At 32.9% G+C, this 57,671-nt stretch carries 42 protein-coding genes, 1 tRNA gene and 1 rRNA gene (1 of these 44 running past the window's edge); 25 read left to right on the forward strand and 19 right to left on the reverse strand.

The window, feature by feature from the left end; translation table 11 throughout:
* The 9 genes from rrf to BC961_RS00090 form a co-directional block, all read left to right on the forward strand.
* A 5S ribosomal RNA gene (gene rrf / locus BC961_RS14975) occupies positions 1-77 on the forward strand; the annotation flags it as partial.
* A 185-nt stretch (positions 78-262) separates the two neighbouring features.
* Positions 263-1,369 carry a transporter substrate-binding domain-containing protein gene (locus BC961_RS00055; protein WP_170151271.1) on the forward strand — a complete coding sequence of 369 codons (1,107 nt, stop codon included), beginning with the start codon at positions 263-265 and terminating at the stop codon, positions 1,367-1,369.
* Between the two features lie 275 nt (positions 1,370-1,644).
* Positions 1,645-2,154 carry a DUF4402 domain-containing protein gene (locus tag BC961_RS00060; RefSeq protein ID WP_121923827.1) on the forward strand — a complete coding sequence of 170 codons (510 nt, stop codon included), beginning with the start codon at positions 1,645-1,647 and terminating at the stop codon, positions 2,152-2,154.
* A 396-nt stretch (positions 2,155-2,550) separates the two neighbouring features.
* On the forward strand, positions 2,551-3,069 hold the full coding sequence (locus BC961_RS00065) for a DUF4402 domain-containing protein (protein ID WP_121923828.1): 519 nt from the start codon (positions 2,551-2,553) through the stop codon (positions 3,067-3,069).
* A 148-nt stretch (positions 3,070-3,217) separates the two neighbouring features.
* Positions 3,218-4,018, forward strand: coding sequence for a fimbrial biogenesis chaperone (locus BC961_RS00070; protein ID WP_147440520.1), 801 nt, complete (start codon positions 3,218-3,220; stop codon positions 4,016-4,018).
* Positions 4,019-4,022: 4 nt separating this feature from the next.
* The gene (locus tag BC961_RS00075) at positions 4,023-4,535 is read left to right on the forward strand and encodes a DUF4402 domain-containing protein (protein ID WP_121923830.1); all 513 of its coding nucleotides are present in this window, start codon (positions 4,023-4,025) and stop codon (positions 4,533-4,535) included.
* A 22-nt stretch (positions 4,536-4,557) separates the two neighbouring features.
* The gene (locus tag BC961_RS00080) at positions 4,558-7,164 is read left to right on the forward strand and encodes a hypothetical protein (protein WP_121923831.1); all 2,607 of its coding nucleotides are present in this window, start codon (positions 4,558-4,560) and stop codon (positions 7,162-7,164) included.
* Between the two features lie 999 nt (positions 7,165-8,163).
* The gene (locus tag BC961_RS00085; protein ID WP_121923832.1) at positions 8,164-9,540 is read left to right on the forward strand and encodes an ice-binding family protein; all 1,377 of its coding nucleotides are present in this window, start codon (positions 8,164-8,166) and stop codon (positions 9,538-9,540) included.
* Between the two features lie 92 nt (positions 9,541-9,632).
* Positions 9,633-11,528, forward strand: coding sequence for a T9SS type A sorting domain-containing protein (locus tag BC961_RS00090; protein ID WP_121923833.1), 1,896 nt, complete (start codon positions 9,633-9,635; stop codon positions 11,526-11,528).
* A gap of 271 nt (positions 11,529-11,799) precedes the next feature.
* Here BC961_RS00090 and BC961_RS00095 read toward each other — a convergent pair whose 3' ends face one another.
* From BC961_RS00095 to BC961_RS00135, 9 genes are all read right to left on the reverse strand, one after another.
* Positions 11,800-13,335: a glutamate racemase gene (locus tag BC961_RS00095; protein ID WP_121923834.1), complete on the reverse strand. Its 1,536-nt coding sequence runs from the start codon at positions 13,333-13,335 to the stop codon at positions 11,800-11,802.
* 5 nt (positions 13,336-13,340) lie between these two features.
* On the reverse strand, positions 13,341-14,897 hold the full coding sequence (locus tag BC961_RS00100; protein WP_121923835.1) for an N-acyl-D-amino-acid deacylase family protein: 1,557 nt from the start codon (positions 14,895-14,897) through the stop codon (positions 13,341-13,343).
* 427 nt (positions 14,898-15,324) lie between these two features.
* Positions 15,325-16,683, reverse strand: coding sequence for a serine hydrolase domain-containing protein (locus tag BC961_RS00105; protein WP_121923836.1), 1,359 nt, complete (start codon positions 16,681-16,683; stop codon positions 15,325-15,327).
* The gene (locus BC961_RS00110) at positions 16,676-17,716 is read right to left on the reverse strand and encodes a dipeptide epimerase (RefSeq protein ID WP_121923837.1); all 1,041 of its coding nucleotides are present in this window, start codon (positions 17,714-17,716) and stop codon (positions 16,676-16,678) included. Before BC961_RS00110 ends, BC961_RS00105 begins: the two co-directional genes overlap by 8 nt.
* A complete protein-coding gene (locus tag BC961_RS00115; protein ID WP_121923838.1) occupies positions 17,717-19,129 on the reverse strand; it encodes a RagB/SusD family nutrient uptake outer membrane protein in 1,413 nt (470 codons plus the stop codon).
* 12 nt (positions 19,130-19,141) lie between these two features.
* Complete coding sequence (locus tag BC961_RS00120) at positions 19,142-22,516, reverse strand: SusC/RagA family TonB-linked outer membrane protein (protein ID WP_211331296.1); 3,375 nt, start codon at positions 22,514-22,516, stop codon at positions 19,142-19,144.
* A gap of 97 nt (positions 22,517-22,613) precedes the next feature.
* Positions 22,614-23,591, reverse strand: a complete 978-nt coding sequence (locus BC961_RS00125) for a FecR family protein (protein WP_121923839.1) — start codon at positions 23,589-23,591, stop codon at positions 22,614-22,616.
* Positions 23,592-23,657: 66 nt separating this feature from the next.
* On the reverse strand, positions 23,658-24,236 hold the full coding sequence (locus tag BC961_RS00130) for an RNA polymerase sigma-70 factor (protein ID WP_121923840.1): 579 nt from the start codon (positions 24,234-24,236) through the stop codon (positions 23,658-23,660).
* 164 nt (positions 24,237-24,400) lie between these two features.
* Positions 24,401-24,901, reverse strand: a complete 501-nt coding sequence (locus BC961_RS00135) for a DUF456 domain-containing protein (protein WP_121923841.1) — start codon at positions 24,899-24,901, stop codon at positions 24,401-24,403.
* A 19-nt stretch (positions 24,902-24,920) separates the two neighbouring features.
* Between BC961_RS00135 and BC961_RS00140 the strand changes: the two genes are divergently transcribed.
* On the forward strand, positions 24,921-25,334 hold the full coding sequence (locus BC961_RS00140; protein WP_147440521.1) for a hypothetical protein: 414 nt from the start codon (positions 24,921-24,923) through the stop codon (positions 25,332-25,334).
* Positions 25,335-25,431: 97 nt separating this feature from the next.
* Positions 25,432-25,857: a hypothetical protein gene (locus tag BC961_RS00145; protein ID WP_394345424.1), complete on the forward strand. Its 426-nt coding sequence runs from the start codon at positions 25,432-25,434 to the stop codon at positions 25,855-25,857.
* Between the two features lie 195 nt (positions 25,858-26,052).
* On the opposite strand, the gene BC961_RS00150 is transcribed toward BC961_RS00145, so the two are convergent.
* Positions 26,053-27,153, reverse strand: coding sequence for a glycosyltransferase family 2 protein (locus tag BC961_RS00150; RefSeq protein ID WP_170151272.1), 1,101 nt, complete (start codon positions 27,151-27,153; stop codon positions 26,053-26,055).
* Positions 27,150-28,130: a lysylphosphatidylglycerol synthase transmembrane domain-containing protein gene (locus tag BC961_RS00155; RefSeq protein WP_121923844.1), complete on the reverse strand. Its 981-nt coding sequence runs from the start codon at positions 28,128-28,130 to the stop codon at positions 27,150-27,152. Before BC961_RS00155 ends, BC961_RS00150 begins: the two co-directional genes overlap by 4 nt.
* Before the next feature lie 164 nt (positions 28,131-28,294).
* On the opposite strand from BC961_RS00155, the gene ruvC reads away from it, so the two are divergent.
* The 8 genes from ruvC (at position 28,295) to BC961_RS00195 (ending at position 35,175) form a co-directional block, all read left to right on the forward strand.
* Positions 28,295-28,849 carry a crossover junction endodeoxyribonuclease RuvC gene (gene ruvC / locus BC961_RS00160; protein WP_121923845.1) on the forward strand — a complete coding sequence of 185 codons (555 nt, stop codon included), beginning with the start codon at positions 28,295-28,297 and terminating at the stop codon, positions 28,847-28,849.
* 79 nt (positions 28,850-28,928) lie between these two features.
* Complete coding sequence (gene hemW / locus BC961_RS00165; RefSeq protein WP_121923846.1) at positions 28,929-30,056, forward strand: radical SAM family heme chaperone HemW; 1,128 nt, start codon at positions 28,929-28,931, stop codon at positions 30,054-30,056.
* Positions 30,057-30,090: 34 nt separating this feature from the next.
* The gene (locus BC961_RS00170) at positions 30,091-30,375 is read left to right on the forward strand and encodes a GIY-YIG nuclease family protein (protein WP_121923847.1); all 285 of its coding nucleotides are present in this window, start codon (positions 30,091-30,093) and stop codon (positions 30,373-30,375) included.
* A gap of 40 nt (positions 30,376-30,415) precedes the next feature.
* Positions 30,416-31,180, forward strand: coding sequence for a cyclase family protein (locus BC961_RS00175; protein WP_121923848.1), 765 nt, complete (start codon positions 30,416-30,418; stop codon positions 31,178-31,180).
* Positions 31,177-31,584, forward strand: a complete 408-nt coding sequence (locus BC961_RS00180; protein WP_121923849.1) for a GNAT family N-acetyltransferase — start codon at positions 31,177-31,179, stop codon at positions 31,582-31,584. The genes BC961_RS00175 and BC961_RS00180 overlap by 4 nt, the downstream gene beginning before the upstream one ends.
* Positions 31,581-31,946, forward strand: a complete 366-nt coding sequence (locus BC961_RS00185; RefSeq protein WP_121923850.1) for an MmcQ/YjbR family DNA-binding protein — start codon at positions 31,581-31,583, stop codon at positions 31,944-31,946. Before BC961_RS00180 ends, BC961_RS00185 begins: the two co-directional genes overlap by 4 nt.
* Positions 31,947-32,017: 71 nt before the next feature.
* Positions 32,018-32,749 carry a PH domain-containing protein gene (locus tag BC961_RS00190; RefSeq protein WP_121923851.1) on the forward strand — a complete coding sequence of 244 codons (732 nt, stop codon included), beginning with the start codon at positions 32,018-32,020 and terminating at the stop codon, positions 32,747-32,749.
* Positions 32,750-32,874: 125 nt separating this feature from the next.
* Positions 32,875-35,175: an aminotransferase class III-fold pyridoxal phosphate-dependent enzyme gene (locus tag BC961_RS00195; protein ID WP_121923852.1), complete on the forward strand. Its 2,301-nt coding sequence runs from the start codon at positions 32,875-32,877 to the stop codon at positions 35,173-35,175.
* Positions 35,176-35,228: 53 nt separating this feature from the next.
* Here the strand turns inward: BC961_RS00195 and BC961_RS00200 are convergent, their stop codons facing one another.
* From BC961_RS00200 to BC961_RS00210, 3 genes are all read right to left on the reverse strand, one after another.
* The gene (locus BC961_RS00200) at positions 35,229-36,329 is read right to left on the reverse strand and encodes a DUF4407 domain-containing protein (protein WP_121923853.1); all 1,101 of its coding nucleotides are present in this window, start codon (positions 36,327-36,329) and stop codon (positions 35,229-35,231) included.
* Positions 36,330-36,552: 223 nt separating this feature from the next.
* A complete protein-coding gene (gene pckA, locus BC961_RS00205; RefSeq protein WP_121923854.1) occupies positions 36,553-38,154 on the reverse strand; it encodes a phosphoenolpyruvate carboxykinase (ATP) in 1,602 nt (533 codons plus the stop codon).
* A gap of 80 nt (positions 38,155-38,234) precedes the next feature.
* Entirely contained in the window at positions 38,235-38,621 is a 387-nt protein-coding gene (locus tag BC961_RS00210) for a DUF423 domain-containing protein (protein WP_121923855.1), read from the reverse strand.
* A 203-nt stretch (positions 38,622-38,824) separates the two neighbouring features.
* Between BC961_RS00210 and BC961_RS00215 the strand changes: the two genes are divergently transcribed.
* Positions 38,825-40,195, forward strand: coding sequence for a saccharopine dehydrogenase family protein (locus tag BC961_RS00215; RefSeq protein WP_121923856.1), 1,371 nt, complete (start codon positions 38,825-38,827; stop codon positions 40,193-40,195).
* Between the two features lie 72 nt (positions 40,196-40,267).
* On the opposite strand, the gene BC961_RS00220 is transcribed toward BC961_RS00215, so the two are convergent.
* The 3 genes from BC961_RS00220 to BC961_RS00230 are packed head-to-tail and all read right to left on the reverse strand — an operon-like array spanning position 40,268 to position 42,476.
* Positions 40,268-41,794 (reverse strand): energy transducer TonB, encoded by a 1,527-nt coding sequence (locus tag BC961_RS00220; protein WP_121923857.1) that lies wholly within the window; start codon positions 41,792-41,794, stop codon positions 40,268-40,270.
* A complete protein-coding gene (locus tag BC961_RS00225; protein ID WP_121923858.1) occupies positions 41,791-42,165 on the reverse strand; it encodes a BlaI/MecI/CopY family transcriptional regulator in 375 nt (124 codons plus the stop codon). Before BC961_RS00225 ends, BC961_RS00220 begins: the two co-directional genes overlap by 4 nt.
* Before the next feature lie 8 nt (positions 42,166-42,173).
* Positions 42,174-42,476, reverse strand: a complete 303-nt coding sequence (locus BC961_RS00230; protein ID WP_147440522.1) for a toxin-antitoxin system YwqK family antitoxin — start codon at positions 42,474-42,476, stop codon at positions 42,174-42,176.
* Positions 42,477-43,002: 526 nt separating this feature from the next.
* Between BC961_RS00230 and BC961_RS00235 the strand changes: the two genes are divergently transcribed.
* Positions 43,003-43,575 carry a hypothetical protein gene (locus tag BC961_RS00235; RefSeq protein ID WP_121923860.1) on the forward strand — a complete coding sequence of 191 codons (573 nt, stop codon included), beginning with the start codon at positions 43,003-43,005 and terminating at the stop codon, positions 43,573-43,575.
* Positions 43,576-43,955: 380 nt separating this feature from the next.
* Here the strand turns inward: BC961_RS00235 and BC961_RS00240 are convergent, their stop codons facing one another.
* Positions 43,956-45,344 (reverse strand): dipeptidase, encoded by a 1,389-nt coding sequence (locus BC961_RS00240; protein ID WP_121923861.1) that lies wholly within the window; start codon positions 45,342-45,344, stop codon positions 43,956-43,958.
* 106 nt (positions 45,345-45,450) lie between these two features.
* Here BC961_RS00240 and BC961_RS00245 point away from each other — a divergent pair.
* The 3 genes from BC961_RS00245 (at position 45,451) to BC961_RS00255 (ending at position 53,751) form a co-directional block, all read left to right on the forward strand.
* A tRNA-Leu gene (locus tag BC961_RS00245) sits at positions 45,451-45,532 on the forward strand.
* A 453-nt stretch (positions 45,533-45,985) separates the two neighbouring features.
* Complete coding sequence (locus tag BC961_RS00250) at positions 45,986-53,017, forward strand: FG-GAP-like repeat-containing protein (protein WP_121923862.1); 7,032 nt, start codon at positions 45,986-45,988, stop codon at positions 53,015-53,017.
* The gene (locus tag BC961_RS00255) at positions 53,014-53,751 is read left to right on the forward strand and encodes a hypothetical protein (RefSeq protein ID WP_121923863.1); all 738 of its coding nucleotides are present in this window, start codon (positions 53,014-53,016) and stop codon (positions 53,749-53,751) included. The genes BC961_RS00250 and BC961_RS00255 overlap by 4 nt, the downstream gene beginning before the upstream one ends.
* A 142-nt stretch (positions 53,752-53,893) precedes the next feature.
* Here BC961_RS00255 and BC961_RS00260 read toward each other — a convergent pair whose 3' ends face one another.
* Positions 53,894-55,657, reverse strand: a complete 1,764-nt coding sequence (locus tag BC961_RS00260) for a DUF885 domain-containing protein (RefSeq protein WP_121923864.1) — start codon at positions 55,655-55,657, stop codon at positions 53,894-53,896.
* A 179-nt stretch (positions 55,658-55,836) separates the two neighbouring features.
* Here BC961_RS00260 and BC961_RS00265 point away from each other — a divergent pair, with 179 nt between their 5' ends.
* Positions 55,837-57,671, forward strand: the 5' portion of a protein-coding gene (locus BC961_RS00265) for a M3 family metallopeptidase (RefSeq protein ID WP_121923865.1). It continues 313 nt past the right edge of the window; only the first 1,835 of its 2,148 coding nucleotides appear in the window; its start codon is at positions 55,837-55,839; the stop codon falls past the right edge of the window.

The following is a 57,671-nucleotide window of genomic DNA, read 5'->3' on the forward strand; positions in this document are numbered from 1 at the left end:
CCTTCCCGAACAGAGTAGTTAAGCCCGCCTGCGCAGATGGTACTGCAGTTATGTGGGAGAGTATGTCGTCGCCTTTCTTTAAAAACCCTATTCATGTATTTGAATAGGGTTTTTTGTTTTATAAAAAGTTGGGAGTTTAGAAACTACAATCCTTACCATTAAAATTTATTCGAAACCTTGATTCTTGTGAGTCAAGGTTTTTTATTTTTATATAAGTTTTGTATTTTAGCAAATTACCATTTACTCACTTACTATATAAATTTTGACTATTCCTATAAAGTTTTCTATCACTTTTCTTATACTATTAACTTCACTGAACTTCTACAGTCAAGAGACTGCATCACTGGACGATTCTTTCGTAAAGAAGGATCTAAAAGTTGGTTACGCTGGGTCAGAACCTTTCGTTGTAAAAAATCAAAATGACTGGTCTGGTATTTCGGTTGAAATATGGCACTCATTAGCTAAAGATAATGATTTGAGTTACACTGTTTTTCCTTATAACAACATTTCAAAAGCAATTGATGATCTACAAAAAGGGAATTTAGACGTACTAGTCGGTCCTGTGAGTATTACTTCTGAAAGAGCAGAACTGATTGACTTTTCTCAACCCTATTTTCAGTCTAGTTTATCTATTCTATCGCGAGTTGGTGCTCCAACCATTTTTGACCGCGTTGCTCCGTTGTTAACCATTGATCTTTTATATGCTTTATTCATCTTTTTATTTATTTTAGGATGTGTAGGTACATTGCTGTGGTTAGCTGAGCGTAAAGCATCACCCGACCAGTTTCCACATGAACCTATTAAAGGAATTGCTAATGGGATGTGGTGTGCAATTGTTACTATGTCTACTACTGGATATGGGGATATTGCACCTGTAACTTTAATGGGTAGGATTGTTGCAGGTTCTTGGATGATTATCTCTATCTTATTTGCTACAACAATGGTTGCAGGAATAGCAAGCTCATTAACTCTTTCTGGTTTAGATAAAACAGTTATTTCTTCAGCTGAACAATTTCAAAATCGAAAAATAGCTGTTCTTATAGATTCGCCTAGCGTTGACTTTGTTAAAGATTATAGTGGTACGGTAGTTTTAATAGATAAATTGGAACAAGGATATAAATTATTAAGGGACAAAGAAGTCGCGGCTGTGGTTTTTGATAGACCGCAAATTAAGTATTTTTTGGAAAAACATCCTGACGATAGCTTAATTTTATCTGATACTGAATATCATAAGCAAGGATATGGATTTGCATTTCCTTTAAATTCTATTCTCACTTCGATGCTTAATGTAGATTTGCTAAGGTTTAAAGAAGAAGGGATGCTAAAGGTGATTGAAAGCAATTGGTTGGGAACTGAGAAGAATAAGTGAATTTTCGAACAGTTTTAATAATATTTAGGAATGGTCAATGTCAGGCTTTTTTACTACAAAAATCTTTAAAATGTATTTAATCGATCTTATTTGCTTTTAATCGACTTAATTACTATATTTACTTGTAATGTAGTTTGAAAATCGATTTTATTTCCGCTTCACGCTCAATTTTAATTAATCATATATCAAAATAATCTTAGTTAACTATTAGCGTTATTTAACTATTAGTGTTAGCAATGTTATTTAGTACTGTTTATTCTTTTAATTGCAAGTAGATGTTAAAATATATTCTTTTAACTATAGTAATTTTTTTAAGTTGTGAACGAAATTTAAGCGCTCAAGTTACTTCTAGCGCTTCAGCTTCTGCAAACATTGTAATGCCAATACAAATTAATAAAACTTATGATTTGGATTTTGGTAATTTTTCTACAAATGGAACAAGTGGAACTTTAGTATTAGTTCCTGGTTCGCATGCAAAAAGACTCCCATCATCTTCGATTACTGTGTCTGACATAGCTTTTGCGAATGCAAGAGCGGCAACCTTTACTATTGCACGTCAAGATAACTTCGAATATAACTTAGTACTTCCTACCAAAAATCATTTAATATATAATGGTGAGAGCACAATGCTAGTCAATGGTTTTATTTGCTCAGATCCAAAATTAACGTCCGATGGAACTGAAACAATATTTCTTGGAGCGACATTAAATGTTAGTGCCGAACAAACATCCGGTTCTTATGCAAGTGCAGGATCTACTATAGAGATTATCGTAAATTATAATTAACTTATTTTATAAATTGTTGCTTAGACTGTCAATAGCTATGAAAGCGATTTTTTGATTTTTCAGTTTTGAGGTTAATTATTTTTCACTTCTCCGCGCTAAGACAGGTTGTTTTTCCGCTGTATAAGTAATAATGATATTACAATAAAGTTTACTTATCGTTGAAAATATTTCAGTTTTTTGACAAATTTATTATAGAAAATTCATATTTATACGGTGTGTTCGTACACTTTAAACTAGTAAATTTGATCTATTTTGATCCAATTAGTGTAGTTTAACAGTTATAATGGCTAGTTACCGTTCTTAATAGATTTATGTTTTTTTTCGCCATTCATTTGTACCAGAAATAAAAACGGCGATCCCCAAATCGCATTAACAAAAACAGAAAAATCTACAAAGATGAACAAAATTAAATTCCTAGCTATCTTAGCTATCGCAGCATTCTCAAACATTGCAAATGCTCAATCAAGTGCTACCGCTAGTGCAACTGCGACAATAGTAACGCCAATTTCAATAACAAACACTGCTGATATGAGTTTTGGTATGATTGCAGTGAATGGTTCTGCAGGTACAGTGATTTTATCAAGCGATGGTGGGACAATTGAGTCAGGAGTAACCCTGCAGACAGGTGCATTGTCGACTCCAGCGAAGGCTGCGGGTTTTGATGTTGCCGGAACTGCAAATTATGGTTATAGCATTACTATTCCAACTGGGGATGTTACTCTTACTAACCCATTGAATAGTTCAACGATGACTATTTCCAGATTTACTAGTAGTCTAGTTGGAGGAAAGTCAACTTTAAATGACTTAGGTAAATCTAGTTTTACAGTTGGTGGTACTCTTAATGTGGCTGCTGGACAAGTTGCTGGTGTATATAAAAATGATAAAGCAATAACAGTAACTGTAAACTACAACTAGAAATACTCTTATTACATTATAATAAAAGAAGTACCTCTAATCACGGTACTTCTTTTATTTAGTGTAAATTGCAATAAATTTAAAGATGTATAAATATTTACAATTAATATCTTCAATCTTCGCTAAATTTAGATTCTGTTTATTTATAGTGTTTATATTTTTTAGTAGTGCACAATCTACTTTAGTAGCTCAAGGCGATCTACTTATTTTTCCAAAGAGGTTAAATTTTGAAGAAAAAAATAGAACGCAACAAATAAATCTTGCAAATACCGGGAAAGATACCGCAGTGTACAATATGTCATTTGTAGAATTTAGGATGACTGAAATAGGTGCTTTTGAAGAAATTTCAGAACCAGATTTAGGTCAAAAATTTGCAGCTCCCTTTTTGAGAGTATATCCAAGAGTAGTAACACTCGCGCCAAATGAATCACAAACTGTAAAAGTACAATTAGTTAATTTAGGTAAACTTGAGGAGGGTGAGTATCGATCTCATCTTTATTTTAGGGCCGTTAAAAACAGCAAGCCACTTGGACAAGATGAGGCTAAGGAAACGAATCTTGGATTGTCAGTAAAGATAGAGGCAGTTTTTGGCGTGTCAATCGCAAATATAATACGTAAAGGGGTTTCAAATACTTCAATTACTATTTCTGATTTAAAATATGAAGAGGAAATTACTTCAAACAATCATAATCTTAGCTTTGATATTAATAGAGTAGGCAATATGTCTATTTATGGAGATATTGCGATAACGTATACATCCAAAGAAGATAAACTATATGAAGTTGCTAAAGTAAAGGGTATAGCAGTCTACACTCCTGGTACTTTAAGAAAAATGAAGATTTTGCTTCAAAAGCCTAAGGATATCAACTTTAAAGGTGGTCGATTTAATGTCATTTATACTGAAAACGAGAGTAAAGAAGTTATAGCTCAAAAGGAATTAAATTTATAAATAATTGAAAAAATTGAATTTGTTTTTTAAAAACAAGCATTGGTGTATACTATTTATTTTATTTTTAATTGCTAGTACTACAAATGCACAACCTACTCTTCCGCAACGAGAAGTGACCGTGCAATCTACTCAACCTATAGATTTTGGTGTTTTTTATGATACTGGATCGGGCGGTACAATTACAGTCGATTATCAAGGAAATAGAAGTACAACTGGAGGGATTGTTGCAATAAATAGCTCAATTACAAGACCTGCAATTTTTGAAGTTAAGCTTTGTCAAGGTAGAAATATCATAATAACTTACGCGCCAAATACTACTATTAATAGTGGTGGAAGTTCGCCATTAATATTAAATATTGGTCCTACAGAAGAGGGACCAAGCGGAATTAGTTTTCCTGTCAATAATAACTGTAATTTCATAACTACTTTAAGAGTTGGAGGTACACTTATTGTACCTGGCGGAGCTGCAAAGGGTACTTATTCAGGTAACTTTTATTTGACTTTTGCTCAAGAATAAACTTGGCAATTAGTAAAAAAAAATGAAAACTCCTTATTGTGTTTTGCGATCTAGGTCTGTATGTTTTCAGCTTTATCTATTCTTATTTATTTTAGTGAGTATCCATAGTAATGCTCAAGATACTCCCGTAAAAGAAAAAGTAATTTCATTTTCTTCCATGGATGAAGTTCCTGTGGAAATTCATGTGGAGGGTAAGTTGACATTCGAAACTAATGCCTTAATTACCGATTCTAATTTACTATATGTAAATGTTATTGATTTATTTAAGCAGCTTAAAATCAATTGCAATGAAAGCAATTTGTTTAATGGATTAGAGGGATATATTGAAAATGAAAGAAAATTATTTTCAATTGACTATACTTCAAATCAAATTCAAGTTGGTAATAAAGTCGTGAACATAAAAAATTCATTACATGTTGAAATGGGTATTCGATACATCGAATCTTGCATTTTATCTGAAGCTTTTGGCTTGACCCTTATTTTAAATCCTAAATCACTTTCAGTAAAATTAACTGCTAGTTTTGAATTACCTTATGTAAGAGAAATACGCATCGAAAATTCCAGAAATAGTATTGCAAAATTACAAGGTCATTCGATAGCTGTTGACACTGTAATTCCTCGAAATTATCATTTATTAAAAGGTGGAACGGTCGATTGGGTATTAAATTCCAATCAAACTGTAAATGGTTCAACGATGAATAATGTAGTTTTAGGACTTGGAGCAGAATTGCTGTATGGCGAAACAAATATTTCCATAAATTATAATGACAATTATAGGTTTAATGCTCAACAGCTGCAGTATAATTGGCGATGGATCGATAACAACGCTAAAGTTATAAAGCAGGCACAAGTAGGAAAAATTAGTAGTCAAAGTATCGCCTTTTTAGAATCTCCCGTTGTAGGAGTAATGATTAATAATTCTCCTAATACTGTTCGAAAAGCAAAAGGTACGTATCGCATAAATGAATATACGGAGCCAAACTGGACTGTTGAACTTTACATAAATGATGTCCTAATTGAGTATAAGGTGGCAGATGCGTCTGGTTTATATTTTTTTAATGTTCCAATAGTATACGGTTATACGACCTTAAAATTAAAATTTTACGGTCCACTTGGTGAAGAGCGCACAGAAGAAAGAATTTTAAATACGCCTTACACTTTTATGCCTGCAAAAACATTTGAATATACTATTTCTGGTGGTGTTTTGCAGAGTGAAACAGGTACTCAATACGCACAAGGGAATTTTAGTTATGGATTGAATCGTTTTATAACTCTTGGCGGAGGAGTAGAATATTTGTCAAGTATCATTGAATCTCCTTTTATTCCTTTTGCAAAACTTTCTATTCAGCCTTTTAGTAAATTAATTTTGAATGTTGAGTATGCGCATGAAGTGAGATTGAAAGGATTATTAAATTATTACCTAACAAAATCAGCTCTTGTAGAATTAGATTTTACTAAGTATGATAAGGGACAGCGTGCAACACGATTCAACGCTCTTGAAGAAAGAAAAGTTAAATTTTCAATACCTTTTAAATTAAATCAATTTTCAGGTTTTTCAAGATTAAATTTTAATCAATTCGTTTACGATTCCTTCACCTTCAACCAAATTGATTTTATCTTTTCATCGTATTATAAAAAAGTAAATATCAATTCATCAACACTAATAAACTGGATTGATGAAAGAGCTTCTTTTACAACCACTAACTTATCTTTGTCTTATCGCTTTAATAATGGAATTGTTTTAAGGCCATCTGTCGAATATAATGTCAATGATAGTAAAATTTCAAGATATAGGACCGAAATTGAAAAGCGTGTTTCTAAAAGTTATTTTTCTGCATCCTATGAAAGATTTATCACTGCAAAAAACGACGCCATCTTTTTAAATTTTAGATATGATTTTGATTTCGCACGTACGGGATTATCTTCTTTCTATACTAACAGAAAATTAAGTTTCTCTGAAAACGCACAGGGAAGCGTTGCTTTTGGCGGAGGAAACAAATACGTTCATGTCGATAACACTTCTTCCCTAGGAAAAGGTGGGATTTTATTCTATCCTTTTTTAGATTTAAATCAAAACGGTATTTTAGACAAAGGTGAGAAAATGGTTTTACTTAATAACGTTAGGGTTTCTGGTGGCTCTGCGAAAATTAGTAAAAAAGACTCTATTGTTAGAGTGTCAAATTTGAATGCTTTTGTCGACTATAATGTAGAATTTTCAAATACTGATTTGCAAAATATTTCTTGGAAGTTCAAATATAAAAGCTTCCAAGTACTAGTAGATCCTAATCAATACAAACGTGTGTATGTTCCCATTATTTCTATGGGTGAGATGAACGGAACGATCTATATAACTAAAGGAAATGAAACCAAGGGCGTAGGCAGAATAACTGTTAAAATATATGATTATGAGGGTCGATTAGTAAAGGAAATACTAAGTGAAGCGGATGGTTATTTTAGCTACTTAGGATTAATGCCTGGTAAATATAGAATTAGTTTAGATGAAGAGCAGTTAAAAAATTTGAATTTTGAATGCATACCAAAAACTAGAGAAGTTGTAATAGGCATTTCTGAAGATGGTGACATAATTGAAGGTTTAGATTTTCAAATGACACAATTACCAGCGAGATAAAAAGCTGAAAGTTTACAATTTGAATCAGTATTTAAAATGCTCTTTTATTAGTAATTTATACGTATAATATTGAACTAGTCTTAAATTCTGCTGTTTGTGAATTTTTTAAAGCAGCAAATAATGACATTGAAATTATTAAATTAAAATAAAATAGCCTTGTCTCTTGATAAATTTCTCTTTCATTATTGTTTGATTGGACACTTAATCTTTGATGTATCTGCCTAAAATTGAAATGATTTGGTAATTTTAAAACCCTATTAAATAATTTAAAGTTTAAAATTTATTAGTTATTTTAAAACCAGTATTATGTATGAATTATAGTTCTTTTTTTGTTATAACATGTTAGTATTTACTCTTTTTGACTTGCATAATAGCATTCTTTAAAAATAACGTACCTTCACATTTCTCTTATACTTCACATCAGAGCTTTATCAATCTAGAACCACATAATATAGATAAAAAGCTTAGTACGATTTAAAATTAGAAGCCTTAAGTGGCAAGAAATAGAATTGTTTTAATCGGATAAAAATGCTTACATCGATAAGTTAAAATAAGGCAAAAGAAATACAAATTGCCGCGAATGTAAACGAATCGAAATAGTACAGAATTCAAAGCGTATAAACTTCAACCTTTAAGCTTCAATCAATACCGTTAATTTGTATTTTGAGATCACAATTAATATTACCTTAGTAATTACTTAGAAATTATTTTTATAGTTGAATGAAAAAGGAACAGTGTGTCTCTGACTTAAAAAGTAATTATGCTCATTTCATATCCTTCGGCTTATTATATTCTGAGAGTACAGTATTCTTGAATTTAAAACCATATCAATTAAACACTTCTTCTCAAAAGTAGATTTTAAAATTTATTTTTTAAACCCGAAAAGATTTATTATTTGTTGAAATAAGGTGTTGTAGCATACTATTTATCCCAACCAAAATTGAAAAAGAATTTTAATTTATTTAAATTTTTTTTACAGCAAAAATTAAATATGACCATATGAATAGTACTTTACATAAATTTATTAAATGGGACTTCCCTTTGGAAAAAAAGATATTTCATAAAGAATTAAAATCATTTATGCTTATCTTAAGTTTGATGTTTATTTCAATGGTAAACGCGCAGTCAGTTGGTATTAGTACTGAACTAATTACTCCAGATCCTTCTGCAATACTGGAATTAAGAACAAGTTCTAAGGGAATGCTTATTCCTAGAATGAAAATCGTAGAACGAAATGCAATAGAATTACCAGCTAATGGATTAATGATTTATAATATATCAGATAATCAATTCAATTTTTATAATGGAAATAATTGGGTGGTTTTGGCATCAAATAATTCTAATTCTGCATATATTTCTGTTGATGCTGTTGCAAAAATTTCCACAAGCTCCACCTCAGATGTTGTAATTAGCGATATGAGTAAAACAGCAGCTGAATCAGGTCCTTATTTAGCACTTTTTAATGGTCAAGTTGAAATTCCTTCGGCGGTTTACACGACAGGTTTTAGCACCGCTGCAGCAACATCAGATGTGAGTTCGATCTATAATTCAATTACTGGCTTAACGGTAACTAATACATCACATCCTCTTGTTTTTGGCAGTGGCGAGGTACTAAGTCCTGGTGTTTATAATATTGAAGGTGCCGTTTCAATAGCAGGAATTTTAACTTTAGATGGCGGCGGTGATCCAAATGCTTTATTTGTTATTAGAGGAAACGCTGCATTTAATACAGGAGCTGGAACTACTGTTAAATTGATAAATGGAGCATCTTCAGAAAACGTTTATTGGATAGCGGAAGCTGCCATCGGATTAGGCGCTTCAACAGTAATTCAAGGTACAATATTTTCGAATACCGCGGCAATAGCAGTAGGCGCCACATCCACTATAACTGGAAGATTACTAACTAATGGTGGTGCGATTTCTTTTGGACCTGGTACATTATCGTTGCCTTCAAAAGCTTCCACTATTGACTTTAAATCTGTAAAGTCTTTTATCATGTTTACAGGTTCTGGCGGCATAGCTAATACAGGTAGTTCAACATTTATCGGCGATATTGGAACTAATCTAGGTGCAATTACCGGTTTTGAAACAGCTACTATTTCTGGCACAATATTTCAAGCAGGATCGACTACAGTTGTTACTCCAATTAATCATATAGCCACTTTTAGTCTCTATAAAAACGGCGTATTAATTCCTAACTCTAGCAGAACAAGAGCGCATTTAACTAATCCATCAGATATTTCTTTACAAGGATTTACGTCTGTTTTACAAGGCGATGTTATAGATGTAAGATGGAAAATTGATGCGCAATCTTCAGATAGCAGTGAAGTTAGTGTAATGAATAGAATATTAACTTTAGTTAAGATTGGTAATTAAAAAGTATACTTACTAGTAGAAATCATATTTATTAAATCTAGCCTTGTTTGACTTCATCACCTAAAAAGCATATTTGCAATTATATATTCCACATGAAAGATTGTACAGAAAATAAATTTTTGACGAAGAGTTATTCAGTCTTTATGATAGGATTGATTCTGTATTTAAGCTCGTACAAGATACATGCACAATATGTTTCTAGTACTAATGCGTATATTTCTGTTGGCACTAATACAGCAGTTAGTTTACATACATTGAATAATGATAGTGCTTCAAAAGTAAATAATGACGGACTTATTGCGCTTTATACAGTTAATAATTTAGGTACAATTCAAGGTGATGGCATGTACAGCATTTCGAAGGATTTTGTAAATTCGGGGACCTTTAGTAGTGAAAAAGGAACTATAAAAATGAATGGCATAGCAGAGCAAGTGATGCCTGAAAGTGTGACTATTTACAATAATTTAGTAATAGATAATGCTGCCGGAGTTATTTTGAATTCGAATCAAACAAACATAAAAAACCTTACTATAAATCTTGGGAAAATATTAAAAGTAGAAGCAAGCAAAACGCTTACTGTTAAAGGATCTATTATTAATAACGGTGGAACAGCAGGTCTTGTTCTAAAATCTACCTCTGCAGGCACTGCTTCATTAAATCATAATTCTGATAATGTACCGGCAACTATGCAAAGATATATTAGTGGTAATAAAGAAGATTGGCACTTTCTATCCGCTCCAGTTTCTGATCAAGTTTTGGCAGGTACAACATGGCTGCCAACCGGAACTTACGGTAATGGGACCGGTTATGATTTATATATTTGGAACGAGCCTACACCTTGCTGGACTTATATTTTAAATAACACTGTTGCACCAACTTGGACATCAATACATGCTAGTTTAAGTTTTGTAAAAGGAAGAGGATATCTCTATTCTACTCAAGCATTAAATCCAACTAAAGAATTTATAGGTTTATTGAACAATGGCAATGTAAGCTATCCCATTACCAATACTGCTACTAGTCTTGATCCAACGGTTCGCGGTTTTAATTTGGTTGGAAATCCTTACCCATCTTCTATGGATTGGAAATCAACTTTAGGTTGGTCACGATCTAATTTAGTAGAATCAGGTGGAGGTTATGATATGTGGATTTGGAATCCAGCTTCTAATAATTACGGAGTTTACAATTCCTTAAGCTCTGCAGGAACGAATGGTGTTACGCAATACATTGCGCCAACTCAAGGTTATTTTGTGCGAGCGGCTACAAGTGGAAATATTGGCACTTCAAACGCAGTAAGGAACAATAATGGAGCGAATAGCTGGATGCGATTAAAAAAGACCATATCAGAAAACTTAATTGTTAGATTTTCGTCAAACGAAACATACGGTTATGATGAAGTTTTACTTCAATTTGGTTATCCAAAAAATGAACCAGGAGCGTTTAAGTTGTTTAGTAGAAATGACGAGGCACCATCTGCATATTTTACTGATTTGAATAACGATTTATCCGTTAGATATTTAACAAGTACAGCTGAAAACAAAAGTGTTCCAATAAACTTCAAAGCAGGAAAAGATGGCAATTATTCTTTAAGCATTGGTGTTGATAGCGCAGATTTTGAGATTCTGTTTTTAGAAGATAAAAAAACAAAAAAGATAATAGATTTAAAAGCTAATCCAAAACACGAATTTAAAGCAACGTTAAAAGACGTAGAAGACCGATTTATCATTCACTTTGCTCCTGTTGAACAAGGGACTGAGGATTTAGAAGCGAAGATTTATTATAAGGATAAAAAAGTTTGTATTGATTTAACTTTGATTGAGGGTGTCACTGATGTGAAAATTTTCGACTTGTTAGGCAAACTATTAATTAACAAAAAAGTAGATGGAAGTAGCATTCATCAATTTGATGTAAATCTAAAATATGCAGTTTATATTGTGAAAGTGACTAATAAAAAGAAAATTGTTACTATGAAAGTTTTAGTTGACTAAAAGGGAGATGAATTTTAGTAATTAAAATTCATCTCCCTTTGGTTTTTTTGTTATTAATTTTTGATGAAATATTATTTTGTTTTAACTAGATGAATTTTTAATACTTTCTCGAAATTATTTTTTTCGTTCGTCACAAAAACTTTTGTCGAACTACAATTGATCTAAGCACAAATGTTTAATTCTAATAAATAGTTGTAGTGATTTCAAAAATTATATTACAAAAATTCAGCTGCCTGTATTTCAGTGTCGACGTACATTCTGGACCAATTCTTTAAATTTTATTTTCCTCTTTTAAAAATTTTACTTTTTCGTTAGACTCATTAAAACTTTTTATCAGTTGGAATACATGAGGCGTTTGATTTTCTAATCGCGTTAAAATATCATTAGAAATATTAGCTCTGCTAAAAGGCACCATTTTGACATATTCTTGGATTTCACCTGAATCTCTGCCATATTTATAGTCATATGAAAAACGTTGTTCTGCATCAATTTTAGTATTTTTATTGTCTTTATTTGGTACACTAATGTAAAACTCACTGTTCTTCAGGTCACCGTTTGGATTAAATAATGATTTTTGATTTAGATAATCATACAACTCTCTAGCTGTATTTACTGCTGGATCTACTAATTTGATTTCTTTTATCATAAAGTCTCGGTACAAATAAATGTTATCTTTACTCTTATAATCATACAATTCATTCAACACTTTCGTTATTTCATTAATTAAATAGGGATAATGCGTACAACCTAAAATAATAGATTTCAATTTATTTTTCGTTTTTGATTTTCTAATATTCTCCAAAAGTGTTATAAGGTGGTAGCGCACATAATTTTCAGGATCATTAATTTGTAAAATCGAACAATCATCTGCATTTTTAGTATCACAGAGCATTTTACTATCATCATAATTGAAATTGTAAATGTCCAAAAGTGCTTTGTCAATTCTGACGTCACCATCTAACGTTGGTCCTTTGTACTCTTGTCGTGGTTTTTTTAGGTTTTTAATAAAGTAATCTGCGTCCTCATCTACTGCTTCTGCAATTCCTACACCTCCTTGAGAAAAAACTTCAATCTTACCTAAAAATCCTAATTCATCTTTGAATTTTAAAATAGTGTTTTCATACCCTTTCGAATAAACTGTTCCAGCTGTAGCTAAAACACCAATTATTGCGTCTTCATCCTTTTTTAAAGTTTCTAATACGCCCCGAACACCTGCGTCAATAACACCTATAATTTTAATTTTTGAATTAGCTTTTTTTAGGAATACTTCTATTTCCTCTTTGCCATAAGCGGTTGCGGTGTTGCATGCAATGACTATTACTTTCACTGGTTTTTTATCAGTATTAAAAGAAGAATCATCGTAATCAGAGTAGTATTTATTTCCTAATAAAAACTGAGCGTCCTTAATAATATGTTCTTTTAATAAATCGTCTTTGTTTTCTAATGCATAATTTCCGTAAGGCATATTCGCCTGATCGGCTAGATAAATAAAACTTTCTTTATTGAAGTCTAAAATTCCATCGCTACCTGATTCACGATTAGTGTTATGGTTTTGATCATAATTTATAATAGCTTTTAAAACGGTCAAGCCTCCAGTGCCGGAATCAAAAACACCAATAGGAAGAGTTTTGTCGTTAGAAGGATAGTTAGCGAAATCAATGTGATAGAAGCTTTTAGTATCATTTATGATTGTGCTGATGATGTCTCCTTTGCGAGCTGTTTCTTTAGAGGTACTCTGTAATTTTATATTTTGTGAGTAAGTAGTAGCTACAAAAACTAAGAGTAGAGACAGAATTGAATTTTTCATCTTTTTTATTTTTTTAAAATTATGCCTGGTAAAACGTTTGTTGCTTTTCCTTTTTCTATTGCAATTACACCGTTAATAATACTATATTCCAAACCTTCAGCGAGCTGAAAGGCATCCTCGTAATCAGCTTTGTCTTTGAAGGTTTCGGGATTGAAAATAATGATATCAGCAAAATAGCCTTCTTTTAAGGTTCCTCTCTTTGTGATTTTCAGTACATCAGCAGTTTTTGACGTACTAGCTTTTATAAATTCATTTATTTGAATTTTATTTTCTTCTTTTACATACTTATTATATTTCCGAGGAAAAGTTCCATATTTTCTTGGATGTCCTGAACCTCCATCTGATCCCGTCACCACCCAATCTTGCTTCATGAAATATGAAATGTCATCATCTATCATATTAAACGAGGCAACTTTTACTTGCGTTTTTTTTAAAATAGCAAATACTGATTCCTCTGGAGAACTGTTTAAAATTTTTGAGATTTCCAACAAATTTTTTCCAGCGATTGTATTGTCATCAGAGTTTATCATTAACAACTTTTCTGGTCCTCCTCTACGGGCTATATTGATTTTTGTTTCTTGAAGAATGCGCTGTTTTAATCGTGGATTATTATATCGAATAAACATAGAATCTAAACCGCCGCTTTCTACCCATCGAGGTACGACGGCTGCTTTTAAACTAGTGGCTGATGCATCGTAGGGATATTGGTTTGCGGTGACATTAATTCCCTCTTTTCGCGCTGCACTAATAATTCCTATTATGGAATCGCTTTGGTGCCAAGCATCCACGCCCAAGCATTTAATATGTGAGATGTGAATGGGTAATTTGGCTTGTCTACCTACTTCTATAGCCTCTTGGATAGCAGGGATTAAGCCCACTGAATACGAACTTTCATCCCTTAAGTGTGTGTCGTAGATTCCATTATTTAAAGCAGTTGTCTTTGCTAGCGCGATAACTTCCGCTGTATCTGCATAACTGCCAGGTGCGTAAAATAGACCCGTAGAAAGTCCAAAAGCGCCTGAGTCCATCTCTTGCTGAACAAGTGCTTGCATTTTTGTGATTTCTGAAGTGGTAGCTTTCCTGTCGCTGTTGCCGATAACTTCATTCCGAATTGTCCCGTGACCGACAAGTAAAACGACGTTAGTACCAATTCCTTGTTGTTCATATAAATTTTTATATTTTAATATAGGATAATAGCTAGAGCCATCATTGCCTATAACTACAGTTGTAACTCCCTGAAATAGAAATGGTTTATTATGTGATGTTTCAGGATTGCTTAAATCTGCATCAGCATGGGTATGTGGATCTATAAAACCCGGTGAAACGAGCAATCCAGTTGCATCAATCGTTTTAAAAGCTTTTATTATTACTTTTTTTTCATCACCTATGTAAAAAATCTTGTCTCCTTTTATTGCAATTGATTTTTTACTAGATGCATTGTCAATTCCATTGTATACGGTTCCGTTTTGTATAAGAATATCAGCATTGATTTCTTTTTTCAACGATTTACAACCGATAAAAATCAATATAAATACTGCATATAGTATTGTTGTTTTTTTCATGAAATTTATTTTTACTTTAATACTGCGGGAGATTTTTCAGCTAAGAAGTAGCGCTGATTTGTTATGAATTTTAAGTCACATTGACTGATAGATTATTAAATGTCAAAAGTTTGTTTTTTATGAAATTCTAATAATACTTTTTCAGATTTTGGTATTGTTAAATAGCAGCACTACTATCTCAAATTAGATAGTTGATTTTTATTACAATAAGTTTGACGATGAATAGAATCTAACTAAATCTACAATTTTTATTACGTATTTTTTCGCGACTTTGAAATGCAGCTAAATAAGAGATGGTCAAGTAAAGAAATTATAGCAATGAGGACGACATCTCTCTAAGATATTGCTATTATGTAATTTAACCTTTTACAGTAGAGTTAAGTAGATTTACTTTTAAAGTGCAAAACCATCGATTCCCACAATTGATTTAAGATTTGTTACTAGATCGAATTAGATTAATTATTGATTTAACCATAGCAGTTTTATTTGCTTCCCCAATCTTATCATATTCTTTTTGAAGTGTTTCCAAGTTTGAAATATCCCAATAGATGTCTCTATTTTCAGCGTACCATTTTGGAATCATACTTAAATCTAATTGACAAGCTGAATTTTTGAATAATTCACTTGCTTTTACTTTAGGTAGTTGAAGCGGTTTTCCTTTTAGAAAGTCATTTACTGCAATACGAATTTCTTTGTTGTATGCTGTATTGTGGGTGTTGTTGACAATAATAACAAAATCTTTGGTTGTAAGATAACGAGTTATAGATGTTAAGTTTCCCGCCCAACTTCCAGTGTGAAACACGTTTTTCCCTCTAATAGTATCGTTTGAAATATGCCAGCCATAACCATAATCAGATGAATCTATTGTTGGTGGATGTATGCTAAATGCGACTTCTTTTGAAGAAGCATTTAAAATCGAATCATCATATAAAAACGCATCCCACTTTATTAAATCATCTATACTTGACGATAGTCGTCCTGATCCTAAGCGTCCGCTTAGAAAACGATAGTAGTCATTATTTGGTAAAGTTTCTGGGATTACATTTTTACATTCTGATAAGCTAAACATGTATCCAGGAGCGTAATTATTTTTGTCCCAAATGCTATCTCTACCAATAAAATAGGTACTTTTCATTTGCATTGGCTGAAATACTTTTTTAGTTAAATATTTCTCTAAAGTAGATCCGCTAGCTGCATTTACTATCTCTGCAAGCATAATGTATCCTGAGTTCGAGTAATGATACTTTTCACCTACGGGACTTATAAGCTTTGGTTTTTCAGTTTTAAAGTAATTTAAAATGTCTTTGTTATAAGCAATCACGGAAGGATTCCAATTTTTTCTAAAGTAAGGCTCGTAATCTGCAATGCCTGATGTGTGAGATAGTAATTGAGAAATAGTCATCTCGTGATATGGAAAGTCTTCACCAAGATATTTATAGGCAAAATCAGTTACATTTAGTTTGTCTTCCTGTTGTAGCAAAAGTATTGCTGTGGAAGTAAACTGCTTTGAAACGGAAGCAATCTCAAGAGAAGTTGATGTTAAAAATGGGCTTTGCATTTTCAAATTGGCCACTCCATATCCTTTTTTAAATATTAATTTACCTTTTCTTTTTACAGCGACTGCTCCGTTGAACATTTTCGCTTTGTATAATTTTGAGAAATAGGTGTCTAAACTATCATTTTGTATTTCTACAGCTATTTCCGAATTCTTATTATTTTGAACAGTACAGTTGCTAATTGACAGTAATAAAAGTATAAGACTTATAGCTTGATATATTTTATTCATAATTTTCAATTTTGTTCCAATCGGGATTTACGAGACCGATTCCGTTAGTATCATTAAGTTGAATGTGTCCATTGATTATTTGATGCGCTTGAAAAGGGTCATTTGTTACGCCTAAATTCCCATCCAAGTCTATCCAATCTGCCATAGCTCCTAAATGACTTGCTGCTGCTATAGCGCAAGAAGTTTCAGACATGCAACCCAGCATTATTTTTAAATTTAATGATTTGGCTAAATTCGCCATTGCAAAAGCCTCTTGCAATCCTGCTGATTTCATTAACTTGATATTAATACCATGATAAAAATTACTTGCAGTTTTTACATCTTCTAATTTTTGGATTCCTTCATCTCCTATCAATGGTAATGTGCTGTGTGCTGCTAACCATTCCATGTCATTAAATGCTATTTTTGGCATCGGTTGTTCAATGAAAACAGCGCCTTCCTGTTTTAACCATTCAATTTTATCCCGGGCCTCTTCTTTGTTTGTCCAGCCTTGATTAGCATCTATGAACAAGGGTTTGTCAGAAACACTCCGCACTGCATTAATAATTTCAGCGTCGTTATGTCCACCAAGTTTAATTTTGAGAAAATGAAACTCAGCAGCCTCTAGTACTCTTTGTTTAATAATTTCGGCAGTATCTATTCCAATAGTTTTGCTAGTTTTTAGTTCCTTTTTAGGTAGATTGAAATACTCATATAGAGGCATATTTTTCATTTTCCCTATCAGATCATGAAGAGCAATGTCAATAGCAGCTTTTATCGCTGGATTTCCTTCTGCATGTTGATTTAATGCATTATTGATTGCTTCAATTTCTAAAGGAGAGGAGAAGCGACTAAAATCAAATGTGTTTATGAATTGAGTCGCACTTACTATATTTTCCCCATATAAGGGAGGCATTGAAGCCTCCCCATATCCTTCAAAATAATCGTATTTTAGTTTTATTAGTAGGATAGGAGTGTTGGTTCTCGCACCTGCAGCAATTCTAAAAACGTGTTTTTTATGTAATAAATACGGTTTAATTTCTATGGAAATCATCTAGTAACCGCTGTTTTGAGGTTTAATTGATGGATTTGAATTGAGTTCTTTCAATGGAATTGGTAGAATAAATTTATCGTTAGGATAACTTATTGAAACACTTTTTTCAGATTGAATAATTTTTACGTCTTTTTTGTTTCTGTTTAAATCAAATAGACGATGTCCTTCAAAAGCGAGTTCTTTTCTTCGTTCTTCGAGAATTTTAGTCAATAAAGCTGCTCCTGTTTCTGTAGCATTTGCTGCTGCAGGATTTGCTCTTTTTGCGATTATATTCAAATCATTTTGCGCTAGCACATCCTCTCCTTTTTTGGCGTAAGCCTCAGCTCGAATTAAGTATTGCTCCGCCAAGCGCAATATTTTAATATTATCATCGCTCAATGTTCCATTTGGAAACTTATTTACAAATAATGCAGTTTTTTCTGCACCTGGCTTAGGACCCGCTGTGATTGCTGATCTTCTAGCGTCTTGAACGCTATAAAGTGCGTAAAGCTCTGAGCTGACTAATGCATCTGCATATCCTTTTACATTAAAAAAGTGCCCTAAACTATTACTGCCTTCATTGTCTGCAATTGTATTTACAACTTCAAATAATGTTTCGTTATTGAATTTAATGTTCCATAATGTAGCATAATCTTTGTTAGCTATTAAGCCGTAGCCACCTGTGTCAATAACTTCAGAGCTGTATTTAATAGCATTAACAGTATCATCTTGATAGATTGCTACTCTTGCCAATAATGCTTTTGCTGCGCCAATTGAAAAGCTTCCTTTTCCTTTCGCAGTTTGCATTAATCCTAAAGCAGTAATTAAGTCATTTTTAATTTGTTCGTAGACTTCTTTTACTGAATTTCTCTTTGGCGAAGTTTGAACCGTATTGACTGCTGTAATTATTGGCACACCAATATGGCTTGCATCTTGCGTAAAGTTATACGGTTGTGCAAATGCTCTAACTAAATCAAAATGTGCTAAAGCTCTTAAGGCATAGGCTTCGCCAACTAATTGATTTATAGTTTTTTGTTGGTCAGCAGTAGTAGTTTGTACTAGTTTACCTCCTTCAATGGCACGAGTAGCATTAACAATTACTTGATATCCTTTTTCCCATAATCCTTGAGCTTCTCCGTTCCTTTCTGAAACAACGAAGTTTTCGTATTCTAAATATCGGCCGGTATTTCTAGAACTTAGGTAAAGATTATCAGCCATTAATTCCGGAATGATGTACATCGTTCTACCGTAGTAATCATTGCTTTGCAATTTGCTATATGTGCCATTTAATGCTGTCTGTAAAGTTACAAGATCTATGACTGCGCTCTCTGCAGCAACACTTTGCTCTGGATCAATATCTAAGAATGATTCGCTACATGAGGCAGTGAGCGTCATGATTGCAAGAATAACTATATGTTTAAATTTTAAAATCATGTTTTTTTAGTATTAGAATGAAAAATCAACTCCCATTAAAAATTGTTTCGAGATTGGTATTCTTAGATTTGCAGTTCCATTGATTCCAACTTCTGGATCTATTTCTAAGTCTTTGTCTTTAACCCAAGTCAGCATATTAGTCCCTTTTAGATAAAAACGTACGTTACTTACTTTTAATTTTTCAGTTAGAGTAGATGGTAATTGATAAGCAAGTGTAATATCTCTTAATCGCAAATAGGTTCCATCATACAGGAAACGAGTAGAATGTTGATTTGCTAAACCTGATTGTGTATTACCCCAAACCATTTTTGGAACGTCAGTGATATCTCCCGGTTTTTGCCATCTATTTTCGTAAATATGACGTGTTAAATTACCTCTGTCATTCAATTTGGCACTACCATCACTGCTTAAATATCTGCCCCATGTATCATAAACTTTATTACCTGAGTTTAAGAATAACATAAATGATAAACTCACGTTTTTATAACTAAAAGTATTTGTAAAACCCGAATAAAATTTAGGTAAAGCACTTCCCTGTTGGTATGGTGCAGCTTTACTATAATCGCTAGTTGTTGTTGTCTTTGATTCATTTGTATACCAAAGTGCGTTTCCATTTTGTGGATCTGCACCTGCGTATCCTGGCATATAAAACATGTAAAAATCACTTCCCACTTCGCGGATATAATTGTCTTCTATGATTGGCTCGTTATTTTGTAATTTTAAAATCTTATTTGTGTTTGTAGTGATATTAAAATCTGATCTCCATGAAAAACCGTCCGTGTTGTCAAATATATTTGCTGATAAAGCAAGTTCAATTCCACTGTTTTTCATCTCTCCCACATTGTCTAAATAACTAGTAATACCATTAGTGGCAGAAATTGGTACTTTAAATAAAAGGTCAGTAGTAGTTCTAGTATAGTATTCGAAAGTTCCAGATAATCTATTGAATAATCCAAAATCTACACCGATGTTGAAAGGCTTGTTTTTTTCCCAAGTTAAGGATGGATTAGATTGTTGGCTGTAAGAATACCCAGGTTTTCCATTGTAATCATCTCCAGTGCTATATAGCCCTCTAGAAGCAAAATCACCTATTTCTTGGTTTCCGTTGATACCATAACTTGATCGTAACTTTAGTTTATTGACAAAAGTTAAGTCTTCCATAAATGTTTCTTTGTCAATATTCCAACCCGCTCCTATCGAACCAAAATTAGCATACCTTACATCAGACCCAAAACGGGAAGAGCCATCTCTTCTTCCAGTGACGTTTAGAAAATATTTATTATTCAAACCGTAGCTAACATTGAAAAACAAGGAAGCTAGCGATGAAGCTGTCTTTGCACTTGATGCATCTCTATAAACAGACGCATTATCTAAAGATGTTAATCCAGGAGCACCATAATTACTAGCATAAGCAAATACGGAACTGCTAGAAATTTTCTGTGCCTCTTGACCTAATAAAAATTTGAAATTATTAGATTCGTTTAGGTCTAAATTATACTTTAGTAAATTAGTTACGTTCCAATTAAGTACTATATTATCTGAAGCTCTTCCGCGTCCTCCATCATTTCTACCTTCTCCAAAATAAGGATTATCATACTGAAATTCATCAGCTATATTAAAGTCAACATTTCCTTTAGTTTCAAATGAAAGGTCTTTATTGAAATCATAATTAAGTCCTATGTTTCCTAAGATTCCATATAGATTTGATTTTCTAATGTTATCTTTTGCAATTCCCACAGGATTATAAGTCAATAAGATGCTAGTATTGTAAGTTCCGTCCGCATTATAAACTGGTTGCCATGGCACTTCTCTAGTCATCGCTCTTACTGGATTATTTGCGTTACCTGCTTCATCAATAGTATTTAAAACTTGGTTACTTGCAGCAACACCAAAGTTCATCGATAATTTATCAGTGGCTTTATGATTGACATTTACTTTAGCGTTTAATTTTTTATAGTCTACGCCAATAATTACGGCTTGCTGATCGTAAATTCCTAAAGAAGAGTAGAACGTCGTTTTATCACTACCGCCACTAGCACTTAATCCATATTGTCTGTATTCTCCAGTTCTTCCTATTACATCTTGCCAATTAGTATTTACATTTTCATCAACTTGATCATAAATATATTTTTGAGCGACTTCAGGGCTATCGCCAATATTGATTCGGCTCTCAATCATTAATTCTAAATGTTCTGGAGTATTAAGTAATCTATTTCTTTTTGAAAGTATCATTTCGCTCACTCCATATTGTGTGTTGAAATCAAATTTCGTTTTTCCAGATTTTCCTTTTTTAGTTGTAATAAGTACAACTCCATTTGCTCCTCTAGATCCATAAATAGAAGTTGCTGAAGCATCTTTGAGAACTGTTATTGTTTCAATGTCTTTAGGATTTATTCCTGCAATAGTATTAGAACTAGTTGCAATTGTTGATATGTTTCCTGACACTACAGGAATTCCATCCACAACATACAAAGGATCTGAATTAGCATTAATAGAACCTACACCTCTAATACGAATACTTTGTGCAGAACCAGGTTGTCCACTAGCTGATGACATTTGAACTCCCGCTACATTGCCTTGTAAACTTTCTTGAAAAGAAGCTACTGGTGTTTCTTGAATTTTAGAAACATCAACATTAACAGCTGCTCCTGTAAAAGAACTTTTACTTTGCTTGTTATACGCTACAACAATAACTTCATTTAATGCGCTAATATCATCTTGCATGATAATCTTAAAACTGGTATTTTGTTTTGTAACTTTCCTTGTCTCTGTTTTAAGGCTAATGAAGCTTATTTCAATGATATCATCATAATTAGCTTTCAAGCTAAAGTTTCCATCAAAATCAGTTACTGTTCCAATATTGGTGTTTTTGATAATTACATTTATACCTGGTAGAGGTAAACCGGATGCATCAACTACAGTACCTTTTACATCTATTTTTTCTTGTAAAAGCGAATTACTTTCGAGAGTTTTATCGTCTTTTAATAAAAGATTCTTGAAAGTTGGCTCCGTATTTCCTTTAAAAAGGATCACCTTTTTATTCATTAGCTCATAAGAAATACCTGTTCCTTTAAATGTCTTATCCAATACACTATTAATTTTATTAGAGGAAGCCTTAACGGTAATAAGTGTATTTTCATCTACTAAAGTGTTATTGTAAAAAAATGTAAATTCAGATTGGCCTTCGATATTTGAGATTATCTCTTTTAAAGTCGCTTTATTATAATCGATTGCGATTTTTTGACCATACGTAGGTAGGCTTGTAGCAGAGATTTTAAAAATAGTAAGGGCAACTAACACAGAATATATTTTCATTATTCTAATAAATTTATCTAAAGAAGCCGAACTGCTTCTAGTAGAGTTCTTTTTAATTCGGTTTTTTTTCATAATTTTAACGTTGGGTTTTTGGTTAGTATTTTGTTTAGAAACGGTATTCAGCTTTAAAGCCTTGTAAATTAAGAGAGTGTTAGCGCACTCTCTTTTTTTATTTTGATTGAATCAGTAATGTTTTGTCATTTTCAGTGTAAATGCAATTTAAATTAGACGAAACTTCTAACACTTTTATAATATCTTGGATTGAGTTTGTCTTTTCAATCTTTCCTGAAAAAGAGTAGCCTTTAAAATTATCGGATTTCATAACTACTTTAATATCAAACCAGCGTTCGATGTTCAAAGCAAATTCATCTAGTGGTGTTTTGTCGAAAATTAATTGTCCTGATTTCCACGCTATATTGTTTTCAATATTGACTTGCGTGACAGCTAGTTCATTTTCTTTTTTAGAAAAGGTAGCTTTCTGCTTAGGACTTAAAGTAATCAGTGCTTTGTCTTCCTTTTGATTATATAATTCTACTTTTCCAGTAACTAGCGTTGTTTCTACACTTTTTTCAGAAGAATAGGATTTAATATTGAAGCTTGTTCCTAAAACCTTTACTCGTATTCCCGAAGCAGTTTCAACAATAAATGGTTTATTTTTATTTTTCACAACGTCGAAGAATGCTTCGCCATATAACTTCAACCTTCTTTCCTTGGAGTTGTAATTATCATCAAGAACGATTTTACTTTCAGCATTTAGCCAAATGACTGTTCCGTCCTCAAGAGTAACGGTTTTTTGCTCTTTAACAGATGAACTATAAACAATTTTTGCTGATTCAGGAGTTGCTTCTTTAAAGTTGAAATAAATGTAAGTGGATAGTAAAAATGGTACTATTAGAATAGATGCGATTTTAAGGAAGTAGCGAAAAGATTTTTTTCTTGTTTTTCTCTTTTTAACAAAGTCGGCATAATTTTCTGCGGTAGAAGTACTTTCAGAAATAGAATCTAATGTATCAATGACGTGCTTAGCTTTGGTTTTACTGTATAAAGCTAGATTATCAGGAGTAGCATTCACCCAAGAAATTACTTCTTGGTCAAACTGAGCATCACCTTTTCTCTCAATAAACTTTATTAAATCAGCTACTGTCATAGTATGTTTTTATACTAAGACGATTCATTTTTAGGTTTCCCCTACGTGGAGATGATTTTTTTTATTTTATAAAAAAAGTGCGGTGTATTCTTTTAATTCTAATCGTAAAAACTTCAGCGCTTTTGTGATTTGATTTTCAACTGTTTTTGTAGAAATTTCTAATTCCTCTGCAATCTCTTTGTGGTTCATGCCTTGAAATCTACTTTTAATAAATATGCGTTTGCATGCTTCAGGAAGTTTGTCAACGGAAGCGTTTATTTTTTGCAACAATTCATTTTCGATATATTGACTGCTCGGCTCATCCATCAAAGCTAAATGATTAATTGTTTTTCTTTCATTTTCGCACTGTTGGCTGTAGTTTGCTTTTACTTTTTGATGTTTAAAATAATCGAGACACGAGTTTTTAACCATTTTAAATAAGTAGGCATGTAAATTAATTTCAATGTCTAATTTTTCACGCTTTTTCCAAAGTTTAAAAAACACATTCTGTACGATTTCCTTAGCCTCCTCATCGTTTTCAATATAGCTATTGGCAAAGTGCGATAATTTTTGAAAATATAAATGGTACAGCGTTTCGAAAGCAGAGTTTTGACCCTGCTTCAATTGATGAATAAAAAAAGAGGTATTTATAATATCTTTATTCAACTGTTAATTTTTATAGTGAAATAATATTTTCTCTTTATAATAAATTATAAAAAAGTTAAAAGCCAAAGTTATTTATATATTTGAAAATTGAGTCATTAATCATAAATAAATAAACTTTACTTGTTTTCTGCCTTTCAAAATAGTATTATTTTCGAAAATTACATTTAAAAAAGCGCTCCCTTATATTGCCACGCAATCCAAACAAATAATCCTAAAAACATAACACAAATTACAAATTTCATAAAGCTTGACGCTAAGAAACCAACAAATGAACCAGCAGCTGCTTTCATAGCTCTTTTATGATCTTTATAGTCGAATAAAAGTTCTCCAATTAAAGCTCCAACAAAAGGACCGATAAGAAAACCAAAAGGTATTGGCGCTATAATTCCAATTACTAAGCCAATATTTGTTCCCCAAATCCCATATGAGCTTCCACCAAATTTCTTGGTTCCTTTTGCCGGAATAACAAAATCTAAAATAGAGATAACCACCGTTATTGCTAAAGTAATTCCCAATATCCAATAATTTACCGGCACAGCATTCGTAAAGTATAGCAAGAGTAGACCAATCCAACTGATACTTGGTCCAGGCAAAACTGGCATAAAACTACCAATGATACCAACTATCATACATAAAAATCCGAGCGTTAAAAGTAAAATATCCATATGATTATTTTTAGTAATTTTGGAAACAGTAAAAATCACTATGATGCGTTATCTTAAAAAAGTATTTTTTTATTCAGTAGCTATTTCTTTATCATCTATGGGACATAATGTTTATGCACAAGAAATTAATAAAAATAGTGCTGACGCCGACGTAAAAGAACGAATTTACGAGGCGAATAAAGTAAAAGTACTAAATTATTCTTTTAAAGATTTTGACGCTCTGTTTTTTGAGTTTTCTGATAAAAAAGCCAGTAAATCTATAATTCTGTCCAAAGAAGAATTTTATAATTATACGATTAAAATCGGTATTTTTTCAGATCGATTAGCCGCATTATATCCTGAAGAAAAAGATATTGCACAGCAAAATAAAGAAAAGTGGTTTGCTGAATCCTACGAACAATATTTGCTTTCCAAAGAAACTCAAAAAAAATAATTGTATTTTTATGCCATATTAATTCAATTGAAGAACAAAAACCTTGAAGCACTATTACTTTATTTTAATCATTTTTCTTTTTAATTCCTGTCAGTTTATGGAAAAGCAAGTGCCTTCGGAAAAGGAACTGCTACAAAAAGAATTGAAATCCATTAATTGGAAGGAAGTAGATGAATATCCTTCACTTTCTGATTGTGATAAAATTGAAAGCAAAGCGCAGCGCCAACAATGTTTTTTTGATGTTTTAACGCAGCTTATTCAGGAGAAATTAAGTGTCGATACCCTATCAATGCTCTACCCGAAATTAGACACAATTGAAGTAAAAGTCACTATTTTCCCTAATGCCACAATGCAATTTGAACCTCAATTTCCTAAAGATTCTGTGGCTTATGATCGAATCAAAATAGATAGTATCTTGAAAGCACGTTTAGTGGATTTCCCTAAAGTAAATCCAGCTATTAAGCGAGGAATTCCAGTAAAAACACAGTTTATTCTTCCTGTTATTATCAAAGTCGAGAAGTAAAACAATCATTACTAAAATTTGAATTAGGAGCTATTTCCTGCTGTCCGCTGTATTTTTTATTCTGTCCCAAAGCTCAGGGACTCCATAAAAAGATGCCGCTACCATCAGGGCTAGCGTATAGTGATTGGACGGACTTCCTTCTTAAATTAAAATTTTCGCGAATAATGTTTCTTAAGCCATTAAAAAAAGTACAAACTAAAATCGTCGTCCTTTCCAGTCGTATTTTCCTAACAACGAGTAAAGAGCAACGCTTACGCTAAAAAAAGAGTATAATAAACTGCTTAGGAGAAGAAATCTTATTTTAGCGGTCGTCAAAAAAGAATGTGATTGATAAATTAAAACAGTATCAATAGCAAACTTTAAAAAAGCTAGGAGCAGTAAAGTAATCCATGAAAAAAGACCTAAAGTAGTGAGTCCTATTGCTATTACAAGACTTAAATTTCCTGTAAATACTATTAAACCTAACAGTTTGCCAAAATTACTTTGATACGAACTTGTCTTTGATGCCCATCGCACTCTTTGATGAAATAAGGATTTCCAGTCATTTAATGCTTTTGTGGTGACAACTGTTTCTTTCGACTTGAGATAATAGACTTTTTCAGGAGAATGTTTAATTGCTTTTTGTAGTAAGAAAACGTCATCACCGCTTGCAATTTCATCATTTCCTTCAAAGCCATTTAACTCTGTAAAAAAGCTTTTTTTATAAGCAAAATTAGCTCCATTGCACATAAATCCTTTCCCAATTCCGAAACTTCCAATAGTTGCTCCTTGTAAACTCGCCAAATCTACTTGTTGGAAATGATGAAGGAAGGAATTATTAATAGAATAAGTGACTGCACCAGCAATCATGTAAACTTTATGTAATTGAATGTAATTGTCTACCGTTAACAACCAGTTTTTATGCACCGTACAGTCTGCATCTGTTGTGATTACCCATTCTGAGTTTACATATTTCATTGCAGTAGTAATTGCGTCCTTTTTTGGTGAGTTAGAAGATCTCTCGTTTTTTATTACGCGAATTTTAAATTCTTTATGCTCAACTTTATAAATTTCCTCAGATTCGTCATCAACAAGTAAGACTTCAAATAAATTGACAGGATAATTTAATTTTGAAAGACTATTAACTAAATGAGGTAAATTATTTTCCTCATTTCTAAAGGGCACAATTATCGTAAAATGTGTTAGTGGCTTTAAGTCATTCGAACTAATAGCAGATACTTTAGAAAATCCATGGATTAAGATTCCAATCGTAAAAACGTAAATTATTAAAAATGATATTAAAATGAAGCTGATCATTCTCTTAGTCTTGGTTCACTGTCTTCCACGAAATTTTTGTCTAACGAACTCTTGAAATTTAAAACATAGTAACTCCCAATAATTACTGGCAAGACTATATTCAAAAACCACATCAAAGTCGAAATAAAAACAACAATCCATTCATTTACTCCTAAAATCCCAAAGAAATATACTGCGACACTTCCCTTGACAGCAAAATCTAAAAACTGAAAAGTAGGTAAGGACGAACCAAGAAAGTAGACACTCGTTATCCCTGACATAAGAACTAAGTAAGGTAAGTCAATATCAAAAGCGAGGAATAAAAAGTAGTATTGATGAGAAAAAACAAGGTATCGACAAATTGCCAGAAAAATATTTTTTTGATGAATTGCTTTCGGAATCTCATTAATTTTATGAATCAAAATTTCAATAGAGTATCCCTTTATTGTTAATTTTTTAATTGAAAATAATAAACCGAAAGTTAGAATTAAAGTTCCAAAAAGAATAACTACAGTTTTAGTTGTAATAATATTGTAATTAGCATTGAAATATAATAATCCAAAAATTCCAAAAAGTACTGTCAGTACCATTTGAATTCCATTACATATTAAATTCAAAAATAGAATTTTCTTAGCTTCTGATTTTTTATAAAAAAGCGCTTTTCCAGCATATTCTCCTACTCCGTTTGGAGTAAATAATCCAGCAGTTAATGCAGCAAGGACTTGTTTTGTAGCTTCCGCTTTAGAAATTTTATGAATAAAAGAAACTAGATTCTGCCACTTTAAAATCTCAAAAAATCTATTTAAAACGCTCAGTAACAATATAAAACTAATTCCAGCTACAGATTGATTTTTTTTAAATAAAACCATAAACTCCTCCCAATTTAACTTGTCATTGTTGGCTAATTGATTGTAAATAAAATAGAATGCGCCACTCACAATCAAAAGTTTGATTATAAGAACTAGGAATTGCTTAGTTTTGTGTGAAATTGAAATCATGAGTGCAAAGAAAAGCAAAATTCTTAGTGTGAATGCTATATCTTCAACATTTAGAGAATCATAATAATGGTGAGCTAAACTTTGTAGTTAACTTCCATAATGTCTCCATAATAAATAAAAATAATGTCTAGAGGCTATCAAGCTAATAAGACCTTTACAATAAAATGGCTAACGAAAGAATCATATTAGGAATTGATCCCGGAACAACAATTATGGGTTTTGGATTGATAAAAATTGTCAATAAAAAGATGGAATTCATGCAGCTTAATGAATTACAGCTGAATAAAATGGACGATCATTACATGAAATTGAAACGCATTTTTGAACGTACTATCGAACTTATAGATACGCATCACCCTGACGAAATTGCTATAGAAGCACCTTTTTTTGGAAAAAATGTACAGTCTATGTTGAAGTTAGGTCGTGCGCAAGGAGTTGCTATGGCAGCAGGTTTGTCAAGAGATATTCCTATTACTGAATACGAGCCTAAGAAAATCAAAATGGCAATTACTGGAAATGGAAATGCTAGTAAGGAGCAAGTTGCTAAAATGTTGCAGCAGCTTTTAGGACTGAAGGAATTGCCAAAAAACCTAGATTCCACTGATGGCTTAGCTGCTGCAGTTTGTCACTTTTTTAATTCTGGAAAAGTGGTTGGTGAAAAAAGCTATACCGGTTGGGATGCTTTTGTAAAAAACAACGAATCTCGAGTGAAAAAATAATGTTATAATTAGTAAATGGGTCAATCAGATAATTGTAAAATTATCCCATTTTCTAATTTCCAAATTATCTAATTTTAATATGTCCGGAATCTACATCCACATTCCTTTTTGTAAGCAAGCTTGTCATTATTGCGACTTTCATTTTTCGACTTCGATGAAGAAGAAGGAAGAGATGGTTTTGGCTTTAGCCAAAGAAATTCAAATGCGCAAAAGTGAATCAGAAGATGAAATTGTTGAAACTATTTATTTCGGTGGTGGAACGCCAAGCGTGCTAACTTCAGAAGAAATAAATTTCCTAATTGATGCCGTTTATCAAAACTACACCGTTACCGAAAATCCTGAAATTACTCTTGAAGCCAATCCAGATGATTTGTCTCAAGAACGAATTTTAGAATTAGCGAAAAGTAAAATTAACCGACTCAGTATTGGGATCCAATCTTTTTATGAAGAAGATTTAGAAATGATGAATCGCGCCCACAATTCGGTGGAAGCAAAAAAATGTTTAGAATACGCAACAAAGCATTTTAATAATATTTCTGTTGACTTAATATACGGTATTCCAGGAATGAGCAATGAAAAATGGAAACAGAATATCGAAACAGCAATTGCTTTTGGTATTCCGCATATCTCTAGTTATGCTTTAACGGTGGAGCCAAGAACAGCTTTAAATAAATTAATTCAAACCGGAAAAATTGCGCCACCCAGTGATGATGTAGCGCAAGAACACTTTTCTATTTTAGTGGAAGTATTAGAATCGAAAGGATTTATCCATTACGAATTATCTAATTTTGCGAAAGAGAATTATTTTTCCAAAAATAATTCAGCCTATTGGTTAGGCAAAAAATACATTGGTATTGGACCTTCCGCTCATAGTTACGATGGGGTTTCTAGAAGTTGGAACGTAGCTAATAATCCTATTTATTTGAAATCTATTCAAGAGGATAAATTGCCTACCGAAATTGAAATTTTATCGCTAGCCGATCGTTACAATGAATACATAATGACAGGTTTGCGCACTGTATGGGGAGTTTCCTTAAATCGAGTTGAAAAAGAATTTGGAGCTGATTATTTGAAATATTTGCATAAGCAAGCTAAGAAATTCTTAGATGATGAATTGCTTATTATTGAAAATGCCGTCTTGAAGACTACAAAAAAAGGAAAGTTCTTAACCGACGGGATTGCGTCAGACTTATTTATCCTGAACTAGTTTCAGGATCTTTAAATTTAAAATGTAGATTTTTATGAAAAAGGGATATACTTATATTTTGACTAATAAAAATCACAGCGTTTTATATGTTGGAGCAACTAGAAATCTTAAAAATAGAATGGATTCTCATAAAAATGGTACTGGAGCAGTGTTTACTAAAAAATATAATGCGACAATTTTAATATATTTTGAAGAATTTGATAATATCACAGATGCTTTTCAAAGAGAAAAACAGTTAAAAAATTGGCATAAAGATTGGAAATGGAATTTATCAAAGTTTTTAAACCCAGAATCGAGAGATTTATATTTAGATTTGTAATTGCGTCTCAAGGCGAGATGCTGAAATAAATTCAGCATAAATGATAGCAAGAATCAATAATTTCGAAGTCGATTTATCAAAACCAATTGACATCTCTATTCCACTAACGAATTCAGATGAAAATCCTATTGCTTGGTATATCGATAAGCCGGAAATAAATCCAGTATTCGTAGATGATTGGGTAGGAAGTGTTGAAAAAGGGGCTTCTACAAATTTTAATAATATTAAATTTAATCCTCACGGTCACGGAACGCATACGGAATGTCTTGGACATATAACAAGAGATTTTTATAGCATCAATCAATGCTTGAAAAAGTTCTTTTTTTTAGCTGAATTGGTTAGTATTCAACCAGAATTGATGGGAGAAGATTTAGTGATTTCTGAGGGTCAAATCGTAAATGCTTTAGATGGAAAAAGTCCAGAAGCGATTATCATAAGGACATTGCCAAATACTACAGATAAGTTATCTAGAAAATATTCTAATACAAATCCACCTTATCTTAGTGAAGATGCTTCAGTTTTTATTCGAGAAAGCGGAATAAAACATCTTTTAATTGATCTACCAAGCGTTGATAAAGAGCATGACGAAGGAAAGTTATTAGCGCACAAAGCTTTTTGGAATGTTAAGGATGTTACTAATTTGAATTCAGATGCGAGGTTAGAAGCTACAATTACTGAAATGATATTTATTGCACATGAAATCAGTGATGGAAGCTATTTACTTAATTTGCAAATTGCTTCTTTTGAAAACGACGCTAGTCCAAGTAAACCAATTCTATATGATATTTTAAAAATTGAAATATGAATAATATAACTGTATCTACTGATAAAAGTAAGTTAGATGTGAATTTTATTCAGCACTTTCTAAAAGATATTTATTGGGCTGCAGGTCGAACAATTGAAGAGGTGAAAACGTCAATTGATAACTCTTTTTGTTTTGGAATTTATTTTGATGATAAGCAAATCGGATTTGCGAGAGTAATTACTGATTACGTGGTTTTTGCATATTTAATGGACGTTTTTATAATCGAAGAACATCGAGGCAAAGGCTATTCCACTATTTTGATTGACAATATGATGAAGGAACCACAGCTTCAGAAAATTAAAATATGGCGATTGGCTACTAAAGATGCTCATTTTTTATACAAAAAATTTGGCTTTAGTGAATTGGCACACCCAGAAAAATTAATGGAAAAAGTTATCAAATGAATTTAGAAAACTTTTATGAGTATTGCCTTTCTAAAAAAGGAGCTACTGAGCATTTTCCTTTCGACGATGACACCTTAGTTTTTAAAATTGGCGGAAAGGTGTTTTCACTGTCCTCTTTGAAAAGATGGGAATTGCAAGAGCCTTCGGTTAATTTAAAATGCGATCCAGATCGTGCTGTTGAATTGCGAGCTGAGTTTGACGATATTAAGCCAGGATTTCACATGAGTAAAGTGCATTGGAATACTATTAATATAAACAAAGCAGTTTCAGACATTATCATCAAAGAATTAATTGATCATTCCTATGATTTGGTTTTCAAAAGTTTAACAAAGAAATTGCAAACAGAGATTTACGAATTATAAAATTAGGTATTACTTTTGTAGCGTATTTACAAATAAAAATAAAAAGCAACTGAAATTAATTCAGCATCGATATGAAGGAACAATTTAAAAAGTTTTTAAACGAAGAGCAAGATCCAAAAGCGATTGAAAAGATTGCTTCAAAATTGAGTGATTTGTTAATGAAGAATGAAGAAATAGGATATATTGCCGTACAAAAAAAGCCAGCAATAACTGTCTTGCCAGATGGAATAGTGATGACAAATAAAAGAATAATCATTTGTCAGCCTAAAAATCTCGGTTTGTCGATGGATTTTACTGACTATACTTGGGATCAAATTGAAGGTGCTTTCGTCAAAGAAAACATTCTAGGTTCTGAATTTTCTTTTTCGACTAAAACGGACATGTCAGTATCAATTGATTATATTCCGAAAATTCAAGCGAGGAAAATTTTTACGTATGCCAAAGAACAATTGGACATTTTAAAAAATGGCGTTGCTCCAGAAGTTATAATTATAGATGAAATACTTCCTGAAGATAGTTTTGAAGAAGTTGAGATTATCGAAGAAGCAGAAATCATTGAAGAAATGGACACGGAAGAAGTGACTAACTTCGCTGAGATAATGCCAGTTACTCCTCCAGTTTTTAATATGAATAAGGAAGATTTTACTCCTCAAGTTGAAGTTGCAAAAGAACATGGTTTAAGTGGTTTGTCTCAAGATGAACTTTTTGAGAAATTACAGAATTATAAAAAGCTTTTAGATAATGGGTTGATCATGCAAGGAGAGTATGATGCCTTCAAAAAGGATATTTTGAGCTATATGTAATCAAAAATAAATTAAATTTGAGCAGTCTTTCGAGGCTGCTTTTTTTTGCCCCATATAATAAATTCTGTTTTGCGATTACTTTAATTAGATTGCATTCGAAACCAGAATAATAAATCGCAACTATTATGAAATTTACCGAATCATTAATAATTTCTTTAATTGCAGAACATTACAGTTTAGCTGTAATTTGTAGGATTTTAAACGGATATGATGAACTGAACTTTTTGCTAACTGATTCATCGGATAAAAAATATATTTTCAAAATTGCCACTGAAGAACATAACCCCTATTTTCTCGATGCTCAAGTTCAAATGATAAATCTTCTTTCAAAAAGTGCTTTATCTAAAAAATTTCAGCATTATATCCCAGCAAACAGCAGTGTTGATATCGGGAAAATTATATTTGATGGAAGTACTTACTATTTTAGATTACTCAGCTATTTAGAAGGAGATTTTTGGGTAAACCAAAAAGAAAAAATGCTTGCTCTATCCTACAATTTAGGATTGTTTTTAGGCGAAATGGATTTAACATTAAAGGATTTCAAACATCCAGCGGCAAACCGTCACTATGATTGGGATGTCAAGAATACACTTGACGTTAGAAAAAACCTTCATTACATAAAATCACATGAAAACAGGCGTTTAGTTGCTTATTTTTTGATGCAATTTGAAACTGAAGTTCAACCTCATATTTCGTCGTTGCGAAATGCAGTAATTCATAACGATGCTAATGACTATAATGTTTTAGTCGAAGGTGACCAAATCACAGGTTTGATTGATTTTGGCGATATGGTTTGTACTTCATTGATAAATAATTTAGCAATTGCGTGTACCTATGCGATGCTAGACAGTGAAAAACCGCTAGAGGTTGCTGCTGAAATTGTAAAAGGCTATCACAGTAAAATGGCTATAACTGAATTAGAAGTTTCTCTAGTATATTATTTAATTGCGGGTAGATTGTGTATTAGTTTATGTCAGTCCGCTTTTAATTATTCAAAGGACAGTTCAAACGAGCATCATTTTTTAACAGAAAAACCAGCTTGGCAGTTAATGCATCAGCTTATTAAAATAAACCCATTAAAAGCGCACAACGAATTTAGGCTTGCTTGCGAATTTTCTGCTGTGATAAATCCAAATGAGAATCACGAAACTATTTTAAAGGAGAGAAAACAATATCTGGGCAATAATCTCAGTATTAGTTATAATACTAAATTAAAAATCGATAAAGGAGCGCTTCAATACCTTTATGACGATCAAGGAAATACTTTTCTGGATTGTGTAAACAACGTTAGTCATGTGGGTCATTGCCATCCTACGGTTGTGAAAGCAATGCAAAAACAAATTGCTACACTCAACACTAATACGCGTTATTTAAACGACGCTATTGTCGAATATGCAAAGCGGTTAACAGGAACACTACCTGAGGAATTGACGGTTTGTTATTTCACCAATTCTGGTAGTGAAGCAAATGATTTAGCAATAAGAATGAGTCGTCATTTTACCAAACAAAAGGATGTCATCGTTCTGGATCATGCGTATCATGGAACATCAACTACCGCAATTGAAATGAGTCCTTACAAATTTGATGGGAAAGGTGGTTTTGGAAAAATGCTGTACATCCACAAAGCACAAAATCCTGATATGTATCGGGGTGCATTCAAATATGGAGATAATCAAGCAGGTGAAAAGTACGCTCAAGATGTTGATCGTATTATTCTATCTTTAGAAATAGAATCTAAAAAACCAGCTGCTTTCATTTGCGAAACTTTGCTAGGTGTAGGAGGTCAAATTGCATTGCCACCAAATTATTTAAAAGAAGTATATACCAAAGTAAGAAAGACTGGCGGAATTTGTATAGCTGATGAAGTGCAAGTTGGATTTGGTCGAGTGGGTACAAAATTCTGGGGTTTCGAATTGCAAGATGTCGTTCCAGATATTGTTGTATTAGGTAAGCCAATAGGAAACGGACATCCATTGGCAGCCGTAATCACGACTAAAAAAATTGCAGATGCTTTTAATAACGGTATGGAATATTTCAACACCTTTGGTGGAAACCCAGTTTCTATGGCAACTGGCTTAGCCGTTTTAAATGTTATTGAGGAAGAGGAATTGCAAAAAAATGTGTTAGAAGTTGGAAATTATTTGCTACACCGATTAGCATCATTAAAACCAAAATATAATATAATTGGTGATGTCCGTGGAAATGGATTATTCGTGGGAGTTGAACTTGTAAAAGATAGAATAACAATGGAACCCGCTGTTCCAGAAATTGATCATATTGTTGAAAGAATGAAAGATCGAGGTTTCTTAATGAGTACAGATGGACCATTATACAATGTCCTTAAAATAAAACCGCCCATTATTTTCAGTAAAGAAAATGCAGATGCTTTTGTTGATAATTTAGATCAAGTATTCGCGGAATTATAAATCACTGCTAGCATAATAAAATAAAAGGCATTCTAATTAGACTGCCTTATTGATTATAAAGTTCTTTTTTGCTTTTCTACAAAATTATTAGCTTGTAATTCGAGTAGTTCTGTCGCTTTTTTTCGCTGTAAATCGTATAGATTTTTGTCGTCAGCAATATCGGAATATACTTTATCGTGCATCGCAGCACTTGTTTTTACCAATAAAGCACGTTGGTATTTATCTTGTTCTAATGTTGCTTTTAAAGCCGTTTCTAAATCCTCAAGTTTAAAATCATATTCTCCTTTGGGTGATAATAACTTAGCGATAATAGGAGAAGTCTCAATCGCTAAGAATAACAGCATTATAAAAAAAGAAGGCAACCAAGGTAATTTGTCTAACGCATTTATTCGAGCCATTAAACCATCAAAGCCATCAATAATAGGCTGTGTTTCGGTCACTTTCTTTTCTAAATCTTGCTGAAGTATTTTAGTTTTACTTTCTTTTTCAGCAATCTTAGCTAAGTTTGTTTTTCTAATTGTTTCTAACTCGGCTGAAGCCAAATTATGCTTAGCTATTTTTTCCTTAAAAACGGGTCCTTTGCCTAATTTTTTGGTTCCAGCTGTTCCTTCTGCTTCAGTGATGTAGGTTTCGTAAAGTACATTAACTTCTTTCTCCTTTTTATCTATCTCTGATTTTAGACTATCGATTTCAGCTTTGTTTTCATCTAAATCACTTTTGAAGTAATTGGCAACTTCTTTTTTATTATTCAAAGCCATTACATTTTTCTCTTTCAAGAGAACTGTATTAATTTCCTTTTCGAAAATTTTAATTTCCAGTGGTTTCGAAATTACTATTGCAATAATAACTGCCAAAATAATTCGCGGAGTTGCTTGAAGAAATTCACTGCTGAATTTGTCTCTTTTTCGAATAGTAGAAACAATAAATCGATCTAAATTAAAGATCAGTAAACTCCAAACTAATCCAAAGAGTAAGGCAGGATAAATATTGTCAAAAACGGTGAACAATGCATAAGCACTGGCAATAAAAGCCATTACAGCAGTAAAGAAAACTGTGGCACCAATACCTACGTATTTGGTTTGTTCGCCTTCGGCGCAGCCTTCAAGTAAGTCTTTGTCGGCCCCTGAACAGAGAATGAAAAATTGTTTTAACATGATTGATTTGTTTGATTTTTGATTGTTAACCTTTTTTTTTAGGCTCAAATGATGATTACAAATTTAACGCCAAAAAATAAAATATGTTGTAAATAGTTGATATGTTTTTAATTAGCTAATTTTTTAAGCCAAAAAAGCCGTTCTTGCGAACGGCTTTCTGTTATTCCTGAATTAATAATATTGTAATTATGATTGTGTTCTAATAGTGAATTTAGGATTTAAATTATGCTACTGGAGCACCAGCCATAATTTCAGCATTAGCAAACTCTTCAAATTTAGCGAAGTTAGTTCTAAACATCTGACCTAATTCGTTCGACTTAGTATCATATAATTTCTCGTCTTCCCACGTGTTTCTTGGATTTAGAATCTCAGATGGAACATTAGGACAAGATTGCGGAATTGCGATTCCAAATACCCTATGATTCACATATTCAACGTCTTCTAATTCGCCGTTTAAAGCAGCAGTAATCATTGCACGTGTATATTTAAGTTTCATTCTGCTACCTGTTCCGTAAGGTCCACCAGTCCAACCTGTGTTTATTAACCATACTTTTACGTTAGCATCTTTGATCTTTTTACTTAACATTTCCGCATATCTTGTAGGGTGTAATGGCATAAATGGTGCACCAAAACAAGCTGAGAAATTAGGTTGTGGTTCTGTAATTCCAGCTTCAGTTCCAGCAACTTTTGCAGTATAACCTGATATGAAGTGGTAAGCAGCTTGCCCTGGAGTCAATCTTGAGATTGGAGGCAAAATTCCGTATGCATCAGCAGTCAGGAAAAATATATTTTTTGGATTATGTCCAATAGAACCTGGTTGAATATTATCGATATGATATATTGGATAACTTACACGCGTGTTCTGTGTGATAGAAATATCTTCGTAATCAACTTCATTAGTTTCTTTGTTGATAATTACGTTTTCAAGAATTGCTCCTTTTTTGATCGCTCTAAAAATGTCTGGTTCATTCTCTTCTGAAAGGTTGATTACTTTTGCGTAACATCCGCCTTCAAAATTAAATACAGTATTTTCATTAGTCCAACCGTGTTCATCATCTCCAATTAATTTTCTATTTGGATCTGCAGAAAGAGTTGTTTTTCCAGTTCCTGATAATCCGAAGAAAATCGCTGTATCATCTTTTTCTCCTACATTAGAACTACAGTGCATTGGTAAAGTGTTCTTATCAACTGGAAGGATAAAGTTTAAAGCAGAAAAAATTCCTTTTTTCATTTCTCCTGTATAACCTGTTCCACCTATTAAAGCAATCTTTTTTGTGAAATCTAAAATTGCAAAATTGCTTTGACGCGTTCCGTCAAGAGCAGGATCTGCCATAAATGTAGGAACACATAATAAAGTCCATTCTGCTGTGAAGTTTTCAAGCTCTTTAGCTTCAGGTCTTAAAAACATATTGAAACAAAATAAATTTGCCCAAGGAGTTTCTGTAACTACGCGAACATTTAATCGGTAATTAGGATCAGCACATACATATGAATCTCTAACGTAAACTTCTTTGTTAGATAAATAAGCAGTAACTTTTTTATATAGAGCATCAAATGCTTTAGGTTCAAAAGGAATGTTAACTTTTCCCCACCAAACTTGGTTCTCCGTAATACTATCTTTTACAATAAATCGATCTTGAGGAGAGCGGCCAGTGTACTCACCAGTGTTAATTGCTAAGGCGCCACTAGAAGTTTCAATTCCTTGCTTTAGTGCAATTGTTTTTTCGTGTAATTCGTTGGCTGATAATTGGTAATGAATCTTTGCGTTTTCAATTCCCATGTCTTCTAGCGAAATCGATTGCGTAAACGGTGTGTTATTATTCATAAAATTATGTGTTGTGTGGTTTAATTTATCGATTGCAAAAGTAGAAATTATATTTCAGATATGTTTTGATTATCTAAGTTTTATGATTTTTTGTTAAAATAATTCAATAATAGGGCTCCCCAAGCAAGTATAAGTAAGAGCCCGCCTATGGGTGTGATAAAACCTATAACTTTAAAGTCAAAAGAAGTAAGGTCGTTTGTCGCTAATAAATAGATTGAGCCCGAAAATAAAAATATTCCAAAAGTGACTAGATAATAAATTGTCTTCTTAGTTTTTTGTGGTAAATCAGTCAGTATGCCAATAAACAATAAAAATAGTGCATGATAAGTTTGATAACGTACTCCGGTTTCAAAAGTTGCAAGTTGGTCTAATGTCAAAACTTTTTTTAATGCATGTGCTCCAAAAGCGCCTAAAATAATTGCAATCATTCCGAAAATTGCAGCCGTTGAAATTATCTTTCTGTCCATTTTACTTTTTTTAATTATCTACAAATTTATCTCTTATTATATGCATTATGAAAGAAATTATAATATTGTTTAGATAAAGTTCTTTTAAAATAAATGCAATTTTCCAACGTATTGATTAGTATAAACGCATTAACAATTTTTATCTCTACAATTTGTTATGAATACAACATTTTTGTATGTTTGTGTTATAAATGTAAAAAAAAATGAGAACAATACTTATCATTGGGGCAGGAAGATCAGCTTCGTCGTTGATTCAATATTTATTGAATAAATCTGAAAAAGAGAACTTGCATCTTATTATTGGAGATTTATCTTTGGCTTTAGCCGAAAAGAAAACTAATAATCATCCTAATGCTACTCCTATTGCTCTTGATATCTTTGATCAAAGTCAAAGACAAAAAGCAATTCAAAGCGCCAGTATTGTCGTTTCTATGTTACCAGCTCATTTACATATTGAAGTTGCACGTGATTGCATTATTTTTAAAAAGAGTTTAGTAACTGCATCATACATCAGCGATGCAATGCAAGAATTAGATGCTGCTGCCAAAGAGAATAATCTTATTTTCATGAACGAAATTGGACTTGATCCTGGAGTAGATCATATGAGTGCCATGAAAGTAATTGATGAGATAAAGGATAAGGGCGGAAAAATGATTCTTTTCGAATCTTTTTGTGGTGGTCTTGTTGCTCCAGAATCTGATAATAACCTTTGGAATTATAAATTTACTTGGGCGCCTAGGAATGTAGTTTTGGCTGGTCAAGGCGGTGCAGCTAAATTTATTCAAGAGGGAACCTATAAATATATACCGTATTGCAACTTATTCCGTAGAACTGAATTTTTAGATGTAGAAGGTTACGGTCGATTTGAAGGATACTCTAATAGAGATTCACTAAAATATCGTTCTGTATATGGTTTAGATGATGTGTTGACATTATATCGAGGAACGATTCGAAAAGTTGGTTTTTCAAAAGCATGGAATATGTTTGTGCAATTAGGCATGACAGATGATAGCTATGTAATGGAGAATTCTGAAAACATGAGCTATAGAGAATTTGTAAATTCTTTTCTTCCTTATCATCCTACGGACTCTGTAGAGATAAAAACACGCTTAATCTTAAAGATTGATCAAGACGATATCATGTGGGATAAATTATTAGAACTTGACCTTTTCAATAATAAAAAAATACTTGGTCTTAAGAATGCTACTCCAGCTCAAATGTTAGAAAAGATATTGAGCGATAGTTGGACATTACAACCTGACGAAAAAGATATGATTGTTATGTATCACAAATTTGGCTACGAATTTGAAGGATCTAAAAAGCAAATAGATTCTAAAATGGTTTGTATAGGAGAGGATCAAACTTATACGGCAATGGCAAAAACAGTTGGTTTACCTGTCGCAATGGCAACTTTATTGATACTAAATGGGAAGATAACAACTCCGGGAGTTCAACTTCCAATTAGAAAAGAGGTGTATTTGCCTATTTTAAAAGAATTAGAAGAATACGGTGTTGTATTTAAGGAACAAGTAATGTCTTACTTAGGCTATAATCCTGACAAAAACTTTAATTAGTTATTTTTTTTTAGACTTTTTTTTTGTGGTAAATCCGCTTCGAGAGAAGCGGATTTCTTTTTATTATTACTTTTAATTACCAGACGATAATGATATAGGTACATTATACCTAACTCTAACTGCTTCATCTTTAACTTTTCCAGGAATCCATTTTTGAGATAATTTTATCACTCTTATAGCTTCTTCAGCTGAGCCATAACCAAAATCTCTTAAACTCCTTAACTCACTGATGCTTCCATCTTTTTCAACTATGAACGTTATGTAAACTTGACCTCTAGCTTTAGCATTGACCATTTCTTGTGGAATAATAAAAGTTTTAGATACAAATTTATAGAATTCACTCATTCCGCCTGGATATGTGGGCATTTCAGTAGTGCTACTTGCATTTACAATATCATTTTGATCAGCTATTCTCGCTTCTTTAGGCGGAGGTGGTGGAGGCATGTCCTCTTTAGAAACTTTATTTCTATCACTCATTTTAGGTCCGTCGGAGGTCATGTCGATATAAATAGTTTCCGACTTGTTTTTTTGAACTTGCTTCTCTTTTTTATCAGTAGATCTGATTGCTGGCGGAGGAGGTGGCGGGATACTGTTTTTCTCTTTATCGGTAAGTTCGTTGTATTTCTTTTGTGCTGTTATTTTTTTATTAGCATCGCGAAAAATAAACACAGTATTTTTCCAAACTTCATCTGAGCTTTTACTTTGCTTTGTAGATTCCTTAGTCGTCTTTTCCTTTTTTTCTTGGGCTACGACTTTTGTACATAATGAGAAAAATAACGCTGTTAAAACTGGGATTAGCATTCCTTTTTTTAATACTGCTCTTGCTGTTGATGTTGTGGTTGTCATCATAATTAATCTTTTTTTAGTTACAGAATAGTTTAAATTACTGGCCAAGTAATAGGTTTCGTTCGCGTTTGCCTTTGAGATTAATAAATTCTGGTAAAACGGAACATTATTATATGATTTTACGACTTTCTCATCTGCTAGAAATTCGTGATTAAGTTGCATTGCTTTTTTATAAAAAATGAAAATTGGGTTGAACCAAAATAAAACCTTCAAAGTTTCTATAATTAAAATGTCTAACGTATGTTTTTGCGTAACATGAATTAGTTCGTGTGTGTACAATTCAGCTTCAATTTTTCTATTGTCATACTCCATCTCATTTACGAAAATATAATTTAGAAAAGTGTAGGGAAGTGTTTGTTCTTTTAAAAGTACAAGTTTACAATTCTCATAAGCAATTGTTTTTGTTGCTTTGGCTTTGACAACTAATTTTGATATATTTCGTATAAATCGAATGAGTAATGCTGTCGTTATTAAACCATAAATTACAGCAGTAATTTGTATCCAATAATTAATAGAATTATCAACGATTGCTGCTGTTGCATCACCAACTGCAATTTTATTTTGCGACAATATGGGACTTGCTATTTCTTGAACAATTTCAATAGTAATAAATGGGACGATGAATGAAAATACCAAAGCAAATAACAAATAGAAGCGATTGAAATGATGCATTTTTTCATTTTCAAAAACGAAATGGTACACAACAAGTAATACGATTGATGATATGGTTGATTTGATTATAAAGTCTATCATTTTTTCTTTTTTAGAATGGCACGGTCAACTATTTTTTTAAGTTCTTCCAATTCTTTTTCAGATAAATTAGTTTCTGTAGTGAAGAAAGAAGCAAATTGTGAAGCGGAATCATTAAAGAAATTCTTTATGAGTCCGTTGACATGTTTAGAGAAATACACCGTTTTTAAAACTAACGGATAGTATTCTCTTGAGTTTCCATATTCAGTGTAAGCAACAAAATTTTTATCGATCATCCGCTTTAATAAAGTGGCGACGGTAGTCGTCTTAGGTTTTGGTTCAGGATAAGCTTCGAGCAAATCTTTCATAAAAGCTTTATCCAGATTCCAAAGATGTTCCATCAATTGTTCTTCGGCGTTAGTGAGTTGTTGCATTGCTGTTTTTATTTTGTGTATATTTCTTCTATTGGCATTCCGTTTTCATAAATCTTTGTTCCAAGGAGAACTCCTTCTGAATCATAAAAAGTCCATTTTCCAGGAGGAAGCCATTCTGCTTTTTTTCCAATCATTACTTTTTTCGAATATCCTATTTGCTGAATTTTTCCTGTATTGTGATATTTTATAATATGACAACTATTTTTTCTAAATTTTTCTTCGGTCACTAATTTTTCTTCGGTATATGATTTCCATTTTCCAGTTTTATTTCCTTTTTGATATCTTCCTACAGTGGAGGACTGAATTGTCATGAAGTTTTTAGTTTCAATCCATTTGCCTTGCTTTATACCATTTCGAGTCTGGTTTATTTTACAACTTGTAAGACTGAGACAAAATATAATAAATACTATTTTGGATATAATTTTAAATTTCATTTCTACAGATTAAAACATTGCTCTACAAATGTAGAGTTATTTTTTTAATTCGCAACTATTTTTTAAATTAATTGATTATTAATGTTTTACAGTTTTAAAATATTAAATAAAGATTTGCTTTTTTAATTTTGATAAAAATGTAAAGAGTATTTGCAATGATGTTCTTTAAGCTATTCAGTATAAATTACTATTTAAGAAGTTTAAATTCTCACTATTTTTTTTCGAAAATTATTTTCACAATCTATTATTTCTGTAATCTTAAATTTTATAATCCGTCACTATCGTAACATATTTAAATAGTTCTAAAGTCTACAGAAATGCCCAATGATATAAATATCAGAATTGTCTCCAAATGGCATAATTTGTGCTAAATTTGTATGTACTATCAATTAAAAATAATATCATGAAAACAAAAATATTACTTGTTGCTATTGCATTTTTCGGCTTTCAGTTGGGATTTGCTCAAGAATCCAAACCGGTTGCTAATGATTCTACAGGAGTGCTTCCAGTAGCTATTTCAGCACAAACCATGGTACAGAAAGACGCTCTTAAAGAAAAAGCTCAAGCAGAAAAGGCGCTAAAAGATGCTGAAAAGGACAGGAAGAAAGCTCAGAAAGAGCAAGATAAAGCAGAGAAAAGCCGTAAAAAAGCCGAGAAAGCAAAAAATAAAGAGGAAAAGGCTAGAGATAAAGCACAAAAATCGAGAGACAAAGCTGCTAAAAAAGCAGAAAAGCAAGAGAAGAAAATTGGAAAAGCAGACAATTCAATTGATAAATTAAATAAAAAACTTGACAAAGAAGAAAAGCAACTAAGTAGAATGCAGGATAAATTTGACAAAGCAACTTCCAGAGGAAAACTTTCCGAAGTTAAGTTGGGAAAAGAAAATGTTAAAATTACTAAGCAGCAACTTAAAATTAAAAAGCTAGAAGCTGATCTAGTAGATGCGCAAAGAAAATTAAAGAAATTAGAAAGATAATTTTATAATCCTCGGCTCAGGTTGGGGATTTTTTTTGGAGTGCGATGAAAAGGAGTTTAGAATTTTAAAAGTTTATTTTGAAAAATCTTCCACATTAAGGATTACTTCATGGTGCTTTTATTTTCACAGCAATTCAGAGAACTTCATTTGGAATGAATATCATTTTTCTGCGAAGTTACGGAGCATAAAAAGATTACTTCATGATGATTTTATTTGGGTATTCACTGAATTTCAATTGTAATCGAAAGTCTAACTTTAGTAATAGCTCAAGCGCAAATTTAGAAATCAATTTTCAGCAATAAAATAATTTCTAATCTTAAATTAAAAGTCCGTTTATTCAAAAGAGAATAAACGGACTTTTAATACATTTTTGAAAAGCTTTATTTGCTCAATTCCACAAAATATTTATAAAACAATGGAATGGTTTCGATTCCTTTTAGATAATTGAAAATTCCAAAATGTTCGTTTGGCGAGTGAATAGCATCACTGTCTAATCCAAATCCCATTAATATAGTTTTGCTTTTCAGTTCTTTTTCGAATAAAGCTACAATAGGAATGCTTCCTCCAGAACGAACTGGAATCGCAGGAACTCCAAAAGTCTCTGTGTAAGCCATATTTGCAGCTTTGTACCCAATGCTGTCAATAGGAGTTACATATCCTTGGCCACCGTGATGCGGCTTAACTTTTACAGTTACACCAGCAGGAGCAAGGCTTGTGAAATGTTTAGTAAATAATTCTGTTATATTTTCCCATTCTTGATTTGGTACTAAACGCATTGATATTTTTGCAAATGCTTGACTTGCAATAACTGTTTTAGCACCTTCACCAGTATATCCGCCCCATATTCCGTTTACATCAAGAGTTGGACGAATTGAGTTTCTTTCATTAGTCACATATCCTTTTTCGCCATAAATGTCGTTTAAGTCGAGTGCTTTTTTGTAATTATCTAAATTAAATGGTGCTTTTGCCATTTCAGCTCTTTCTTCAAGAGATAATTCCTCAACATTGTCGTAGAATCCCGGAATCGTTATGTGATTGTTTTCATCATGAAGTGAGGCAACCATTTTAGCTAAAATATTGATTGGATTAGCAACAGCTCCGCCATACAGTCCAGAGTGTAAATCACGGTTAGGACCTGTGACTTCAACTTCCACATAACTTAAACCACGTAGACCAGTTGTTATTGATGGTTGTTGGTTTGAAATCATTCCAGTATCTGAAATTAAAATAACATCGTTTTTTAATTTCTCGTGATTGTTTTCGACAAATGTTTTTAGATTAACACTTCCTACTTCTTCTTCACCTTCAATCATAAATTTAACGTTACAAGGCAAGGTGTTGGTTTGCATCATTAGCTCAAAAGCTTTTACGTGCATATACATTTGACCTTTATCATCGCAAGCACCACGAGCGAAAATAGCTCCTTCTGGATGAATTTCAGTTTTTTTAATGACTGGTTCGAATGGAGGAGAAGTCCATAATTCGATAGGATCTGGTGGTTGAACGTCATAATGACCGTACACAAGAACGGTAGGTAAGCTTGGGTCAATCATTTTTTCTCCGTAAACAATAGGATATCCTGCAGTCTCACATATTTCAACATTGTCACATCCTGCTTTTTCTAAACTAGCTTTTACAGCATCGGCTGTATCGATAACATCTTGGCAATAAGCAGTGTCTGCGCTAACAGATGGAATTTTCAATAATTCAATTAATTCATTTATAAAACGATCTTTATGCTGCTGCACATACGATTTAATACTTTCCATTGATTTTTTATTTTAGTCTTTCAAAAGTACAAAAAAGAGAATGAATATTTTTTTAAATATTTCTTTGTAGATTCGAACTTATGTTTATCTTTGCACCCACAATTGCGCGGATATGGTGAAATTGGTAGACATGCCAGACTTAGGATCTGGTGCCGCAAGGCGTGTAGGTTCGAGTCCTATTATCCGCACCGATAAAACCCTTTAAGTACTGATAATCAGTAATTAAAGGGTTTTTTTTTATTACTCCATCTCCTGTATTTCTCCTAATTTTTTTTTAAAAATTCCATACAAGTTGACTATACAAGATCTAGTAATTTAGTTTAATGTTGATTCTACTATAGATTTAAATATCATTAAAAATGGGTATTGGAAAGTTAAAATTTTAACAGTTACTTTACGGTCTTACTAAAGTTGTTAGGCCAAACTGAGAATCAGCTTTGACTTTTTTTGTGAAAAAATAATGATGTTATAAGAAATAGCAACGACCTTGAACTTTGATAACATAGAAATGATAGGAAAAAGCGTCATTTTTTTTGTGTATACTATAATGATTAAAATTATTTTACTAAAAATTCAAAAAAAATTAATTCAATCCTACTCAATACTTTTACCCTAAATCAATATTAATAAACTCCAATTTTATGAAAAGAACTCTACTTTTAGTAATTACCGTATTTCTCTTCTTTATTGTAAATTCTAATGCTCAGACAGGTCCTAATGTTACCATTACAAGTTCAAAAGCCGTTATTGCCGAGAAGGAAAGTGTGGACATTACGGCAACTTTAGATGCTGCAACCGATAAAGATGTGACTATCAATTTTGATGTCAAAGGAACGGCGCTGCATGATTCAGATTACACTACGACTTTTCTTGGAAAAGGGACTGCGATAACCGTTGCAGGAGGAAATGGAATTGGTTCCGCTCTCAATCAATTTAATCAATCCAGAGGAGTCTTTGTGGATCCTTCAGGAAATATTTATATAGCTGATGCAAGCAATCACCGTATCCAAAAATGGGCACCTGGAGCTTCCTCTGGAACAACTGTTGCCGGTGGTAATGGAATAGGCTCAGCAGCAAATCAATTATACGGTCCGTCAAGTGTTTATGTAGACACGTCTGGGAACATCTATATTGCTGATGGCAGTAATTATCGTATTCAAAAATGGACGCCTGGAGCTACAAGCGGAATTACTGTTGCTGGTGGAAATGGAATGGGATTAGCCGCAAATCAATTATATTATACTAATGGTTTTTTTGTAGAGTCTAATGGGAATATTTTTGTAGCAGACGGCTTAAATAGTCGCATTCAAAAGTGGGTTCCAGGAGCTACAACAGGAACAACAGTTGCAGGAGGTACCAATGGTAGTGCAGCAAATCAGTTAAACAACGCTACAGATGTTTTTGTTGATAATTATGGAAACATCTACATTACTGACGCAAACAATAATCGTATTCAAAAATGGGCGACTGGAGCTACAACCGGAATTACTGTTGCTGGAGGAAATGGTATGGGATCGGCAGCTAATCAAATTTATTTTCCTAGTGGTATATCTGTCGATAATATTGGAAATATATTTATAGTTGACTCTTTCAATAATCGAATTCAAAAATGGTCTTTAAATGCTACTTCAGGAACTACTGTTGCTGGCGGAAATGGTAGTGGTTCTGCCGTTAATCAGTTAAGCAATCCTTCTAAAATATTTCTCGATTTATCTGGTAATATATTCATAGCTGACGCCATGAACAACCGTATCCAAAAAATACAGATTGCACCGCAAATTACTATTAAAGCAGGAGAAACTGTGGGTAAAATAACAATCAACAGTATTGACGATAGTTCCGATGAGGAAGATGAAACTATTATTATTACTCCAACAACGGCTGTAAATGCTTTATTAAACAGTACAAGCTCAATAACTTTAACACTTACTGATATAAATGATCCTCCTGCCGTGACTTTTGCGTTTAGCGCACCTACAATTGTAGAGAATTCAACAACTGATGTAATTCTTACAGCATCTGTTCCGGTAGCTTCAGGTAAAGATATTGACATTTCTTTCACCATAGAGGGTACAGCTACCGAAAGTACAGAATACACAGTAAGTAGCAAAGCCATAAAGATTTCTGCCGGTAGCAAAACGGGTTCATTAACCATTTCTACAAAAGGACTGGATGATACTGTAGTAGAGATCTTGGAAACCATCATATTTAGAGTTGCTACCATTACCAATGCAACTGCTGTAGCAAATACAGCAACCCTTAATTTAGAAAGTGACGACAATCCTTCGTTTACGATGACTTCTCTTAACACATCTATGGCCGAGCATGAAAGTTTAGACATTACAGCAACCCTACAAGCGCCAACTAGCAAAGATTTAACGATTGACTTAGATCTATCAGGAACTGCTAAATTTGATGGTGACTACGCTACTAATTATGTAGGCAAAGGAACTACTTCTACTGTCGCTGGAGGGAATGGATCAGGTTCATTTGCGAATCAATTATCAAATCCTTCTGATATATTTGTCGATCAAGCAAGCACTATTTATGTTTTGGACTCAGGTAATGGCCGCATTCAAAAATGGGAAAAAGGAGCAACCTCAGCAACGACTGTAGTAACTCTTCCTACTTGGATTAACTATTTTTTTATTGATTCAGAAAAGAATATTTATATCTCAGATCACTACAATAACAGAATTCAGAAATGGTCGGTCGCTTCACCTATATGGACTACAGTTGCTGGAGGAAATGGAGCAGGAAGTAGTGCAAATCAATTAAGTCTTAGTCCCACAAGTATTTTTGTTGATTTAGAGGGAAGTATTTACATCGTAGATCAAAATAATAATCGAATTCAAAAATGGTTGAAAAACGCAACAGCAGGAACGACAGTAGCGGGTGGAAATGGACAGGGATCAGCGGCGAATCAATTACAAAGTCCACAAGGTCTATTCGTTGATTTAAGTGGCAATGTTTTTATTGCAGATAGTGGGAATAGACGTATACAAAAATGGGACAAAGGAGCTTCAACTGGCGTTACAATTGTTTCTAGTCCTGTCGATGGAATCGACAGCGCTTATATACAAAGGATATTTGGAACTGCTGACGGCGTAATTTATTTCATGTATGATTGGATGGCAATGGGAACAAAAATAAGAAAATGGCTACCCGGGACAAGTTCAAGTACAACAAAAGCAGTTTCGCAAAGTAAATTCGGATCTGAAGTAGATCAATCAAGCTCCCCTGGTGGAATTTTTGTCGATCATAACAATAATATCTTTATTGCTGATCGTGGTAACAACCGCATTCAAAAAATCCAAATGGCAACACAAATCTCGATCAAAGCTGGTGAAACAGTTGGTATATTATCTATAAAAGGTATCGAAGATGATTTAGATAATGAAGGTACTGAGACCATTATTATTAAAGCAACATCTGCTGAAAATGCAGATATTACAAATGTTCTGGATATTACCTTGTCATTATTGGACAACACCAAGTCGTTCACTCTTCAAAGCAGTCCATTTCCAGGCTTGGCAAATGGTAGCGTAGCCTGGGGAGATTATGACAGAGATGGTGATTTAGACGTCGCAATTATGGGGCAAAGCCCAACCTTAGGTGCGGTTACTGCCTTGTTTGAAAACAGAAATGGAGAGTTTGTGAATACCAATCAGAACTTTCAAAAACTGTATGATGGAGATATTTCATGGATAGATATTAATAAAGACGGTTGGATTGATTTGGTTGTATCCGGTTATAACGATAAACCTTACACTAAATTATACATCAATAAACAAGGTAGTTATTTTGAACCGACAGATGATTATGGCCTACCACAGTTGTATGCCACTACTATGGCATGGGGAGATCTAGATAACGATGGTGATATTGATTTAGCTATTGCAGGTTTAGACGCAACAGACAAACATGTGTTTAATATTTATTATCGAGAAGACGGTCAGAATAAATTTGTAAAGGAATCCTCTTCTGTCTCAGGTATGTATTATATGTCAGACCCAGGCTTTATTAAAGGGGATATGAAGATTGTCGATGTAGATTTAGATGGAGATAATGATTTGGTATATAATGGAGAGAATGCTAGTGGTTCTACTATTGGAGGCGTAATAATGAATACTTTAATTAACCCCAATTCTCCAAATCCCTATGCAACAACCCCATGGGGCCAATCGAGTACTCTGCAACTAAAGAATTCAACCATAGAAGTAGCTAAGTTTAAAAATCACAACGGTATTACCATACTGTCAAGTGGTGTAGACAATACTGGTAATAATGTATTTTACTCATCCAATAGTCTTGCAGGAGCAGGTGGAGCAGGTACAGAGCAACAATATCCAAAGTTGAAAAATGGTGATATCGCTGTTTCCGATTATAATATTGACGGTTTAAATGATATTGTGTTTACGGGTGAAAATCAAGCGGGTGTTCCTGTCACAAAACTTTATATTCAGGATTCAAATGGGAATTTCAAAGAATCTCCATTAGTATTACAAGGTTTAAGGAATTCTACGGCTACATGGGTCGATTATGATATGGATGGTGATTTGGATTTATTCTTAACCGGAGAAGACAATACAGGGGCTAAAACGATATTGTATAAATCTGAAATTGCCAATAAGAAAAACACATCTCCAGCTAAAATTACGGGATTAAAATCGGAAGATAAAGGCTACGGTACTGTGCGATTTAGCTGGGACAAACCCGCTGATGATTTTTCTAAAGATCTTAGTTATGTATTACGATTAGGTACAACTCCAGGAGGAACGGAGCTCTCTAATACAGAAAGTGACTTGTCAACTGGACGTAGATTAATTGTAAAGCCAGGCCAGATTTACACCAATTTCTTTGAAACACAATTAGATCCCGGCACATATTACTGGTCAGTTCAGGCGGTAGATACAGGTATTAAAAGTGGTGTTTTCTCAGATGAAGCCTCTATCAGATTAACCTACGATTGGAAAATGTTAAACCAAGGAGGTATCGTAGACCGAAGAATTATTGGACAAAACAATCCAACGATAAAACTGGCCGATTTAGACAATGATAACCGTTTGGATTTAATTTATGGATCTTCCACCGGAATGACTCAAGCTTATCGATTTGATGGTAAAAGGCTAATCAATATAAACAATAACACCTTTAATATGTTTACCGGTACTTCTGGAATTGAAACAGGAGATGTAAATGGTGACGGTACGTCTGATGTGTTAATGATCGCTGGTGCCACTTCTCCTTATAGACTTAATATTTATTTAAGTAATGGCCAAGGAGGTTACAAAAATAAAGATTTAGGGGCAGGATTATATAAAGCTAAGGCCAAAATAGTGGACTTAAATAATGATGGTACCGCAGAAATAGTACTAATGGGACTATCAAGCAGTCAATCGTCTGGAAGGTTAAAATTCTTTATTTATGAATATGCTAAAGCAACACAGTCATTCACAACTACAGAAATTACAAATATTTCATCCTTAAGCGAAGCTTCCTTTGATTTAGGTGACGTTGATAAAGATGGTGACGTTGATTTTATACTAAGTGGTTACGACCCAGGTAGTGGAAACAAAAGTTTTATCTACACGAATGACACTCCGTTAGGTGGTGCATATACATTCACACAGACATCTAATAATTTAGTTGGAGTAACTAAAGGAACTACAAATCTAATTGATTTTGATGGTGACGGTGATTTAGACGCTGTTTTTACTGGAACAAGTGCAGCGGGGGATGTGTTTGAAATCTATATTAATAAACTAAATGAAGGTATAACAACTTGGCCAAGGCTTAATAATATTGGATTAATCCCTATGAGAGAAGGGAAAATTGATCTTGGTGATTTTAACGGAGATGGTTATGCCGATTTATTGTATTCAGGAATTCTAGAAAACGGAATTGGACAGGCAACTAGATTAAGTGAATTTGACCCTGTAACAAAAAAATATAAAGACAGTCCTTTCGATGTGACTGATATTATAAAAGCTGAAGTTGAGTTTGGAGATCTAGATGGCGATGGCGATTTGGATTTCTCTCTTTCAGGTGAAAGCAAATCTAATCCTGGGACTTATATCTTTAGAACTTATATTAACTTCAGAAATGAATCTGCCAAAGTCTTAGCGCAAAGCAATGGTAGTAACAGAACAACTAAAAGTTCTAAAGCAACTTCGGCAACATTTATAATTAACGAACCACCTACCATACCTAAAACAAATGTAGTTAAGAATATTGAAGGAGGTGTTTATAATGCTAAAGGATTTCCTGTTGAGTTCTCTTGGAATGCTGCTGTTGATGATCATACTCCTGTAAACGGATTAACCTACGCATTAAAAATAGGAACAACTGATGGAGGAGAGCAAATTATGTCTGCTAATGCTAACACAAGTGGTATCCGTAAGTCTTCAGAAAAAGGAAATATGGAACATAATCTGAAATGGAGTTTAAGGCTTCCAGTAGGAGTTTATTATTGGTCAGTACAAGCAATTGATGCGTCTTATACTGGTTCTGCCTTTTCTACATCAAACAGATTTGAAGTAACTGCAGGAGGGGAATTAGATGATGATAAAGACGGAGTAATGAATGATAAAGATTTATGTTCAAACACTCCAATTGGTGAAAAAGTAAATGCAACTGGCTGTTCAAGTTCGCAAATAGATGATGATAAAGATGGAGTAATGAACGATAAAGATTTATGTTCAAACACTCCAATTGGTGAAAAAGTAAATGCAACTGGCTGTTCAAGTTCGCAAATAGATGATGATAAAGACGGAATAATCAACGATAAAGATTTATGTTCAAACACTCCAATTGGTGAAAAAGTAAATGCAACTGGCTGTTCAAGTTCGCAAATAGATGATGATAAAGACGGAATAATGAACGACAAAGATTTATGTCCTAATACTCCTGTCGGATCAGTTGTGGATCTAGCTGGTTGCGAGGTTTTGATGTTACCCCAAAATAATTACAAAGTTGAAGTAACTAGCGCCTCTTGTATAGGAAGTAATAACGGGAAAATACAAGTAACAGTGGCAGATGTTAAGTATGTTTACACTGTTAGCGTAACAGGTCAGACCCCGTTTACTTTAAACCCTATTAATTCAAGTACTAAAACATTCGACAATTTAGCTAATGGATCATACAGTGTATGTTTTAAAATTGAAGGAAAGTTGAATTATGAACAGTGTTTTGATGTAGTAATAAATCAACCAGCAGCGTTAAAAACAACTTCAAAACTAAATTCAAAAACAAAAAATTTGGATTTAACTTTAGAAGGGGCTAGTTCTTATCAAGTAACAATTAATGGAAGAACACAAACTGTTATAGAAAATAAATTTTCAACTCAATTACTACCTGGTGTAAATAATGTTGAAGTCAAAACAAATCTAAATTGTCAGGGAATTTATTTTGAAAAAATTATATTATATGACGATTTGACTTATTATCCGAATCCAACTTCAGGTGGACTGACTATTATATTGCCAGAAGCTATTAAAAACATAAATGTTTATGTAAGAAATACAGCCGGAATGTTAGTGTTACAAAAACAGTCCGTTCCTGCGCTAAACGGAGTTGTAAATCTCGATTTGAGCGGATTGAGTGAAGGTACTTATCAAATAACTACATTAGGGTCCGCTTACGAAGAAACCTTTAAAATTATTAAAAAATGAAACAAACCGTAAAAATAATTACAACATTAATAGTTGTTAGTTTATTATTATTCAACTGTGGAGGAGACAGTGATTTACCAACGCCAAAACCTCCAACACCGAGCCCTCCAATTTCTCAAGCGCCTGGCTCTGTAACTTTGTTATCACCAATAAATAATAAAGCCTGTGAGGAAGGAGTTATTCAAAATAGTACAGAACGAGAAATTACATTTAGTTGGGGCACATCTGTTAATACTGAAACTTATGATTTAATAATAACTAATTTGACAACAAATCAAGTAACGTTGTTGACAGGTTTAGTCAATACGAGTAACAAAATTAATCTTAAAAAGGGCACTCCTTATTCATGGAGTGTAATTTCAAGATCTGCCAAAAATTCAGAAACTGCTACAAGTTCAGTATGGAAATTATATGTTTCAGCAGAAGGTATTACCAATTACGCACCTTTTCCTGCAACACTTAATGCGCCACTTTCGGGAGCAATTGTTAGTACTATTAGCAATAAAGTAACTTTAGATTGGACGGGAATGGATCTTGATAGTAAAGTGTTGAATTATACAATTTATTTAGATAAAGTAGATGGTAAGCAAATACCAAAGGCAGAGTATAGTAATTTAAGTACTCAGAAATTAGATGTCGCAGTAGAGCCTAATTCATACTATTTTTGGAGAGTGAAAACTTCTGACGGGCAGAATAGCTCTTATACCATAGTATATACTTTTAAAACAAACTAGATTGAAGAAATCAATTGAACTTGTGTAGTTTGTAATTCAAAAAATAACGCTGGTTGATTGAAATTTATTTCTATCCCTATTATCCGCACAAAAAAAGCTTTCGCTGTAGCGAAAGCTTTTTTTTATACCTAAATCTTAGAGATTATCTCCTTTCAATCCACATATTAATTTTCTTTTCTAATAATGCTAAAGGCATTACTCCAGATTCTAATACTTTTTCGTGGAATGTTTTAATGTCAAACTTTTTACCCATTTTAGCTTCTGCTTTTTTACGAAGTTCTATAATTTTTAGCTGACCAATTTTGTAAGATAGCGCTTGGCCAGGTATTGCCATATAGCGTTCAATTTCTGGAATGATACTTGCTTCACTCTCGGCTTCGTTTTCTAACGAATATTTTATTGCTTGTTCTCTTGTCCATCCTTTTGAATGTAATCCTGTATCTACAACTAAACGGATCGCTCTGTGCATTTCATTACTTAGCATTCCAAAGTATTGATATGGATCCTGATACAATCCAAGTTCTTTTCCTAAGCTTTCAGTATACAAAGCCCATCCTTCGCCATAAGCGCCAAACCAATTGAATTTTCTAAAATCAGGAAGGCTACTGTTCTCTTGTTGCAAAGAGATTTGGAAATGATGACCAGGAATTGCTTCGTGTAAAAACAAATCTTCATCTCCATACGTATTATAATTTTTTACATCAGGAATTGGGACGTAAAAAATACCCGGACGAGAACCATCCGCTGCCCCTTGATTGTATTCAGCGCTAGCTGTTTTTTCTCTAAAAGCTTCCGTTCTTCTAATTTCGAATTTAGTTTTTGGTTGTAATGAAAATAATTTGTCGACATTAGGCTTGATGCGACTATAAATACTATCAAAATTCGCGATAACTTGTTCTGGTTGTGTGAAAGGTTTAAGTTCTTTTTTATTTCTAACCTCGTCAAAGAATTGTAATAATGTGCCTTTAAAGCCAACTTGCTCTTTCACTTTCTCCATTTCTGCGTTTAAGCGCGCCACTTCTTTTAAACCCAATTCGTGAATTTGTTCTGGAGTCATTTCAGTAGTAGTCCACTGTTTTACATAAATAGCGTATAAATCCTTTCCAAAAGCTAAACTTCCTATACCGCTTGTTTTTCTGGAGGCCGGAAGATATTCTTTCGTTAAGAAATCTGCCATTTTTTTATATCGAGGAATCAATTTAGTATTTATTGTAGCAGTGTATTTTGCAGTTAAATTTTCCTTCATACTTTCAGGAAATGAAGCGGGCATTAACTTTATCGAAGAGTAGAACAAATTGTCATCTACTGCTGGAGTTGCCATTTCTGTAAACTGAGGAATCAATTTTAGTGTTAAAGCTTTAGGCAAGACGATACCTTTATCTAATCCTTTTTTCATGTAAACCATAGCCGAATCGATCCATATCGCATATTTGTCCATTCGAGACAAAAAGTTAGTGTAATCTTTTTCAGTTGTAAAAGGTTGCGCACTGGTTCCTCCAGCAAATTGTCCCATGGTTAAATGCGTTCCCCAGAACTGATGTAAAGGAATTAAATTTGTAGGCTGTTGAAGTAGCGCTTTACCTATTTGAACTTCCCATTTAATAATTTCATAGCTGTTTTTTTCTTCTGCATTTAAATCTTCAGGAGCAATTTTCTGCATTGCAGATTCATACTTATCAAAAAAGTCAGATTGTAATTTTCTATAACCATCTGTCATTTCAAACTGCAGTTGGTCATTATATTCGTTTTGACCATTTTGGGTCGCTGCCAAAGGATCAAATTGGTTTTTTTCGTTGAAGTAATTCTGCGTTATAGTACTAAAATCATCTTTTTTTTCTTCAGATTTACAATTGAACAGCATTAACGAGATAGTTACTGTGAATAAAAGAACAGTTATTTTTTTCATGAGTTAATTATATTGATAGATTCAGCTAATTTATTCTTTTTTTTTAGTTTTAATATCGTTATCAGTAATAGGTTTGGAAAGAAGCGCTCTGTTTTTCTTAAATTTTAGTTAATGATTGATTGTTACTTCTATTTTACACTCAATTCATTTATGTTTACTACCTAAATTAATTTACCAAAATGAGAAAAAAATCCTTTTTTATTCTTCTAGTTATCGGAAATATGCTGACAGTTGAAGCCCAAGAAAAAAAAGAAGAGAGCGGAGCAAACCCGTTTTTTCAGCCCTACAATACTCCTTTTAATGTCCCTCCGTTTGATTTGATCAAAAACGAACATTTTAAACCTGCTATTTTAGAAGGAATTAATAAGCATGATGCAGAAATTAAAGCAATTGCAAATTCTAATACGGTAGCTACTTTTGAGAATACAATTTTTGCTATGGAAAACGCAGGTAAATTATTGTCAAATGTAAACGTAGTTTTTTCCAATTTGAATTCAGCGAATACCAATAAAGAAATTCAAAATATTGCTAAAGAAGTTGCACCAAATCTATCTGCTCACCGAGATAATATTTATTTAAATGAGAAGTTGTTTGCGAGAGTAAAAGCGCTTTGGGACAAAAAAGAAACGCTCGGCTTAAATTTAGAACAAGCAAAAATTCTTGACAACTCCTATAAAAACTTTGTTCGAAGTGGAGCCAATCTGTCAGAATCTGATAAAGGAGTTTTACGTAAAATCAATGGCGACCTTTCATTATTAAGTTTGAAGTATGGTCAAAATTTATTGGCAGAAACTAACAAATATGAGTTAGTGATTTCAGACAAGAAAGAATTAAAAGGCCTGCCTCAGGGTTTAATTGATGCCGCTGCTGTTGACGCTAAAAGTAAAGGAAAAGAAGGAAAATGGGTATTTACACTTTCTAATTCTAGTGTAATGCCATTTTTACAATATAGTGCAAATCGAAAATTACGTCAAGAAATTTGGAATGCTTACCAAACTCGAGCAAATCATGATGACGAAACTGATAACAAAGAAAACGTAATTCAATTAGCAAATTTGCGCGGACAGAGAGCACGTTTATTGGGATTCAAATCACATTCTGATTATGTGTTAGAAGAATCTATGGCTAAAACTCCTGAAAATGTTAATAAACTATTGAATGATTTGTGGAAGCCAGCATTAGAAATTGCAAAGCAAGAAGCTATAGATATTAAAAATATGATGGGTAAGGACGGAATAAAAGGTCCTGTTCAACCGTATGACTGGAGATACTACACAGAAAAAATTAGAAAGCAGCGTTTTAATTTAGACGAAGAGGAGTTAAAACCTTTCTTTAGTTTAGAAAATGTAAGAAACGGTGTTTTTCAAGTAACACAAAAGTTATATGGAGTAACATTTACAGAATTGAATAACGTACCTAAATATCATCAAGATGCGTCAGTGTGGGAAGTAAAAGAAGCAGATGGAAGTCATATCGGAATTATCTATATGGATTTTCATCCGCGTGATTCTAAGCGCGGTGGTGCTTGGATGACGTCGTACAGAACTCAGGAAACAGTAGATGGAAAAAGAGTAGCTCCTGTGGTTTCAATTGTATGTAATTTCACGAAACCTTCAGCTAATGCTCCTGCTTTACTAACTTTTGATGAGGTAACTACGTTTTTCCATGAATTCGGACATGCATTACACGGATTGTTATCTAATGTAACTTATAAAAGTCTCGCAGGAACAAGTGTGCCAAGAGATTTTGTGGAGTTACCATCTCAAATTATGGAAAATTGGGCTGCTGAGCCAGAAGTACTAAAAATGTATGCAAAGCATTATAAAACGGGAACGGTAATTCCAGAAAGTTTAATTACTAAATTGCAAAACGCAGGTACTTTTGATCAAGGTTTCACGACTACTGAATATTTAGCAGCTTCATTATTAGATTTAGAATACCATTCGCAAACTAAAGATATAATAATTGATGCAAATGCTTTTGAAAAAGCAACAATGAAAAAAATAGGTTTAAT

Source organism: Flavobacterium weaverense, from assembly GCF_003688495.1.
Taxonomy (GTDB): domain Bacteria; phylum Bacteroidota; class Bacteroidia; order Flavobacteriales; family Flavobacteriaceae; genus Flavobacterium; species Flavobacterium weaverense.

Bases quoted from the DNA above. Each gene is read 5' to 3' on its own strand.
- ruvC (WP_121923845.1), top strand. From the start codon at position 28,295: ATGGCTAACGAAAGAATCATATTAGGAATTGATCCCGGAACAACAATT.
- BC961_RS00110 (WP_121923837.1), bottom strand. From the start codon at position 17,716: ATGATTTCCATAGAAATTAAACCGTATTTATTACATAAAAAACACGTT.
- BC961_RS00200 (WP_121923853.1), bottom strand. From the start codon at position 36,329: ATGTTAAAACAATTTTTCATTCTCTGTTCAGGGGCCGACAAAGACTTA.
- BC961_RS00225 (WP_121923858.1), bottom strand. From the start codon at position 42,165: ATGCAACAACTCACTAACGCCGAAGAACAATTGATGGAACATCTTTGG.
- BC961_RS00155 (WP_121923844.1), bottom strand. From the start codon at position 28,130: ATGATTTCAATTTCACACAAAACTAAGCAATTCCTAGTTCTTATAATC.
- BC961_RS00085 (WP_121923832.1), top strand. From the start codon at position 8,164: ATGAATAGTACTTTACATAAATTTATTAAATGGGACTTCCCTTTGGAA.
- BC961_RS00090 (WP_121923833.1), top strand. From the start codon at position 9,633: ATGAAAGATTGTACAGAAAATAAATTTTTGACGAAGAGTTATTCAGTC.
- BC961_RS00135 (WP_121923841.1), bottom strand. From the start codon at position 24,901: ATGGATATTTTACTTTTAACGCTCGGATTTTTATGTATGATAGTTGGT.
- BC961_RS00080 (WP_121923831.1), top strand. From the start codon at position 4,558: ATGAAAACTCCTTATTGTGTTTTGCGATCTAGGTCTGTATGTTTTCAG.
- BC961_RS00125 (WP_121923839.1), bottom strand. From the start codon at position 23,591: ATGACAGTAGCTGATTTAATAAAGTTTATTGAGAGAAAAGGTGATGCT.
- BC961_RS00180 (WP_121923849.1), top strand. From the start codon at position 31,177: ATGAATAATATAACTGTATCTACTGATAAAAGTAAGTTAGATGTGAAT.
- BC961_RS00105 (WP_121923836.1), bottom strand. From the start codon at position 16,683: ATGAATAAAATATATCAAGCTATAAGTCTTATACTTTTATTACTGTCA.
- BC961_RS00255 (WP_121923863.1), top strand. From the start codon at position 53,014: ATGAAACAAACCGTAAAAATAATTACAACATTAATAGTTGTTAGTTTA.
- BC961_RS00120 (WP_211331296.1), bottom strand. From the start codon at position 22,516: ATGAAAAAAAACCGAATTAAAAAGAACTCTACTAGAAGCAGTTCGGCT.
- BC961_RS00100 (WP_121923835.1), bottom strand. From the start codon at position 14,897: ATGAAAAAAACAACAATACTATATGCAGTATTTATATTGATTTTTATC.
- BC961_RS00250 (WP_121923862.1), top strand. From the start codon at position 45,986: ATGAAAAGAACTCTACTTTTAGTAATTACCGTATTTCTCTTCTTTATT.
- BC961_RS00115 (WP_121923838.1), bottom strand. From the start codon at position 19,129: ATGATTTTAAAATTTAAACATATAGTTATTCTTGCAATCATGACGCTC.
- BC961_RS00220 (WP_121923857.1), bottom strand. From the start codon at position 41,794: ATGATAGACTTTATAATCAAATCAACCATATCATCAATCGTATTACTT.
- BC961_RS00210 (WP_121923855.1), bottom strand. From the start codon at position 38,621: ATGGACAGAAAGATAATTTCAACGGCTGCAATTTTCGGAATGATTGCA.
- hemW (WP_121923846.1), top strand. From the start codon at position 28,929: ATGTCCGGAATCTACATCCACATTCCTTTTTGTAAGCAAGCTTGTCAT.
- BC961_RS00190 (WP_121923851.1), top strand. From the start codon at position 32,018: ATGAAGGAACAATTTAAAAAGTTTTTAAACGAAGAGCAAGATCCAAAA.
- BC961_RS00195 (WP_121923852.1), top strand. From the start codon at position 32,875: ATGAAATTTACCGAATCATTAATAATTTCTTTAATTGCAGAACATTAC.
- BC961_RS00145 (WP_394345424.1), top strand. From the start codon at position 25,432: ATGGAAAAGCAAGTGCCTTCGGAAAAGGAACTGCTACAAAAAGAATTG.
- BC961_RS00240 (WP_121923861.1), bottom strand. From the start codon at position 45,344: ATGGAAAGTATTAAATCGTATGTGCAGCAGCATAAAGATCGTTTTATA.
- BC961_RS00260 (WP_121923864.1), bottom strand. From the start codon at position 55,657: ATGAAAAAAATAACTGTTCTTTTATTCACAGTAACTATCTCGTTAATG.
- BC961_RS00215 (WP_121923856.1), top strand. From the start codon at position 38,825: ATGAGAACAATACTTATCATTGGGGCAGGAAGATCAGCTTCGTCGTTG.
- BC961_RS00185 (WP_121923850.1), top strand. From the start codon at position 31,581: ATGAATTTAGAAAACTTTTATGAGTATTGCCTTTCTAAAAAAGGAGCT.
- BC961_RS00235 (WP_121923860.1), top strand. From the start codon at position 43,003: ATGAAAACAAAAATATTACTTGTTGCTATTGCATTTTTCGGCTTTCAG.
- BC961_RS00095 (WP_121923834.1), bottom strand. From the start codon at position 13,335: ATGAAAAATTCAATTCTGTCTCTACTCTTAGTTTTTGTAGCTACTACT.
- BC961_RS00175 (WP_121923848.1), top strand. From the start codon at position 30,416: ATGATAGCAAGAATCAATAATTTCGAAGTCGATTTATCAAAACCAATT.
- BC961_RS00065 (WP_121923828.1), top strand. From the start codon at position 2,551: ATGAACAAAATTAAATTCCTAGCTATCTTAGCTATCGCAGCATTCTCA.
- BC961_RS00230 (WP_147440522.1), bottom strand. From the start codon at position 42,476: ATGACAATTCAGTCCTCCACTGTAGGAAGATATCAAAAAGGAAATAAA.
- BC961_RS00170 (WP_121923847.1), top strand. From the start codon at position 30,091: ATGAAAAAGGGATATACTTATATTTTGACTAATAAAAATCACAGCGTT.
- BC961_RS00150 (WP_170151272.1), bottom strand. From the start codon at position 27,153: ATGATCAGCTTCATTTTAATATCATTTTTAATAATTTACGTTTTTACG.
- BC961_RS00060 (WP_121923827.1), top strand. From the start codon at position 1,645: ATGTTAAAATATATTCTTTTAACTATAGTAATTTTTTTAAGTTGTGAA.
- pckA (WP_121923854.1), bottom strand. From the start codon at position 38,154: ATGAATAATAACACACCGTTTACGCAATCGATTTCGCTAGAAGACATG.